Origin of the sequence: Aquabacterium sp., from assembly GCF_029946005.1 — a bacterium.
Classification (GTDB): Bacteria; Pseudomonadota; Gammaproteobacteria; order Burkholderiales; family Burkholderiaceae_C; genus Aquabacterium.
In genome coordinates, this window is the sequence record NZ_JAQSDR010000030.1 from 111103 (window position 1) to 168773 (window position 57671).

Here is a 57671-nt window from a genome sequence, read left to right on the forward strand (position 1 = left end):
GAAGGCGGCGTGCGTCGAGGTCGTTCACAGTTGGCCGGTGAAGGCTTGGTGGAGCAGGGATTTTTTGAGTTCGTCGAGGGCGGCGATTTTCTTGCGCTGGGATTCCAGCAATTTCTCGCAAGCTACTTCAACCGCAGCAAGCGCATCAATGACCTGAAGCTGCCGCTCAAGTGGTGGCACGCCATGAATCTCAAATGCACGGATGTCTTTCATGTTCACATGTTGCACCGTGGCACCGCGTGAATGCGCAAGAAGGCGCGTCTGGCTACTTCGCTGCAAGAGCAGATGGGCGAGGTATTCCGGGTGAAAGACATCTCGCTTCGGGCGAAGCAAAACCGTCCTCTGACCAAGACATGCCTGAACTCCCTCCGGGATGACAGCCACGTTGCCAGCAGGAGCCTCCCGCGCAAGGATCAGGTCACCTGGCCGTGGAACGGCTCTTCTGGTCCACGAAACATAGGTCTCGTGCGATACGCGGTTAACGTCATCAAGGATCAGTTTTCCTCTGCCAATGTTGGGCGTTCTGATGGACGGAAAACCTTCGCCTTGTGTAGGTGCCGTCTTATGTTCGCAATCAACGATGAACTCGCAAAGCTGGGCTAACTCGCGCGGAAGAAAGGATTGATCAACGTGATTTTCAAAACACTGTTCGATCAAGGACTCGCCGAGTTCGCGGGCGTTCTGCAGGTTCTTCTCGGCGTTGGCCTTGGCGGTGGCGATGCCCTCGAAGGCTTCGTCGAGGATGGCGACGATACGGTGCTGCTCTCCCAGCGGGGGCACAGGAAACTCGATCTGCCGAAGTGCATTGGCGTCGATCTTTAGCGTCCCATGCGCGGCTGAACTCAATACGCTGTTCCCGCCATCTGCCAGGCCATGACGGAGTGCCAGCAGTAAAAATCTTGAGTCAACCGTGGCTGGTGGGACAATGGCTCGAAGGTCTTGATTGAACGCGACGGGCGACGTGACCTCACCGATTTGGATGCCATTCGCGAGGCCCATCCCTCGTACAAGCACGAGCAGCGAGCCACTCGGGGCTATCTTTGCTGCCGTCTCTTCGCACGCGCGCTGTGAGATGCAAAGTTCGGCATCGAATATTCGATCGGCCTTCAAGTCTTTTGCAGAGACCCACGGGATGGATCCACGCCAGTAGGCAGCGTTCCCCTTCGACGGAGTGCCACCGCTGTAGACACGACAAACGCCGCCAATGGTCGCTATGGGCCACTCCGTCACAACAACCCCCGAATCACCGCCAACACCTCAGCACTCTCCACATCCAGCGCCGCAATCTCATCAAGGATCTCTGAAGGCGTGCGCAGCACCACCGCATCCCCACCCTTCGGGTTCTTGGCCGACAAGTCCCAGGTCGTCGCATCAATGGCGGTCACGTCCACCGACCAACTCTGCGCCGAATCCCCAAACACCTTCTGCTGCACGATGAAGTCACGCATGTCATCGTCGTTCAACGGGTTGGTCTTGCCCATGTTGCGCCCCGGGTTCAACTGGTAGAACCAGACCTTGCGTGTTGGCGCGCCCTTCTCAAAAAACAGCACCACCGTCTTCACGCCCGCGCCCTGAAAGGTACCGCCCGGGCAATCGAGCACGGTGTGCAGGTTGCAGCTTTCCAGCAGCAGCTTGCGCAGGCTCACGCTGGCGTTGTCGGTGTTGCTCAAAAAGGTGTTCTTGATCACGATGGCCGCACGCCCACCGGCCTTGAGCGATTTGATGAAGTGCTGCATGAACAAGAAGGCGGTTTCGCCCGTCTTGATCGGGAAGTTCTGCTGCACCTCTTTGCGCTCTTTGCCACCAAAGGGCGGGTTGGCCAGGATCACGTCAAAGCGGTCCTTCTCCTGGATGTCGTTGATGTTCTCGCCCAGCGTGTTGGTGTGGACCACGTTGGGGGCCTCGATGCCGTGCAGGATCATGTTCATGATCGCGATCACATAGGCCAGGCTCTTTTTCTCTTTGCCGTAAAAGGTGCGCGTTTGCAACGTGGCCAGGTCGGCGGTGGTCTTGGCTTTGGCGCTGAGGTGGTCAAAGGCTTCGCACAAGAAGCCGGCCGAGCCGCAGGCGCCGTCGTAGATGCGCTCGCCAATTTGCGGGTCGAGCACCTTGATCATGGCGCGGATCAATGGGCGCGGGGTGTAGTATTCGCCGCCGTTGCGCCCGGCGTTGCCCATGTTCTTGATCTTGGCTTCGTACAGGTGCGAGAGCTCGTGCTTTTCGGTCTGCGACCTGAAGCGCAGTTCGTCCATCCTGTCGATCACATCGCGCAGGTTGTAGCCGCTCTGAATCTTGTTCTTGATCTCGCTGAACACCTCACCAACCTTGTATTCGATGGTGTTGGGGCCGGTGGCGCGCTGCTTGAACGCGGCCAGGTAGGGGATGAGGCGGGTGTTGACAAAGTCGCGCAGGTCGTCGCCCGTCATGGCGGCGTTGTGGTCGAGCTTGCCGTCTGGCGTTCTGGGTGCGGCCCAGCTTTCCCAGCGGAACACGTCGGCCAGGATGAAGCTGTAGGTTATGCCTTCCAGCGCGGCCTCTGAGGCCTTGTCATGCTCCAACGCGTCGAGGTATTTCAGGAACAGCAACCAAGAGGATTGCTCGGTGTAGTCCAGTTCGCTGGTGCAGCCTGCGTCTTTGTGCAGGATGTCGTCGATATTCTTGAAGGTCTGTTCAAACACTGGCTTTGCCTGTTCTATTTTTTTCTGTCAATGCATCCTGAGGCATGCGTCCCAAAGCCTCCAATCTTGCCACTTCAACCTCGATCGCATCGCGAACGATCTTGAAGTAGGCCTGCATGTCCGCCACAGACGGCGGCTTGGTCAACAAAGATTCATAGCCCTCATCCAGCACGCTGATCTTGCCCGAGCACATGCGCCCCATGGCGATGTCGAATTTCGTTGGCACACCCGCCAGTTCGAAGCTGCGGTAGATGTCCAGTGGCTGAAACAGCCCGCGCTGAAGCATGACAAACATGTCCAGCCAGTCTCGTGTCTTAGATCGATTGGCACACGCGATGCACTTGAGCCGAAAGATCTCTTCCAGACTGGCCACACGCGGCCTGTCAGCGGCACCCGCACGCAGCAACACCTTCACTTCAGGATCTGGCGCCACCAAGGTGAGCTTCACGCTGCCACCGACCACGTAGTCTTGCTGGTAGTCGAGGTAGTCCATCCCAGTGTCTTCAAACTCGGCCAAGCCGTCGGGGCTGTCGCTGGGCACAAAGTTGAACCCGCTGGCATGCGCCATGCGCTTCAAACCCTCAATGGCATGTCGGGGCAACCTAGGCGCGGGGATCATGAAGTCCAGGTCTTCACTGAGGCGGTGGTCCAGGTGCATCGACAAGGCCGTGCCGCCCACCAGCACAAAGCCACCCAAGGTGGATTGCCCTTGCAGGAAACGCCACAAGCGCTCGGTGTCAGGCCGCAGCATGGCTCAAGCCCCGTTCGATGTTGGTCAGCTTTCGGCTGATGTCGACCAGGGCGCGCGATGACAAACCGACATCGGCATCTGCGCGCATCAAGGCCCACTGCCGCTGGACAAAAGGCAGGCCATGCTCCAGCACCGCTTCCAGCACGAGGTTGAACGAGCCCTTCTTCAAAGCATTGCGCACCAGAGCTTCATCAGAGATGGCCGCATTGGACCAGGCCAGACCACGCGACGGATCAGCCAGCGACGAGCGCCTGATGGGCGCCATGGGCGCCATGGGCCCCGCAGGGTCAGGCGTGACGCCAGAGGACAAGCTCAGCGTCAAGCCGGCCGCCTGGGCCAGGGCTTGCAAGGTGCTCAGGTCAATCGTGCCGCGCTTCTTGGCGCGAGAAATCGTTTCAGGCGCGACACCAGCAGCCTGCGCCAGGTGGCCCTGATCGAGTTGCGCCGCCCGGGCGGCTTCAATGACTTGGGTCAGCAGTGATTGCTCGATTGACATTCAAGTCAATTTACAATCAATTGACGCCTGAGTCAATTACTCCACAGTGACCGACTTGGCTAAGTTACGCGGCTTGTCCACATCCGTCCCCTTCGCACAAGCCGTGTGATACGCCAGCAACTGCAGCGGCACCGTGTGCAAAATCGGGCTCAGCGCGCCATAGTGTTCCGGCAGCCTGATCACATGCAAGCCCGGCTCAGCCTGAATGTGCGTGTCCGAATCCGCACACACATACAGCTCACCCCCACGCGCCCTCACCTCCTGCATATTGCTCTTCAGCTTCTCCAGCAAGGTGTCGTGCGGCGCCACCACCACCACGGGCATCTCTGAAGTCACCAGCGCCAGCGGGCCATGCTTCAACTCCCCCGCCGGGTAAGCCTCGGCGTGGATGTAGCTGATTTCTTTCAGCTTCAAAGCACCTTCCAGCGCAATCGGGTAATGCAGCCCACGGCCCAGGAACAAGGCGTTGTCCTTGCGCGCAAACGACTCGGCCCACGAGATGATCTGCGGCTCCAGCGCCAGCACCGATTGCAAAGCCACGGGCAGGTGGCGCATGTCGGTCAGGTGTTTGGCTTCTTGCTCAGGGCTCAAATGGCCGCGCAACTTGGCCAGCGTCAAGGTCAGCAAGAACAAGGCGGCCAGTTGCGTGGTGAAGGCCTTGGTCGAGGCCACGCCAATTTCCACGCCCGCCCGCGTTACATACGACAACGCGCATTCGCGCACCATGGCGCTGGTGGCCACGTTGCAAATGGTCAGCGTGTGCTTCATGCCCAGGCTTTGCGCGTGCTTCAGCGCGGCCAGGGTGTCGGCCGTTTCACCTGACTGGGTGATGGTGACGACCAAAGTGCGCGCATCGGGCACGCTGTCGCGGTAGCGGTATTCGCTGGCCACTTCCACTTGCGTGGGGATCTTGGCGATCGACTCCAGCCAGTACTTGGCGGCCGAGCCTGAGTAGTAGCTGGTGCCGCAGGCCAGGATCAACACGCGGTCGATCTTGCCAAACACCTCCAGCGCCTTGTCGCCAAACAGATCGGGCGTGATGGCGACCACGCCTTCCAGCGTGTCGGCAATGGCGCGCGGCTGCTCGAAGATTTCCTTCTGCATGTAGTGCCGGTAAGGGCCCAGCTCGACCGCACCGCTGTGCACGGTCACCGTTCGCACGGGGCGCTCGGCGGCATCCACGCGTTGGTGTTCGGTGGCGCCAGCGGCGCGGTTCTCGATCCAATGGCGGCCGGGCTGCAGGTCAACCACGTCGCCTTCTTCCAGGTACACGATCTGGTCGGTCACGCCGGCCAGGGCCATGGCGTCACTGGCCAAAAAGCGTTCAGTGGCATCCACGCCGCCCACGCCCAAGATGAGCGGCGAGCCTTGGCGGGCACCGACCACGCGCTGGGGTTCGTCGCTGCAAAACACGGCAATCGCGTAAGCACCGGTCAGGCGCAGCGTGGCGGCTTTGACGGCGGCAAACAGGTCGCCGTCGTACAGGTGGTCCACCAGGTGGCTGATGACTTCGGTGTCAGTCTGGCTGAGGAACTCGTAGCCCTTGGCTTGCAGCTCGGCGCGCAGGGCCTCGTGGTTCTCGATGATGCCGTTGTGCACCAGGGCGATGTGGCCGGGCTTGGTCTTGGCCGCATCTTTGCCGGTGCCGTGCGAGAAGTGCGGGTGGGCGTTGTGCACGGCGGGCGCGCCGTGCGTGGCCCAGCGGGTGTGGGCGATGCCCAGGGTGCTGTTGATGCCGTCGGCCTGGATCAGGGCGCCCAGCTCGGACACCCGCTCGGTGCTGCGCGAGCGGCGCAGTTGCGAGTCTTGCAGCACGGCCACGCCGCAGGAGTCATAGCCTCGGTATTCAAGCCGCTTGAGGCCCTCAACCAAAACCGGGGTGATGTTGCGCGATCCAACGGCGCCGACGATTCCGCACATGCTGATGCTCCCTGAGGCCACGTGGGCCAATCCAACAGAAGAGGTCGATGCTATGGCTTACATAATGAAATGTTGTTTTGTTTTAAATCATTTTTTGGTAATTTATTCCGCCGCAAGCGCATTAAAAAATCATCATGCAAATATCACCATGAATTTGCAATAATCTTTCATGCTCAACGCTCCCCCCTCATCGACGATCGACGCCACCGATCTGCAATTGCTGGCCCTGTTGCAGAAAGACGCCACCCTGTCCAACCAGGCCCTGGCCGACTTGGTGAAGGTGTCGCCCGCCACCTGCCACCGCCGCGTCAAGCGCCTGTGGGATGCCGGCCTGATCGAAAAGCAGGTGGCAGTGCTGTCACCAGAGCGCTTGGCCGAGGCACTGGGCTGGGGCCTGTCGGTGCTGGTGGAGGTGACGCTGGATCAGCAAACGCAAGAAGCGCTGGACGCTTTCGAGGCCAAGGCCGTGGCCGATGACCGCGTGCAGCAATGCTGGCGCGTGTCCCCGGGGCCAGACTTTGTGCTGGTGATTCAGGTGGCCGACATGCCCAGCTACCAGGATCTGGCCCGGCAGCTGTTCACCGAAGACAGCCAGGTGCGCAATGTGCGCGCGTTCTTCGCGGTCAAGCGCGCCAAGTTCGGCACCGCCCTGCCCTTGCCGCCCACCGCCTGAGGCGAGCGAATCAAGCGCGTTCAGCGCTTGGGCTGTTCCAGGGCCAGCGGGTCGATCAGTTGCCGCTCCTGCCGCAGGTTCAACGGCTTGCCATCCAGCGGGTGGTGCGTGCTGGCCACCTGGCGAGAGAACGAGCCCTTGGCCGGCTGCAACTCGCCCAGGCTGGGCAAGATGGCCATCAATTGCTCGTCAGACAATTTGGACAGCTCGGTCACCGTGGGTTGGCGCTCAAAGCTGGGGAGTGGGGGCTGCGGCCTGCTGGGTGGCATGCCTTGCTCGGCAGCCAGCACCTCTTCAGGGGTCTCGGCCACCCTGGAAGCATTGGTCACGGCAGGGTCCGCAGGCGCCAGCCCAGGAGCGGCATCGGGCACTCCGGCCAGTTGATCCTGATCCAGGGTGCGCGAAGGCGGGAAGGTGGCGTATTGGTCAGACAAGGCCTTGTCCATCTGGTGCCGGGTCACCACACCCCAAGCCACCCAGATGGCCGACAGCAACAGCACCGCCCCCAAGATCATGGCCGCGTACTTGCGATTGGGCGTCAAGGGCCAAAGCGGCGTCGGCCCGGCAGGCTTGGGCGTCATCCAGTCAATGTCAACCCGGGTTTCTGAAAAACCATGGTCACTGTCAGCCACCTCCATGGACTTGCCGCTGCCGGCAGATTTGGACGGGCGCTGCGCCTTGCCTGGCCCATTGACCTGCTCCTTGGCCGCCAGCATGGCATCGTATTCGGCACGCAGTTCGGGGTTGATCAGCACTTCGTAGGCGGCGTTGATGGCCACCATCTGGTCGTGCATCTGATCATCACGCCCCATGGTGCCACCCTGGCGATCAGGGTGGCGCTTGCCAGCGAGTGCCCGATAGGCTGCCCGGATGACCTCGGTGGGCGCATCCGAGGTGACTTTCAAGCAGTCGTAATGGTTCACGGCCAAGCAGTCCTGCAATGGAGGGGATGTAATGTCATCATGTTACCGACAGCCCCGCCCCCGCGCCCGGAGTGGAAGGGGGGGGTTTGCGATATTTTTCAGCGTTTGATCTTTTCCGGACGCTGCCAGCCCGCCAAGGACACCTGTTTTGCACGCGCCACGGTGAGCTGGCCGGCAGGCGCATCCTTGCCCAAGGTGCTGCCACCACCAATGGTGGCGCCGTCGCCCACGCTGATGGGCGCCACCAGCACGCAGTTGGAGCCCACTTGCACATCATTGCCGATCACGGTGCGGTGCTTGTTGGCGCCATCGTAGTTGGCGGTGATGCTGCCCGCCCCGTAGTTGACGCGTTCGCCCACGGTGGCATCACCCAGGTAGGCCAGGTGGTTGGCTTTGGAGCCACGGCCCAGGGTTGAATTCTTGACCTCGACAAAGTTGCCGATGTGGACCTCGGGGCCCAGTTGCGCGCCGGGGCGCAGGCGTGCAAAAGGCCCAATGACCGAGCCCTCGCCCACCGACACACCCAGGGTGTCCCCATCGATGTGCGTAAAAGGTTGGATGAGCACGCCCGCGCCCAGCATGGCGTTGCGGATCACGCAATTGGCACCAATCTGAACGCGGTCGCCCAGGCTCACCGTGCCTTCGAACAAGCAGTTGACATCGATGTCCACGTCTTGCCCGCATTGCAGCGTGCCACGCAGATCGAAGCGGGCCGGGTCGGCCAGACGCACGCCTTGCTCCATCAGGCGCTCGGCTTGCACACGCTGGTGGCGGCGCTCCAGCTCGGCCAGTTGCAAGGGGCTATTGACGCCCAACACCTCGACCTCGTCGCGCGGCTGCGCGGCCACCACGGTCACACCATCCAGTTGGGCCAGCGACACCACATCAGTCAGGTAGTACTCGCCTTGCGCGTTCTGGTTGGTCAGCTTGGACAGCCAGCGCTTGAGCTGGGCGGTGGGCGCGGCCATCACACCGGTGTAGACCTCGGTGATGGCGCGTTGCGCTTCGGTGGCATCTTTGTGCTCGACGATCGCCAACACCTTCTGGCCCGAGGCATCGCGCACGATGCGGCCATAGCCCGTGGGATCGGGAAGGTGGATGGTCAGCAAGGCCAGCTTGTCGCCACTACAGGCCTCGACCAGCGCGCGCGCGGTGGCGGCTTCGATCAGGGGGGTATCGCCATTCAGGATCAGGGTGGTGCCTTCATCGGGCAGCACGGGCACGGCTTGTTGCACGGCGTGGCCGGTGCCCAGTTGCGGCTCTTGCCGCACGAAACTGAGGGGCAGGCTGGTGAAGGCCTGGCGCATGGTGGCCTCAACCTGATCGGCGCCATGCCCGGTGATCACGATTTGCTGCGCCGCCGACAAGCTCGACGTGGTGCTGATGACGTGGGACAACATGGGGCGACCGGCGATCTTGTGCAGCACCTTGGGGTGGGCCGACTTCATGCGGGTGCCCTTGCCGGCAGCCATGATGACAATGGAAAGCGACATGGGGATCCTGTGGGACTGGTGACGACTACTTCTGGGATTCGGCGTCTTTGGGTTTCAATGGAATGGACACGATGCGCGGGCTGATGGCCGGCAACGGGAAGTCCTTGAGCGCGGCCGCGAACATGGGCGCCATCAGGCGCTCGTCCCAGCCACCATTTTGCTGGCGCACAGCGTGGGTTTCGTACAAGACCTTGGCGGTTTTCTTGTCGCGGATCAGCAGATCGACCTGCATCTCGCTCATGGGCGGCTCCAGCGACAGGCCGAGGCCAAAACCAAAGCGGCTGCCACCGCCGTACCAACTGCCAAAGCCCACGCGGCCATAGGGACCGTAAGGGCCCCAACGGTCGCGCCAAGGGCTTTGGTACAGGCGTGACTGCATGGCCACCTGCACCATCACGTCGGCCGACTCGGGCCTGGCAGCGAGCGTGAAGCCCGCCGTGGCCAGAGCGGGGGCTGCGGCCGCCTCAACATTGGCTTGCAAGGGTGCATCGACCTGCTGCGAGGGCAGGCGCTCGAATGCGTAAGTGGTGGCCGAAGGCTTGCGCTCGGTGGGCCAGTTGCCAAAGCTGGAGACCTCGCTGGTCACCGAATGCAGGGCCGCGCAACCGCTGAGCACGACGGCACCGGCCACCAACAGTGCGGCGGCCACGCTCCTCATCCAGCGACGCGGGGTGTGGTCAATCATCTTGGGCTCGAATGCTCACGATGGAGATCTTGGATTCGCCCACCGGGCCGCAACTTTCTTCTTCGTCAAAGGCGATGTCGCCGCCCACCACGGGCTGGCCAGCGGCCTGGATGGTGGTGAAGGGGTAGAGGCTGCGGTCCATCAGGTGCGAGGGCACGATGTTGGACAAGGCCGTGAACATGTTGTCCACGCGACCGGGGAATTTGCGGTCCCACTCGTTGATCATTTCGCGCATTTGCTGGCGTTGCAGGCCATCCTGGCTGCCGCACAGGTTGCAGGGAATGATGGGGAACTGACGGTGTTCTGCATAAGTGGCCAAGTCCTTCTCGGCACAGTAGGCCATGGGGCGAATGACCACATGATCGCCGTTGTCTGTGACAAGTTTGGGGGGCATGCCCTTGAGCTTGGAGCCGAAGAACATGTTCATGAACAGGGTCTGCAGCATGTCGTCGCGGTGGTGGCCCAGGGCGATCTTGGTGCAGCACAGCTCGGACGCCACGCGGTACAAGATGCCCCGGCGCAGGCGCGAGCACAGGCTGCAGGTGGTCTTGCCCTCGGGAATCACGCGTTTGACGACGCTGTAGGTGTCCTGCTCCTCAATGCGAAAAGGCACGCCCACTTTCTTCAAATATTCGGGCAGCACATGCTCCGGAAAACCGGGCTGCTTCTGGTCCAGGTTGACGGCCACCAGCTCGAACGCCACCGGGGCGCGCTTTTGCAGGTTCATCAGCACATCGAGCATGGCGTAGCTGTCTTTACCGCCCGACATGCAGACCATGACCTTGTCGCCGCCTTCGATCATGTTGAAGTCGGTGATGGCCTGGCCGACCTGGCGGTGCAGGCGCTTGGAGAGCTTTTGCGACTCGAAAGCCTGCTTCTTGGCTTTGGCGTCTTCGGCCTTGGCTTCGTCGGTACGGTGCAGGAATTCGGGCGGGTTTGGGGAGAGTACGGCGGCGTTCATCCCGCGATTTTCGCCGATCTGGCGTGATCTGGCCAATCGTGGCTGAAATCGCCGGATGAATACCCGCATTCATCATTTAACGAGGCGCAACTACAGTGACGAACATCACATGAATATGGGAGCATCCAATGGCGATTTTCCGCCCCACCGCCCGCCAGATCGCCGCCGCTGGCGCCCTCATCGGCCTGCAGGGACTGCTGCCTGGCCTGGCCCACGCGCAGTCGGCCTACACCCTGAGCGTGCTGAACAAGCCGTCGGGCAGCGACCTCGCCGTCCCGATCTCGATGGACAACCAGGGCACGGTTCGCGGCGGCATGTTCTATGTCAAGCGCTACGAGGTCAGCTATGGCGAGGGCGGGTGCCCCTCCCTTTTCCTGGTGGTGCTGTGCCCACGCCACGGCCAACGCGAAGCGAGTTGGGCGGCCACCCCCAATGCTTCGGTCACCGGCAAAGCGGGCTTAACGGGGTTCTTCAGTCACATGGGCAATGACCAGGGCTCGCAAGTGGGCGACTGGGAACCCGACCGCTCACGGCGGGCATTCACGACCTTTCTCTGGCCCAATCCTGCCCGAATCGGGCCCGGATCGTGGTTGCTGGAGGGGCTGTCGCGTTCCGCCACCTTCAACCTGTTGACCAGCCAGGGCACGCAGAGCACGGTGTCGCCGATCCAGGGCACGTTCTTCCTGCCCCGTGCCATGAACAACGGCGATGCCGTGGTCGGCAGCACCGGCAGATACGGCGCTGATGGCGCCGCAGTCTGGCGGCAAGGCGTGCTCACGTCATTGCCAGTGGCTTTTGCCGCCCCGGCCAAGGCCAATGCCATCAACGATGCGGGGGTGATCGTGGGTGCGTCGAGCGCCAGCCTGGTCGCCGATCCGAACACAGGCCGCCCACCCTTGCGGCCAACCCGGTGGCTTGGTGATCAGCCGGAGTTCCTGGGCGGCCCCGAGCTGTCGAACCTGGAAGCGATCGCCGTCAACAATGCCGGTCAGGTGCTGATCGCCCCGCCCAGCGACTCATCGTCCACCGCGAGCAGCCAGGTATGGTCCCAAGGCACGCTCACGACGCTGCAAACGCTGCCGGGGCAATCGGCCCACCCCACCGCCATCAACGACCAGGGCACCGTGGTCGGCTGCACGCGCGTCATCAAGGATTCGTCGGCGCTGACCCGCGCAGACCTCACCGCCACGCTCTGGCGCAATGGCGTGCTGCAGGACCTGACCCAATGGCTGGCCAGCAAAGGCGTGAAGTTGCCCAGCGGCACCAGGCTGGGCTGCCCCATCACCATCAACCAGCAGGGCAGCATCCTGGCGTATTACTACAAGGTGAGTTCACCCGACACCCTCACCTGGGTGCGCATCAACGCCAAGCCTTGACACACGCTGCGGATCGGTCAGCTCATCACTGGCCAGTCTCCACGCGAATGGTCAGATATTCGGGCAGCACGTCGAGCATGGCGTGGCTGTCTTTGCCGCCCACAAGCACACCACAAGGGAAGTTTTTCGCCATGTCCATTCACCGCCCCACCGCCTTGGCCGCCTTGCTGGCCGCCAGCCTGACCGCAGGCTTCAGCACCGCCGCCCTGGCCCAATCGGCCTACACCATGACGGTGCTGGGCAAGCCCACTGGCGCTTACTCCTTCGCGCCCACCACGCTGGATGACCAAGGTGTGGTGCGTGGCGCCATGTATTACAAATCGGGGGTGAAATTGACACTTCCCTATTTTGTTTTCCTGCCAGCGTATTTGTACCAGGCCGTGTCCTGGAGCGCCACCACGGCCACGGCGCCAGCCACGCTGGGCGGCAAGTACTTGTTCCCAAAGTTGACGAACAACAGCGGCTGGCAGGTGGGGCCCTTCAACAAAACTTCAGAGCTGGGCAGCTCGGTGTCGCCCGAGGTTTTCCCCAGCGGGGCCACCATCTATGGCAGCTCTTTCCGAGGCGCCAATGTTTTTGCACCCGGCTCAGTGGGTTCAACCACCATGTTGCGCAAAGGCACCGTTGACACTGACCTGTCGGCGCTGCTCGCTACAAGCCTGGGCAACTCCAGCGCCAGTGGCTTCAAAAGCAGATTTGCCGCCAAGGGCATGAACAATGCCGGTGCAATCGTGGGTGTCTTCTTGCGCCCCGTGACCTTGAGCGACGGTGCAGTCGGGTCGGTGAGTACACCGCTGGTGTTCAGCAATGGCACCTACAACACGCTGGAGGTCGGCCCCTACCAGAGCCTGTATCCAATCGACATCAACGACGCTGGCACGGTGGTGGGAACGGTTTTTCGCAAAAGCACCGTCGAGGCCAACCAGACCCTCCCTGCGCTGTGGGTCAACCAACGGTTGACCACCGTGGCTGATGTCAGCCTGTCGCGCCACGCGCCTTTGAGCATCAACAACGCTGGGCAGGTCTTGCTGGTCGGCGACAACGGCATGTCTTTGACAGTCAGCCCTCTAGATTTTGAGCGGCAACTGCGCGCCAGCAGCATGGTCTGGGCGAACAACAGCGTGACCCCCTTGGTCAGTCCCAACAATGATGGGGTTCAAGCGACTGCCATGAATGACCAAGGCACCGTGGTGGGTTGTATTTTGAGCGCCGCTGGCCCACAAACGGTGGACGCTCGGCCATTCATTTGGAAAAACGGCGTGCTGCAGGACTTGACCCAAGAGTGGGCCAGCAAAGGTGTGAGCCTGCCTGCGGGCACCCGATGGGGCTGCCCCCTGGCCATCAACAACAGTGGCTCGGTCGTCATCTACCACTACACAAGTACTTTGCCCAATACCTTCACGTGGGCGCGCATCAACGCCAAGCCTTGACGAGGCAGATCACCACTGCCCGGTCTCCATGCGGATGGCAACCTCGCAGTCGTCAAAGATCTCCAGCTTGGCGATCTTGATGCGCACGCCCAGCACGCCGGGCAGGTCCATCAGGCGCAGGCACACCTTGCCGATCATCGATTCGAGCAGGTTGACGTGCGTGGCATTGCACTCTTCGATGATGATGCTGCGCACGCGGCGGTAGTCCAGCACATGGGTGATGTCGTCGTCTCGCGGCATCAGGGGCTGGCTGCCCAGGTTCAACTCGGCATCGACCAGGATGGGCTGCGTATTGGTCAGTTCGTGGGCCAGGAAGCCCAGCTTGGCGTCAAAACGCAAGCCACTCAGGTTCAGGATCTGGTTACCTCGGGTCAGCGACATGGCGCGTCCTCACATTTTTGAAAAATCGCGGTCAAACCGCTGAAGGTGTTGGCCGCCATCGACCAGCAAGGTGGTGCCGGTGATGGAGCGGTTGGCCAGGGCAAAGGCCACGGTGGCCGCCACGTCTTGCGCGGTCGATGAACGGCCCAGGGGCGACATGCGGTGCAACTGCTCGAACTTCTCGCCCTGCAGCGATGCGCTGGTCAAGGTCAGGCCCGGGGCCACACCCACCACGCGCACGCGCGGCGCCAGGCTTAAGGCCAGCAAGGTGGTGGCCGATTCCAGCGCGGCTTTCGACAAGGTGTAGCTCAAAAAATCCGGGTTGGGGTTCCACAGTTTCTGGTCCAGCATGTTGACCACGGCGGCATTGGTGCCGGGCCGCGTGGCCACATGGTCGGCCAGGGCCTGGGCCAACACGATAGCGGGCGCGGTGTTGGCGCGCAGGTGGCGCTCCAGCATGGCGTAGGTGAAGGTGGCGCTGTCGTCAAAATCAAAGGTGGACGCGCTGTTGACCACGGCATCGAGCGAGCCCAAGGCCTGCACGGCTTGCGGCACCAGGGCCCGGCAAGCGGCTTCAATCGACAGGTCGGCCGGCAACACCACGGCGCGTCGACCCAGGGCCTCAATGTCGGAGGCGGTGGCCTGGGCCTCGGCCAATGAGCTGCGGCAATGCACGGCCACGTCCCAGCCTTGCAGGGCCAGGGTCAGGGCAATGTCACGGCCCAGGCGCTTGCCTGCCCCGGTGACCAGGGCCACGCGCGGTGTGGATGAGGAGGGTGATGCGTTGGAATCGGGCATGGACTTTTCTACAATGGCGCATGAACCGCCAAGATCCGACTGAGCACAGTGTAGTGTCCGCCCCCTTGAACGCCCACCCGGTGGCCCGATTGATCCGCGACGAAATCCGTCAGCGCCAGGGTTGGATGCGCTTCGAGCGCTTCATGGAACTGGCGCTGTACACGCCCGGCCTGGGCTACTACAGCAGCGGCAGGCGCGTGCTCGGCCACATGCCGCAGGATGGCAGCGACTTCGTGACCGCCCCCGAGTTGACCCCCCTGTTCGGCCAGACCCTGGCCACCCAGGTGATCGAGGCGCTGGAGGCCACCGGGACCGATGAAGTGTGGGAGTTTGGCGCTGGCAGCGGGGCCCTGGCCATCCAGCTGCTGGGCACCCTGGGTGACCGCATTCAGCGCTACACCATCGTCGATCTGTCCGGCACCCTGCGAGACCGGCAGCACCACACCCTGGTCAAAGAGCTGCCTGAGATGGCCCACAAGGTGGTCTGGGCCGACAGCCTGCCCGAGCAGTTGCAAGGCGTGGTTGTGGGCAACGAGGTGCTGGATGCCATGCCCGTGCACCTTTTGACCTGGACCGGCGAAAAGTGGCTGGAACGCGGCGTGGGTTTGGCAGGCGATGGCGACGAAGCGACCTTTGTGTGGGCCGACCAGGCCGCGCCCGAAGGTGCCCGCGCGCCCACCGAACGGGCCGACAGCGAGTTCATTCCAGGCACCGTGGTGGAAACCCACGGCCAGGCCGAGGCCTTCATCGCCACGCTCGCCCAGCGCATGACGCGTGGCGCGGCCTTTTTCATCGACTATGGCTTTCCGGAGGGCGAGTACTACCACCCTCAGCGCACGGGCGGCACGCTGATGTGCCACCAGGGCCACCAAAGCGACCCCAACCCGCTGGTCAACGTGGGTGAGAAGGACATCACCACCCACGTGAACTTCACCGGCATCGCCCTGTCAGGCCAGGAAAACGGCTGGGAAGTGCTGGGCTACGCCACGCAAGGCCGCTTCTTGACCAACTGCGGTCTGCTGGCGCAGATGGGCGGCAAAGAGGGGGGCGATGGCAGCGGCACCTCGGCGGCCGATTTCAAGACCCGGGCGGCCGCGCAAATGCTGATCGCCGAGCATGAGATGGGCGAGCTGTTCAAAGTCATTGGCTTTGTCAAAGGCGTGTGGTTCGACGCCATCGGCTTCAGCCAGGGCGACCGCACCCACACACTGTGAAGTGGCTGGCGGGGCCTTGAATCAAAGCACCAGTGGACGCATCACCGAAGCCGCCTCTTCGGACACGCTTTTCTTGAGCTCCCGCTTGGCCAGCGTGCGCCCTCGGTGGTTGGCCTTGATCAGGCTGATGGGTTTTTCGACCAGAGGCAGTCCCAGCAGGTAGTGCCCGCCTTCAGCGCGCATGCCCTGGAACTTCTCCCAGAAGTCCACATAACTGTTGCTGGCGTTCAGCTCGACCAGGCTTTTGTACGAGAGGCTGTTTTCCACGCCAACCCCGGCCACCATGGAAATGCCCAAAGCACTGGCCAAGCCCGCCATCCCCGCCATCAGCAGGTCGGCGGGCGCCACGTCACGGCAAAGGCGCGTGGCCTGGCGAAGCTGGGTAAATCGATCGGGGTAGCCCTGCACCTGCCCCACATAAAGAACATGGCTGGACGGTGCCGCCTTCACATTCAACAGCGACGACTTGACCACCGAAAAGGCCATGCGGTAGAGCGGACAACCGTCCATCTTGAAGACCAGGGTGAGGTCGCCTTCGCGGTGCGGGCAGGGCCCACCCACTGAGATGGAAAAGACACGGCAGTCGATCTCACGCTGCCATAGCGTCATGGCATCGCTGAGCACGCATTGGAAAAAATGGGCGTGCAGCGCGCGGTTAACAAAATCGTAGTGGCCCACCAGCATCTGCTGACGCTGCGCCCGGTCAAACCGCATGGAGAGGTACGGCAAGGTGTAGCGGTAAACAGCGCGGGAATAAGTCTTCAGCAGCCCCTTGGTGTGCAAGCCCGAGATGGCCTGGACCACCTCACGATGCTGCCCCGCATGCCAAGTCACCGACAGCAGCCGTAGACAGGTGCCAACCAGGCCCATGCCCTGCTTGGCATCAATCTCCTTTTTCACCGGGGCCAAGGCATGGTTGGGCGCGCTGATGACAGGGAACATGGTGGGCATGAGTTTCAATGGCGACAACCACGGCCTTTGGTCATGGAATTCACATATATTTACATTTCCCAACGAGAAGCGATATTCGGAAAGACACCCATTCTTTTCCGACCCCGCCGCGCAAACATCCGCGCAGAGCGTGCTTTTCGCACTGAGCCGATAATCCCCCCATGTTGCAACAACGCACCCTCAAATCCCTGACACGCGCCGTGGGCGTGGGGCTGCACAGTGGTCAACGGGTCGAACTGACGCTGCGGCCCGCCCCGATCGACACCGGCATTGTGTTTCGCCGCGTGGACCTGGCCCACCCGGTGGACATCCCCGTCAACGCCACGGCGGTGTGCGACACCCGCATGGCTTCGACCATTTCGCCCGGCGGCGATCCTGGCCTGGCCAAGGTCAACACCATCGAGCACCTCATGTCGGCCTGCGCCGGCCTGGGCCTGGACAACCTGATCGTGGACATCACCGCCGAAGAAGTCCCCATCCTGGACGGCTCATCGGCCGCTTTCGTGTACCTGCTGCAAAGCGCGGGCATCGAGTTGCAAAAGGCGCCCAAGCGCTTCATCAAGGTGATCAAGCCAGTGGAGGTGCGCGAGGGCGAAGGCCGCACCCTGAAATGGGCCCGCCTGGACCCGTACCACGGCTACAAGCTGGCCTTCGAGATCGATTTTGACCACCCCGCCGTGGACCAAACCGGCCAGCGGGTCGAGTTCGACTTTGGCAGCGGCCAGTACAAGCGCGACATTGCCCGCGCCCGCACCTTTGGCTTCGCCAAGGACTTTGAAGTGATGCGCTCGCGCGGCCTGGGCCTCGGCGGCAGCATGGACAACGCCATCGTGATCGACGACCACCGCGTGCTCAACAGCGATGGCCTGCGCTACGACGATGAATTCGTGAAGCACAAAATCCTGGACGCCATTGGCGACCTGTACGTGGTGGGCCGACCCTTGCTGGCCGCCTACAGCGCCTACAAGTCGGGCCACGCCATGAACAATGTGCTGCTGCGCGCTCTGCTGGCCGACCCATCGGCGTATGAGATCGTCACCTTTGACGACGAGACCAAGGCCCCCAAGGGCATGACCGAGTTGGCCCCCGCCTGGTGAGGCCACCGCCATGATCTTATTCCGCTGGATGGTTTTGCTGATGGCCCTGGCCATGGTGCTGTGCCTGGCCGCCTACACCGTGACGGGCCAGCTCATCTGGCGCCAGCGCGCCGTGCAGATGCTGAAATGGATGGTGGTGCTGGGCCTGGGCTTTTTCGGCCTGCTGATCCTGCGCCGCGCCGCCGTGTTCATCTGAAGTAATCCGGCCGCGTATTCCCCCCTGTCCAACACGACCAGTCCGCGATAGCATCCCCCCTGACGGGCTCCGTTTGATCCAACACGAGATCAACACCAAGAGAGACACCGCAGGGAGTTGGAAAAATGAATTATTCGACCTTGTACCAAAGGTCCATCGCCGACCGCGATGGCTTTTGGCATGAACAAGCCGCGCGCATTGACTGGCGCCGCCGCTTTGACCAGGTCTGCGATCACAGCAATCCGCCTTTTGCCCGCTGGTTCGTGGGGGGGCTGACCAACCTGTGCCACAACGCCGTAGACCGTCATGTCGCCCACCGCGCCGACCAGCCCGCGCTGATCCACGTCGCCCCGGGCCTGGGCACGGAGCGCAGCCTGAGCTATGGCCAGCTGTTCGTGGAAGTGCAACGCATGGCGGCGGTGCTGCAAGGCCTGGGCGTGGTCAAGGGCGACCGGGTGCTGATCTACATGCCCATGATGCTGGAGGCCGTGATCGCCATGCTGGCCACGGTCAGGCTGGGGGCCATCCATTCGGTGGTGTTCAGCGGCTTTGCCAGCCAGGTCCTGGCCAACCGCATCGACGACGCTGCACCCCGGGTCATCATCACGGCCGACGCCGGATCGCGTGGCGGCCAACTGATGCCCTGCAAGCCCGTACTGGACGAGGCCCTGAGCCTGGCCAACCGGCTCGTTCAGCATGTGGTGGTCGTCAACCGTGGACTGTGGCCGATCACCATGAACGCGCCGCAAGACGTGGACTACGCTGAGGCCCGCAACGAAATGATGGACGCCATCGTGCCTTGCGAATGGGTCGAGTCCAACCACCCCAGCTACACGCTGTACACCAGCGGCACCACGGGCCAACCCAAGGCCGTGCAGCGTGACACTGGCGGCTACGCGGTGGCCCTGGCCACGTCCATGGACCAGATCTACGATGGCCAGGCTGGCGAAAGCTTTTTTTGCACCATTGACATTGCTTGGGCGGGCGGGCATGGCTACGTCGTCTACGGCCCATTGATCGCGGGCATGGCCAGCATCGTGCACGAGGGCTTGCCCACGCAACCAGACGCGGCCATCTGGTGGTCGCTGGTCGAAAAACACCAGGTCAGCGTGATGCTCTCGGTGCCCTCCGCCATCCGCGAATTGAGGCAACACGATCCCGAGTGCCTGCAGCGGCACGACCTGTCCAGCCTGAAGCACCTGTTCCTGGCCGGTGAGGCGCCGGACGAGCCCACCTCGCGCTGGATCAGCGCTGCCATTGGCAAGCCCGTGGTGGACCAATACTGGCAGACCGAAACCGGCTGGCCCGTGCTGGCCGTGGCGCGCGGCGTTCAGGCAGATCAGGCTCTCAAACCCGGCTCACAGGGCGTGCCCATGGTGGGCTACCAGGTCAAGCTGATGAACGAATCAACCGGCCAGGAGCTGACCGAGCCCGGACAGCGGGGCGTGCTCGCCATCGAAGGCCCCCTGCCGCCTGGCTGCCTGCAAACGGTATGGCGCAACAACCTGCGCTTCACCCAGGCCTACTGGAGCAGCTTTCCGGGCCGCAAGACCTACAACACCTTTGACTGGGCCACCCGCGACGAGGACGGCTACTACTTCATCCTGGGACGCATGGACGATGTTATCAACGTGGCCGGCCTGCGCTTGAGCACCCGGGAGATCGAAGGTGCTCTGGCCAGCCACCCTGGCGTGGCCGAGGCTGCGGTGGTGGGCGTCAGCGATGACCTCCATGGTCAGGTGCCCCACGCCTTCGTCGTCCCAAGCGATCCCCTGCACATCACTCAACAGTCAGACCGCATCGCCCTGGCCGCCGAATTGACGCAAACGGTGGACCGCGCACTGGGCGCCCTGGCCCGCCCGGCCAGCATCCACTTCGTGCTGGCCTTGCCCAGAACGCGCTCCGGCAAGCTGTTGCGGCGGGTGATTCAGGCCGTGTGCGAAGGCCGTGATGCAGGCGACGTGTCCACAATGGACAACCCGGCGGTATTGCGGCAACTCCAGCAGGCGGTCAAGGGCGAGGCCTGAACGAGCCTCACCTCACCCTCACACCGCCGTCTGGTGGATCACATCCCGCACGCGTGGGTAGATCTCGTTCTGCCAGCGCCGCCCACTGAACACGCCGTAGTGGCCCACGCCGGTCTGCACGTGCTGCGTGCGCCAGTAAGGGCGCACCGAGGTACACAGGTCTTGCGCGGCCACGGTCTGGCCCACCGCGCAAATGTCGTCCCGTTCGCCTTCCACCGTGAAGAGCGCGGTGCGCCGGATGGCCTGGGGCTCGACCTTGATGCCCCGGTACATCAACTCGCCACGCGGCAGGTCATAGTCTTGGAAAACGGCCCGCACGGTCTCCAGGTAAAACTCGGCGGGCAGGTCGCTGACGGCGAAATACTCTTCGTAAAACGCCTTGCTGTGCGCGGCCTTTTCGTGCTCGCCCAGGGTGATGAACTGCTGCATGTCCTGGAAGGCCTTGATGTGGCGCCCCATGTTCATGCTCAAAAAGGCCGACAGTTGCACAAAGCCCGGGTAGACCTTGCGGAACGCGCCCTTTTGCCCCAGCGGCACCGTGTGGATCATCTTGGATTCGAACCAGCTCATGGGCTTGCTGATGGCGAGTTCGTTCACCGCCGTCGGGTTGACGCGGCAATCGATGGGGCCGGCCATCAGGGTCAAACTGCGCGGCTGCGCGGGATGGGCATCTTGCGCCATCAGCGAGGCGGCGGCCAGTGAGGCCACACAAGGTTGACAGATGGCCATCAGGTGCGAGCCCGGCCCCATGCGGTCCAGGAACTTGATCAGGTGCTCGGTGTACTCGTCCAGCCCGAAGCGGCCATGGCGGATGGGCACGTCGCGGGCGTTGTGCCAGTCGGTGATGTAGACGTCGTGGTCCTGCAACAGCGTTTTGACGGTGTCGCGCAGCAAGGTCGCGAAGTGGCCCGACATGGGCGCCACCAGCAGCACGCGGGGTTGGTCAAGGTCGCGGTCTTTCTTGAAGTGCAGCAGGGTGGCAAACGGGGTGACCATGGCCGCTTCTTCGATGATGCCGCACTCCATGCCCTGGGACATGACGGTGGGCAAATCGAACGATGGCCGGGCGTGGGTCACCCGCTTGCGGGCGAAGACTTCGCTGGCGGCGGCCAGGCTGCGAACCATCAGGCCACCGGCGGCCATTTCAGACACCGAGTTTTGCGTGGGCCCTTCAGGCAGCACATGGTGTAGCCAGTCGGACATGCCTTGGGCCATCACGCGCCATGGCTCGAGCATGTTCTGCTGGGCCTGATAAGTGGAATACAGCATGAGCGAATCCTGGGTTGGCAACGTTGCCAGATGACCTGCAAGTTGCGCGCCACATTCAACATGGCACGTCCCTTGCTCTGATCTGCCCCATCGGCTTCGCCACTCGCTCCACCCCCACACACCATGGCCACCACCGCCTCCGCCCCTGCGCGCACCCGCACCGCCCCCAAGGCTGTACCCAAGTCGGCAGCCAAGGCACCGACCACCACTACAACTACCACGCTGACCATCACAAGCAAGACCTACTCATCATGGTCCTTGCGGGGCTGGTTGCTCACGCGATTTTCCGGCCTGGCATTTGTGGAGAACGTGCTGCCACCCGATGATCCGTCCACGCGGGCCGAGATCCTGCTGCTGTCGTCCTCCATCCGGGTGCCCTGCCTCACCCACGATGGCATCAAGGTGTGGGACACGCTGGCCATCGCCGAATACCTCAACGAAGTCTGCCCCAAAGCCGGCCTGATGCCAGCCGACGCCAAGGCCCGCGCGCATTGCCGCGCCATCTGCGGTGAGATGCATTCGGGCTTCAGCGCGCTGCGCTCGTCACTGCCCATGAACCTGAGCGGGCATTTCCCCAAGTTCAAGATCTGGTCGCGCGCCCAGGCAGACATTGACCACGTTTGCAGCATCTGGCGCGATTGCCTGGACACCTATGGCGGCCCTTACCTGTTCGGCCAGCAGCGCACGGTGGCCGACGCGATGTACGCGCCCGTCTGCACCCGCTTTGCCACCTACGACGTCACCCTGGACGCCGCCTGCGCCGCCTACTGTAATCTGATGCTGCAAGAGCCGGAGATGAAGGAGTGGTTCAACGCCGCCAAGGTCGAGAAGATCGACAACATCGACGAACTCGACGTGGAGTTCTGAAGCCAGAACCCCACGCCCCCAGCTGCGCGCCTGACTACTTCCAGGGCGTGCAAGCCGGGATGTCGCACACTGGATCAACGTCGATCGATTTGAAATCGGCCGGGCTGACAATCTCCAGGTATTCCATGTCGGGCGAGTAGTCGAACAGGTAATGGCGAACTCCCGGGCGCTGGTGCACGCAATCCCCCGCCTTGACCAGGGTCTCCTGGTCTTCGTACATGAAGCGCGCCCAGCCCTTGGTCATGATCACGATCTGGAAATCGGCCTCATGCCGGTGCCAACCCGTGCCTGTTTCTGGCGCAGAGTTCGCCTTCACAAGGTGCGCAATCACCTTGCCGTTGGTGGCGCCCGCAATCCCCAAGTCCTTGTAGAGGAAAAAATCCCTCAATCCGTCGGACCGCCAATTCGTGTCTTCCGGGTGGACGTGGGAAAATTGGGTCGACGTGGTGTCAAGCATGGTGCATCCTTTCTGAGCCGTGACAGGCGACCCACTGACAACGCATAAAGCATTCCCGGCACAATCCCCCCTTTGGACACCCGTCCGCCCCCCGACTTCCGCCCCCATCATGACCACGCCTTCCACCCAACCCACCAACAAGCCCAACACGGCCCCTCCCCTGAGCGATGCCGACATCAACGAGCTGGACGACCTGCTCGCCGCCGTGCCCGCGCCCCTGGAGGCGGTCGACGCCGTGATGCTGGACGGCTACCTGTGCGGCATCTTGGTGCAGCCGGTGCTTTTGACGCCCGAACAGTGGCTGCCGCCCATCTTTGGTGAGACCGGCCAGGTGCCTGCCCCCACCGAAGGCTGGACCGCCGCGCAGAACACGCGCCTGCTGGCCCTGATCGAGCGCCGCCGCGAAGAGATCCTGCGCGGCATCCTCGAAAACAGCTGGTTCGACCCCATCGTGCCGCAGCTGGAAGACGACGACGGCAAGCTGCTGACCGGCAAGGACGCCATGGAAGGCCTGGGCTACTGGGTGGCCGGCTTCGAATGGGCCCTGGCCAACTTCCCGCAACTGGAAGACCTGGGCTCTGCGGCCGTGCCCGACGTGCTTGAATCGCTGTGGCGCCACCTGCCCGAGCAGGACGAAACCCAGGCCGAGATGACCAAGGCCCTGGACCAAGAGCACCCCTTGCGCAATTTGGACGAAGGCATCCAGCAACTGGTGTTCGACGTGGTGGACCTGGCCGAAGTGGGCGTGGCCGAGCGCATCAAGGTCACCACCGTGAAGCACGAGACCCCCAAGCTGGGCCGCAACGACCCCTGCCATTGCGGCAGCGGCAAGAAATTCAAGCAGTGCCACGGCGCCACCTGAGTTGACCTGAGGCAGGCGACGCGCGCACCGATCTTGCTTGTCCGGTAGACCGGAACATTCAGGAGCGTGTCGTGGCCGATTTCAAGGTTTTTCTGCGCTCCGGACACTGGCCCACGCTGCTGGCCGCCTTCCTGTACTTCGATTTCACCTTCGCCATCTGGGTCTTGAACGGGGCCATGGCGCCCTTCATCAGCGAGACCTTCAACCTGGACGCCGCCCAGAAGGGTTTCATGATCTCGGTGCCCATCGTGGCCGGGGCGTTGATGCGCTTTCCGCTGGGCGTGCTGTCGCAGTACATCGGCCGCAAGAACGCGGCCATGGTCGAGATGGCCCTGATCGTCGTGGCCCTGCTGTACGGCTACCTGTTCGTCAACAGCCACAACGAGGTGCTGGCCATGGGCGTGCTGCTGGGCATCGCCGGTGGCAGCTTCGGCGTGGCACTGTCCTTGGGATCAGGCTGGTTTCCACCCAAGTACAAGGGCCTGGCCATGGGCATCGCCGGGGCGGGCAACTCGGGCACCGTGCTGGCGGTGTTGTTCGCGCCACCACTGGCCGTGCAGTACGGCTGGACGGCGGTTTACGGCCTAGCGGCGGGCACCATGCTGCTGCCCATGATCGTCATGTGGTTCTGCGCCAAAGAGCCGCCCGACATCGCAGAACACCAAACCCTGCGCGAGCACACCGCCTGCCTGTTCGAAAAAGACGGCTGGTCCTTCAGCCTGATCTACGTCATCACCTTCGGCGGCTTCATCGGTCTGGCCAGCTTCCTGCCCACTTACTTCTACGACCAGTTCAAGGTCACCAAGGTCGAGGCCGGGCAACTCACCATGCTCGCCACGCTGATGGGCTCGGCCGTGCGCGTGGTGGGCGGCTATGTGTCCGACCGCATTGGCGGCATCAACACCTTGAGCGGCGTGCTGGTGTTGGTGTGCATCACCCTGGTGTTGTGCGGCCTGGCGGGCACTTCGGTCACGGTGACCACCCTGCTCTTCATGCTGTGCTTCGCGGCACTGGGCGCGGGCAATGGGGCCTTGTTCCAACTGGTGCCCTTGCGCTGGCCCGTCACCACGGCGGTGGCCGGCTCCATGATTGGCGAGATCGGCGCCCTGGGGGGCGGCTTCATCCCCAACGCCATGGGGCAATCCAAGCAACTCACGGGCAGCTACCTGTGGGGTTTTGTGGCCTTTGCGGTGCTGGCCGCCTTGATGCTGGTGATGCTGCGCACGGTGCAGGTCCGGTGGACGCGGACCTGGGCCGAGAAGGGTGGCCGCGCGCGTCCGACACCGGCGCCAGCCCCTGCCAGCAGCCGGAGAGACCACCTCGTATAGACTGCGGCGCGATGCGCCTACAGTTGATGTCCGACCTCCACCTGGAGCGATACCCCGATTTCCAGCCCAAAGCCGCGCCCGGCGTGGACGTGCTGGTTTTGGCGGGCGACATCGGCTCCTACCAAAGCGGCTCACGGCTGCCAGACGAGGACTTCGGGCTGGCGCGGTTTTCAACACTGGTGCCCAACGCCCCCTGGCCGTGCGTGCTCTTTGTGCCCGGCAACCACGAGTTCGACGGCCTGGAGTTTGACGACACGCGCTCGCGCCTGCAGGCCGCCTGCAAGCGTCATGGCATCACTTGGCTGGACCGCGAAGTGATCACGATGGGCTCGGTGCGCTTCATGGGCACCACGCTGTGGAGCGACTTCGACGCCTTGGTGGACCCAAAATCGCCCGTGACCAAACAGCTGCAGGTGCGCGACAAGGCCTTCAGGGCCGCCAACTTCTACTTGCGCAAGAACACCACGCTCAGGCAAGGCGAACCGGTGCTGGCCGAAGGCATCCGTGAACTCTCGCTGAGCGCCCAGGCTTGGTTGCGCCAGGAACTGTCCGAGCCTTTCGAGGGCAGCACCGTGGTGGTGACCCACTTCGCGCCCACCTTGCAAAGCGCCGACCCGCGCTACGGCCTCATGCCCGGCACGGCCGGTTTTTGCAATTCGCACGACGACCTGCTGCCCCTGGCCCAGGTCTGGATGCACGGCCACCTGCACTGCCCCCACGACTACCACCACCGGGGATGCCGCGTGGTGGCCAACCCCCGGGGCTATGCCAGCAAGGGCGAGCAAGTGGCTTTCCAAGAGGACTTTGTGGTCGAGGTCGCCTGAACTTATCATCCCAGGGATGAGCACCCACCCCAAACCCCTGATGCGCGGCAAGCTCCTTGCCAGCTTGCTGATCGCCACCCTGCTGAGCGGTTGCGCCACCGTCACCAACCCCGTGACCGGCCTGGCCGAGCGCACGGTGATGGACGAGAAAAGCGAGATCGCCGAAGGTGAAAAAGGCCACCAGCAGGTCTTGAAGGAATACGGCGTCTACGACAACGCCAAGGTCCAGGCCTACGTCAATGCACTGGGCCAGCGCCTGGCGCAACAATCACACCGCAACAACATCACCTGGCACTTCACCGTGCTGGACAGCCCCGAGATCAACGCTTTCGCCTTGCCCGGTGGCTACGTGTACGTCACGCGGGGCATCATGGCCTACATGGACAGCGAGGCCGACCTGGCCGGGGTGATCGGCCACGAGATCGGCCACGTCACCGCCCGCCACGGCGCACAACGCGCCACCCGCCAGCAAACCGCTGGCCTTGGGGTGCTGGCCGCCAGCCTGCTGGGCGCGGTGCTCGAAAGCCAGGGCATGGGCGGCGCCGGGCAACTGGCCAGCCAGGTGTCGCAGAACGTGGCCGCGGGCTACATCGCCTCGTACAGCCGCGACCAGGAGTCGCAGGCCGACCAGTTGGGCGCCGAGTACCTCGCCCGCAGCCACTACAACCCACAGAACATGGTCGATGTCATCCAGGTGCTGAAAGACCAGGAGCGCTTTGCCGACGACGCCGCCCGGGCCGAAGGCCGCACGCCGGGCACACGTGGCAACTGGCTGTCATCCCACCCCACCAACGACAAGCGCCTGCAGGACATCACGGCGAGTGCCGGCCACTTCCAGGGCCAATATGGCGACGACGGCCGCGGCCGCTACCTGGACGCCGTCAAGGGCATGGACTTTGGCGAAAGCCGCGCGCAAGGCCTGACGCGTGGCCAAAATTTCTACCATGAGCCCCTGGGCATTGCCTTGACCGCCCCGGAGGGCTGGAAGGTGCAGAACTCCACCCAGGCCATCACGCTGGTCAACCGTGCAGGCGACGCGGCGCTCATCATCCGCACCGTGCCAGCCAAGGCCGGGGCCACCCATGATGAGGTCATCCGCAACGTCATCAAACCCGAACAGGGCCGCACCGAACGCCTGACCCTGAACACCCTGCCCGCCACCCACTTGGTGGGCACGCGGCGCAACGCCCAAGGCCAGTTGCAAAGCATTGAGGCCACGGTGGTGACCGGCCCCTCAGCGCAGCATTACCTGCTGATCCATGCCAGCAAGGATGGCCCCGCGCGGCAGCGCGCCAGCACCGGCCTGCGTGAAGCCGAAGCCTCGTTCAGGGCCATGACCCCGGCCGACCGCGCCGCCGCGCGGCCCTGGGCGCTCAAGGTGCTGCCTTACCCCAAAGGCGGGTTTGCACAACTGGCCAAACCATCGCCCTTGCGCCCCCTGCCCGAGCAGCAACTGCGCTTGATCAATGGCCACTACACGGGGGGCGAACCGCCGGTGGGCCAATCGGTCAAAGTGGTCGAGTGAGCGCGACGCTCAAATCAAGGGCGGCAAGGCCGTGATGATGCTGCGGCGCTGGCGGTCGAACACCAATCGCAACGACTGTCCCTGGTAAACCAGTTGCCAATGATCAACATGGCGGCTTTGATGTTCGATCAGCCTGCCCTGCCCATGCGCGATGGCTTTGGCCATCCGGAAGATCTCTTCGCTGCTGACGTCCAGGCCATAGCGCTCGGCCAGGCGCCGCTTGGTGTGTGAGCGTTCGGCATGCGTCATGCTGAAGGGCCCCCGGCCACCAGTGCGGCCGAATAGGTCTGCGTGAACTCAAGCGGCATGCGCTTGACACGCCCTTGCGCGATGTCCACGCACACGTAGTGCGTGCGGGCTCGGAACACGGTCTGGCCATCACCCGCGCGGATGAACTGAAACTGTCGGTAGAGCGACAGTTTGTCGATCTGCGTGATCCACGTGCCGAGCAACAGTTCATCACCCAGGCGCGTGGCTGCCAGGTAGTTCAGCTCGTGCTGGCGCACCACCAGGCCATGTCCGCAGGCCTGGTAATGCAAGGGGGTCAAGCCCAGTTTTTCGGAATGGTCCCAGGCCACGTTCTCCAGCCACTGCAGGTAGTTGACGTTGTTGGTGTGCTGCATCAGGTCGATGTGCTGTGCCTGCACGTTCATCCGAAGAATGTGAGGACGCTCGTGGTCCCAGGACGCTGTCGTGTTCATGCCCCTATTTTGCAGGGGGCAGCGTTACTTTTTGACTCAAGTGCGCGATGCTACAGCCGAAATGCAAAGGATCGGACTTTGTCGACAAGCCCGCCAGGGACCCTATGAACATCAGAGACATTCGAATTGGACAAAGACTCACGCTGGGCTTCGGCTTGGTGATTGCCTTGTTGATCATGCTGGCCGCGCTGGCCTTGGTCCGAATATCCGGTCTGAGCCACGACATTGGCAACCTCGTGGGCGAAAACTACCCCCGCACCGTGATCGCCAACAAGATGAAGAGCGATCTGAACGAGATCTCGCGCAGCATGCTGAGCACACTGGTCATGAGCGACGACGGCCAGATCAAGGCCGAAGTGGCCAACATCGACAAGGTGATGAAGCTCACCGACGAGAACCTGGCCCGGCTCACCAAGAGCATCAAGGATGAGGAGGGCGTCAAGTTGCTCGCCACCATCGTGACCATCCGCGAAAAATCCATCAAGGCCCAAACGGCCTTTGTGGGCATGGTGAACGAGAACCTGAAAGACGACGCGATGGTGAAGTACCTGTTCTCGGTGCGCCCGGTACAGACCAAGTACTTCGCTGCGCTGGACAAGCTGATCCAGCAGCAGAACCAGGAAATGGAAGCGGCTGGTGCCGGCTCCACCCAACTCGCCCAGCAGACCGGCCTGTTCATCCTGGTGTTGGCCTCGGCCGCCAGCGTGATCAGCATCCTGGTGGGTTGGCTGGCCACCCGCAGCATCACCATCCCGCTGAACCGCGCGGTGGCCATCGCCCAGCGCGTGGCGCAGGGTGACCTGACCAGCACCATCGTCACCAAGAGCCAGGACGAGACCGGCCAGCTGATGCAGGCGCTGCAGCACATGAACACCAGCCTGCAACGCATCGTGGGCGATGTGCGCCAGGGCACGGAAGCGATTGCCTCGGCCTCCACGCAGATCGCCAGCGGCAACCTGGACCTGTCCAACCGCACCGAGCAACAGGCCGCGTCTTTGCAGCAAACCTCGGGCTCCATGGCCGAGCTGACCCAGATCGTTCGGCAGAACGCCGACAACGCCCGCCAGGCCAACCAGTTGGCGGCATCGGCCTCTGACGTGGCGGTGGAAGGCGGCGTGGTGGTCTCGAAAGTGGTCGCCACCATGGGCTCGATCGACGCCTCCTCGCGCAAGATTGTGGACATCATCGGCGTGATCGACGGCATCGCCTTCCAGACCAACATCCTGGCCCTGAACGCAGCCGTGGAAGCGGCGCGGGCGGGCGAACAAGGCCGCGGCTTTGCCGTGGTGGCCGGTGAAGTGCGCAGCCTGGCGCAGCGCTCGGCCATGGCCGCCAAAGAGATCAAGAGCCTGATCGGCGAGTCTGTCGAGCAGGTGGCGCTGGGCAGCAAGCTGGTGAGCCAGGCGGGCACCACCATGGATGGCGTGGTTGCCAGCGTCAAGCGCGTGACCGACATCATGGGCGAGATCACCGCCGCCAGCCAGTCGCAAAGCCATGGCATCGAATCGGTCAACCAGTCCATCCACCAGATGGACGGCGTGACTCAGCAAAACGCCGCCTTGGTCGAACAAGCGGCGGCCGCTGCGGAATCCATGCAAAACCAGGCCAGCCATCTGGCCAAGGTGGTCAGCGTTTTCAAGCTTGAAGACGTGGCCGCTTAATCCCAACCGGAACCTGACACCATGAAACGATTCACTTCATCCCTCATCGCGGCCGCCATCCTGGGCCTGGCCGCTCATGCACCCGTGCACGCCCTGGACCTGGTCGGTGTGCAACTGGAAGAATCCACCAAGGTGGGCGGCAAAGAGCTGGTGCTCAGCAATGCAGGCGTGCGCATCAAAGTGCTGTTCAAGGTCTACGTGCTGGGCATCTACCTGAACGAAAAGAAAAGCACCGTGGCCGATATCCTGGAGGCCCCCGGCCCCAGGCGCTTCAAGCTGGTGATGATGCGCGACGTGAGCGGCGAAGAGTTTGGCTCCAGCTTCATGGGTTCGATCAACAAGAACCTGGAAAAGGACGAGAAGACCAAGTTCGTCAACCAGCTCTTGAAGTTCGGCGAGATGTTCGAAACCGTCGGCAACCTGAAAAAGGGCGACGTGATCACGGGTGACTGGGTGCCCGGCACCGGCACCGTGCTGCACCTGAATGGCAAGGCCCTGGTCGAGCCCTTGGCCGATAACCAGTTCTACAACGCGCTGCTGAAGATCTGGCTAGGCGACAAGCCTGTGGACTCATCGTTGAAGCCCGAGCTGCTGACGGGCAAGCACAGCTGATCATCAGCGCGCCTTAAAAGAGACCCCAAAGAAATCGGGCGCCTTGAAGGCGCCCGTTTTTCCATGCGTGACCAAGGGAATCAACCGCCCTTTTTTGCACGCTTGCCGGGGTTTTTCTTGCTGCGGGTTGCGGTGCCACGTTCCAGGCTGCGCTTTTGGCCCTTGCCCGTGGTGGGGGTCACGCCAGGGATGGCGGCGGGACGGGGGGTGGCCTTGCGGTCGGCTTCGGTGACGATTTTGTTGCCCATGGATGGCTCCGGTGATGACTGATTAACCCTCTATTAGGCCACAAAGCGCGGCACCCATAATGACACCATGTGGAACATGCGCACGTTTTGGGTCACCCTGTTGGCCACTTTCCTGAGTTTGCCCTGTGTGGCGGCCCCTTCGTCCCTGGACGACTGGAAGCTGCACAAGGAGACGCAAGGCATCAAGCTTTACACCCGAGAGGTGCCCGGACAGATGCTGAAAAGCTTCCGGGGCGTGATGCAGATCAAAGCCCCCTTGCGGCAGGTGGCAGCCATGCTGGCCGATGTGCCCGCCATGCCCGAGTGGTTCTTTTTGCTGGAAGAGGCGCGCTTCATCAAGGGAGAGCATGTGGAAGACTCCCATGTCTACCTGGCCATGAAGGGCATCTGGCCCGTCAGTCCCCGTGACGCCGTGGCCCACATCCTGGTCAGGCAAGACCCGATCACCCTGAGCATCCATGTGAACGTGAGCAGCGAAGAAGGCATCATGCCCAGGAAGGACGGCTTCGTGCGCATCCCGACCCTGAAGGCATCCTGGCGCCTGACCCCGGTCACATCCACCCACACGGAGGTCGAGATCATGGGCAGCGCCGACCCGGGCGGCATGATCCCCACCGCGTTGGCGAATTTTCTGGTGACCACCCTGCCTGAGCGAACGCTCAAGAAAATGCGCGAACACATCGCCAAACCTGAGTACCAGGACCTGAACGTCATTTACAACAAGAACCCAAAGCTGCGAGAATTGGCAGAGAAAATGCAATTTCCCCAGTAGCCCAAATGGGCGGCCTGCCCATGCACCTCAAACTTGCTCATTCTTCTCCTAGGAAGCGCCCGTGAAACTCCTGACGGCGCTGATGACCGTGATCGCCACACCACTCTCTGCATTTAACAGAGAGGGGTTATTTTTGGGTCATTTAAGGCAGGTGTCCGAAACCATCAGCCAGATATTCAAGCAACCTTCGATATCCATCGATCTGAGGTTGTCCGATACTCTGAATAATCACCCTTTTTATCGCGAAATGACGCGGCAATTTCATCGAAATGCCACACGCCGCCATGCCAAGTTGCCGCTGATTCGCCAGTTTGAATTTGGTGTCGCGGTTTCCTTGCTGAAAAGCGCCCCGCCCCCTTATTCAACGCGGCTGGGCTCACCCGCCAAAAGAAATCTGAAAAAGGCGCTGCGCCTGGGTTACCGGTTCGAACGGATTGACTACAACCAGCACCGGGACGAGATCACGGCCATTCACCGCTCAAGCAAAATCAGGCAGGGCCGGGCCATGCCCGAGCATTTCTTCACCGCACGAGCCCCGGCCATCATCGACCCCCCGTCGACCAAGACCACGCACGACTACCCCTATTTCGGCATCTTCAAAGAGGGCACCCTGGTGGCATATGCCTCGTGCCTGATTGCCGGCGAGCTGTGCAGCATCGAGACCATCTACGGACACGATGCACACCAAGCCGATGGCGTGATCCCCCTCTTGCTGGTGTCCATGGCCGATCACCTGGTCGAGCACCACCCGCAGGTGGCTTACTACGTCTACGACACCTACTTTGGCGCGTCCGAGACCATGCGGCGCTTCAAACGCAAGTTCCTGTTCCACCCCCACAGGGTGACCTGGCAATGCGCCGACTGACTACATTTCGTAACGATTAAGGGCTCAACCTCGCGGCGGCACTGCCGAACTAATGACGAAGACCATCGTCAGGAGATCCGCCATGAACACCCCCGCCCGCGTTGCCAGCTTTTCGACCGCCAATCCCCACGCCCTGGCCACCATCCTGGAAGCCAGCGAGACCAAAAACATCATCGCCTCGCACGACATCTTCGACATGACGGGGATCAAGCTGTGGGCGCGCAACCAGCCGGTGTCGCAAGAGCTGCAGCGCAAATTGCTGGACCGCCAGTTGCGCCAGCCGCTTGAAAGCTGCCTGATGGTGGAAGACGGCGTGACGCCGCACTCGCTGGTGCAGTCGATCAAGAGCCTGATGCTGCACGACACGCCGCTGACCACCCTGCTGCTGCGGCACTCTGAAAAGCTGGTGCGTGAAGCCGCCCACATTCCACTGCACTCGGTGGCGCAATTGCTGTTGACGGCGGCGCAGGAATCGCGCCCGGCGACTTACGAGCATGCCGTGCAGGCGATGGCGCTGAATGGCGCCCTGATGATCGAGCACGGCGGCAGCGTCCACGACCTGCGCCTGGCCATGCTGTGCGGCCTGCTGCACGACCTGGGCGAGATGTACATCGCCCCGCAGTTCAACGAGGCCGACGCCGACCGCACGCTGGACTTCCAGAGCTACCTGCAACTGGTGGTGCACCCGCACATCGGCTACCTGCTGATCACGCAGTTGACCAACTATCCGCCCATCGTGGCCCGCGCCGTGGCCGAGCACCACGAACACTTGGATGGCTCGGGCTATCCGCACGCCTTGCAACGCGGCCAGATCTCGCCGCAAGGCATGCTGCTGGCCGTGACCGAGCACGCGCTGAACGTGTTGCGCGGCCAACAGCCGCACCTGGCCCGCGCCAGCGTGGCGTTGCGCGTGGTGCCCGGCGAGTTCGATTTGCAGTGGGTGGGCCTGATCTCCAAGGCGGCGCAAACCCAGCAGGCCCTGCCCAGCCAACTCAGCGACGAGCAGATCCGCCTGAATCTGGCCAAGCTGGACCAGGCCATGCTGACCGCGCAAGACCATGCCAGCGCCTTGCTGACCATCGCCGAATCACCCGCCTTGAAGGATGCCCTGGGTTTGGCCCAGCACCTGATGAGCCGCCTGCGCCTGGGCTGGAACGCCAGCGGTTTGTGGAGCAAGGAAGCCGTGGACCACCAGGACGCGGGCGAACTGGAAGCGATCGAAAACGAGTTGCAGTTCCGCCTGCGCTCGATTCAGCGCGCCATCATGCTGCGCGCTGGCAATCTGCCCGACAGCGACATGCACCGCCTGCGGCTGCTGTGCGAGAACCTGATCGACTGAGCGAGTAGCGCTGCCGGGTTGATCCTACAGCGCAGAACCAATCAATCCGATGCACGCTGGCCCGACAGCGGCAGACGCTTGACCACATAAGCCAGCAATTGCTCGGCACTCACTTGCACACCATGCGCGCCCGTGTCGAGCACCAGCTCGGCATTCAGCGGCGCTTCATAGGGCGCATCAATCCCGGTGAATTCGGGCAGATCGCCCCGGCGTGCCTTGCGGTACAGCCCCTTGGGGTCGCGACCCTCGCAAACTGCCAGGCTGGCGGCCACATGCACTTCATGAAAATGGCGGCTGCCAACCGCCAGGCGCGCCCGGTCCCGGTCTGCACGGTAAGGTGAAATGAACGCCGTGATGCAAATGAGCCCAGCGTCGGCGAACAAGGCGGCCACCTCGCCCACCCTGCGGATATTTTCTGCGCGGTCCTGCGGAGAAAAACCCAGGTTGGCATTCAGGCCCTCGCGCACATTGTCACCGTCCAGGGCGTAGCACGCGTAGCCAAGCCTGGCCAGATCGGCCTCCAGCCCCATGGCCAAAGTGGATTTGCCAGCCGCCGACAGCCCGGTGAGCCAGATCACGGCACCGTCATGCCCGTGGCGTTGGCGCCGCGCGTTTCGATCCAATTGATGGGCAACCGTGGTGATGTCTGGGTTCTTTTGCATGGATAAGCCGTGTTGCATTGATCAGTGACAGGGGTGGGCATCACCATGCCCGCATCCACAAGGCGGGCCACTGCGCCACCCAGCAGCACTGGTGATCGAATGGCTCAATGACCTGAACGCCTGGGCTCAAGGGCCGACTGAAGCGCCTTGCAAAACCCTCGGCCAGCCATGGCGGCACATTGGTGTCTTGCCCCCCCACCAGGTGCAACTGGGGCAGATCCTGAAGCCGCGAGACGTCATCCACCGGGCTGAGCGACCCCGTCAGGGGCTGGAGGCGATGGTAGGCCGTCCAGGCCGAAGGATCAAGGTTGCCGGCCACGGTGACCAGGCGCACGACGTCCGAACGGCGGGCCGCCACCAAGGCCGCCATCGTCCCGCCGCCCGAGTAACCCACCAAGGTCAGGTCGCGGGCGGCAAAACGCTGCTTGAGTTGATCCACCGCCTGGTTGGTGGCGGCCACCACCGCTGGGGCAAATCGCTGCTCGGTCCAGTAAGCCTGCGGACAAGCGCTTTGCTCGGCATCGACATACTGGCAGGGACGGGCCAGGTAGGCCGCATTGCCCGAAGGGTGCGCCAGCGCCAGTTGAAGACCAATCGGCTCGCGCGGGGTTGGGTCGGCGGACGGTTGGCTCGGAGACATCCACGCCAAGCCATCGCCTTCAATGTAGATGGCCAGGGGGACGCCCGCCTGGATGCGCCGAGGGAGGTAGGCCACCAGCACCATCTGCTCGGTGTCGAGGCGGACAGCCTGCCAGGCCCGGGCCTGGGCAAGCTGGTCGGCCTGTGCCTGCCGCTGGGCGGGGCTGACCACCATCGAGCAAGCCACCAGACCGCTACAGGCCAAGGCCACCAGAAGGCGGATCATCTCAGCGCGGCGCCACGTCGCCCAGCGCTGTCAACAAGGGGCCCAGGAACTCCTCGTAGTGGCGCCAGCGCTGCACCGAGCTGGTGTAGATCGGCTGGCGGACCTGGGTCACACTGGCCGTTCGCACCGACCGCTTGGTCTCGTGGAATGACAGGCAGGCGTCATCCCAAGGCAAGCCGACGAAATCGATGAGGCGCCGGGCCTGTCGCGCCATGTCGGCCACGATGTCTTCGTACTGCACCTCCATGAAGCTGCCAGCAGGCATCACCGCGCGCCAGTGGTCCATCAAGCGCGCGTAGTTCACATAGTGGCGGCCCAGTTCAGTCAGGTCATAGGTGAACTCCTGGTGCCGGTTGAACAAGCGGGTGAAACACGACACGCAGGTGTCCACCGGGTTTCGCTTGACATGGATGATCCGCGCATGAGGCATCAGCAGGGGGATCAAGCCCAGCGCGATGTAGTTGCCGGGCATTTTGTCGGTGATGCGGCGGGCCTCGGGGGCCCGGCGGCGCAGGCCCGCCACGTAGTCCTCGCCCCAGGCCGTCAACAGGGCCGGGGTGGCATCGCGCAGGCCCTCCGGAAAGGCGGCGGCCCCTTCGCGGACGGGCCGTTGCAACACGGCCATGAGGTCATGCAACTCACCGGCGCCATGGGCCTGCGGATGGCTGGCGATGATCTGTTCGGTCAAGGTGGTGCCAGACCGCGGCATGCCCAACACGAACACCGGCAGGTCTGAGCTTGAGCCATGGCCGCTCATGCGCCGAATGTAGTCGGCATCGACGGTTTGCATGACGCGCTCGATGAGGCGCTCCGCCTGGTCAGGATCGTGGTTGAACTTGCTCCGCTTGAGGCGTGCCCCTTCGAGGAAGTGCGGGAACGCCCGCGCCCACTCACATTGATCGTCGTAAGCCTTGCCCAGCGCATAGTGAAGCGAGGTGAGCTGGGTCGAGCTGAGCGCCGCGCCTGCTTCGAGCCTGGCCTCCAGGTGGGCCACGTTGTCGTCACCGGGCTTGACCTTGTTGAGCTGGATGAGGTGAAAGCGTGCCCCCAGGTCCTGGTCATCGATGGCAATGGCCTGCTTCAAAAGGCGTTCGGCCTCGTCCATGCGCCCTCGTTCCAACTGGAGGTTGCCCAGGCCCGTGATGGCGCTGACATGCTCGGGATCCACCGACAAGGCCTGCAGGAAGGCCTTCTCTGAAGCCTGCGTCTCGCCCATTTCCTGACAGACCGTGCCCAAGTGAACCCAGGCATCCGCTTTGTCTGGCCTGAGCTTGACCGCTTTTTCCAGCACGCGGCGGGCCTCGGCCAGTTGGTCCTTTTCGTGCCAGACCAGGGCCAAGCCGATCATGGCTTCAACATAGTCCGGCTTCAAGCGCAAAGACCGCACGAGCAGGTGCAGGGCTTCATCAAACCGCTCCTGCTTGATCCGCAGAAGGCCTGAATTGCACAGCGCCTCCGGGTAGTCGGGGCGCTGCTTCAGGGCACGTTCCAGCGGCTCGGCGGCCGATTCAAAATCGTCCCCCTCCAGCAAGACCGCGCCCAGGTTGGAAAGCGACTCCAGGTAAGCGGGTTGAACCGCCAGCGCTTTGCGGTACCAGTCCACCGCCTGCCGGTGGTCTTTCAAGGCCCGCGCGATGCTGCCCAGGTTGTTCAGCGCGGGCAGCAAGTGCGGGTCGAGTTGCAAGGCCCGCTCCTGGCATTGACGGGCCCGAACCTGCTGGTCGGCATCGTGGTAGGCGATGCCGAGGTTGGCCCACGCCGATGCCATGGTCGGTGCCAGCGCAATGGCCTGCTCGCCATGGCGAATGGCTTCGTCCAGGCGCCCCTGCTGTCGGCACATCTCAGCCAGGTTGCTGCGAAACAAGGCATCCTCGGGCTTGGCGTTCACCGCCTTGGCGATCAGCTCGATGCCCGGACCAGGCTGCCCCGCCTGGTACAGCACGACGCCCAGCAGGTGCAGGGCCATCACATGGCCGGGCTGTTGCTGCAGCACTTGCCGCAGCAAAGACTCGGCTTGCGGCAGCCGCCCCGCACTTTGGTGCAAACAGGCGGCCTGAAGGGCCTGTTCGACCGTCAGACCGACAGGTTCTTTGGGCGGGGGGGAGGACTTGGGCATGGTCGTGGGCAATGGGGCCTGACGCGCTTGCATCGGCCGAGGAGTTGGCAAAGCCTGCAACGCCGCCTTGACCTGTTCAAGCACACCGCCCCAAGCACCAAACGATGCCTGGCGGAAGATGCGCAGCTTGGGATACCAGGGACTGTCCGTGCGGCCCGTCAGCCAGCGCCACTCGTTGTCAAACCGATCCAGCATCCAGACCGGCACCCCCAGCCCACCGGCCAGGTGCACCATGGCCGAATCGATCGAAATGACCAGGTCGAGCTGGCTGACCAACGCCGCCGTGTCGGCAAAATCGGCCTCGTCCGTCCAATCGAACCAATCAACCGAGGATGAAACGGCGGGCAGGCCCTCACCGGGCAACCACTTCTGCAAGCTGAACCATGCCACTCGCTCATCGGCCAGCAGTGGCGCCAACTGCTCGAAGCGCAGGCTGCGTCGGGCATCGCTTTGGTGCTCCTTGCGGCCGGCCCATGCCACACCGATGCGCAAACGGCCGGGAGCGGCCTGTTCGACCCGTTCCCGCCAATGCGAGGCGACCACGGGCGGGACACGCAGGTAAGGCGCATTGGCCGGGATCGTCGCCAAGCTGGTGCCAAACGCTCGGGGCAAGGACATCATGTTGCAACAGACATCCCAGGCGCGCCAGGCCTCGGCACGAACGGGCATGCGTGTGAACGTGACCACGTCATCGCCAAAGCTCCACTCCATCAGGCGCTGGGTGGCCTCGGCGCAGGCGAACCCGACCTTGGCAAAACGTTTGGCCAGCAGTGGCAAATACCGGGTGAACTGAAACGTGTCACCAAAGCCTTGCTCGGTGATGACCAGCAGGCGCTGGCCTTGGGTGTCCGCCTCGCCGCTCCAAACGGGCAGCGGGTGCACTGGGCGGCTGATCACCCCGGCATGGGCCTCGGCGGCCCCCATCCATCGGGCCTCGTAGTTCTCCCACCCTGCTTCGAACTGGCCCAGCTTGAGCTGGGCCATGCCCAGATTGAGGCGGGCCATGGCCATGTCCGGGGCCACCGCCACCGCTTGGCTGAAGTCCTTCAAAGCTTCTTCCATCAAGCCCATGTCCTGATGCAGAAAGCCCCGGCTGTTGAGCGCCCCAGCGAAATCAGGGCGCAAAGCCAATGCCGCGTTGTACAAGGCCAATGCCTCGTCAAACCGGTTGCTTCGGTACAAGGCAATGCCTTCGTTGTGAAGCTCGTCAGGCGTCTTGCGAGAAAAATTGGGTTTCATCATCGACGGAGTGGCCTGAGGCGATTGATGCAAAAGCGATGGTCTATTCTGAAACAAAAAAAGCCACAGGTTGCCCTGTGGCTTTTCGTCGTCAGAACCGGCTCAGGTCAGAATGCCCAGCGTACCTTGGCCGACACCGTCTGGTTCAGGTAGCCCGATGAGCGCCCTTCCATGTCGTAACGCGCCGAGTACTCCACGCCCTGTTGGGTTTCCTTGACCAAGCCAATGCCTGCGCGGTAGAACACCGGCGACACCTTCAGGCCATCGGTCACAAAAGCTGGCCCGCCGCCCGTGAAGGTGGTGGTGGTTTTGGCCTGCTTGTTGATGGTGTCGTAACCCAGGCCGCCATTGGCGATGAGCTTCACACCTTGCTCGAACTGGTGTGAGAGCTTGAGGTCGGCCGTCACCAGGAACTCCCGGTAGGTCTGGTCTTCCACCTGCAGGTTCAAGGGACCGGCGCCGGTTTCCGTGTAGCCATCCGTGCGCATGATGGTGTAGTCCAGGCGCACCGATGGCGTGACACTGGTTTTGGGGGCCAGGCTCATGACCCGGCCAATGCCCACGCTGCCATGCAGCGCCAAGCTGTCAAAGTCGGCCTGCGCTTGCGTTCCCATGAACGAGATCTGGCGAATGCTGCGGGCTTTGTTCTGACCAATGTCCACCTGGTAGTTGATGTCGGTCTGGGGGTCGATGTTGTAGCTGGCGTAACCCACCAGCTCGTAGGTGTCGACATCCACGGCGCTGGGCGCGGTGCTGCTCTTGCTGTCGATGCTGCTCTTGGCATAGGTGAACGCCGCGCCTGCCCGGATTCGGTCGTTGACCGGTGCGTCCACCCCAAAAACCAACCCACCGGTGCTGGAGTCAAAGCCGCTCACATTGTTGTGGTCGTCTTGCTCGGACCAGTTGCCCAAGGCCCGCACCCACACATAGCGGTCAGGGCCAGCATTACCGGCCGACAAACCCTGGTTGGATTCAATGCGGGACTGGATCACCTTGTTCATGCTGTGCAGTGCGGTGATGCCAGCTTGGGCAGCCGCGCCCACGATGGTTGGCAGCGTTTGCGAGACCGCCGCAGCGGCTTCGGCATTGCTCATGTTGTTGAGGCGATCGAACACCGTCTGCATGGCATCGGACGGGCCCTCGTTCAGCAAATTCTGCAAGACTTGGGCCGCGCCGCTCGCCGCGGGCAGCTGGGCCTGCGCCACTGCCGTGGTCAAGCCGCCCGTGTCGGCCGAGATGATCAGGTCCAGGGCATGGCCCACATTGCTGACCGTTGCCGCCGTGAAGTTGTACAAAGCACTGTTGTCCGTCACCGTCATGGTGCTGGCATCGCCAGTGAACGCGCCTGTGGTGGTGATGATGCCCGCCACGGTGGAACCCGCCACGAGCACGGGGGCACCAATCACATTGACATTGACCTTGGTGTTGTCTGCCAGCGAGGCATTGCCCGAGACCTGCAAGGAGCCGTAGCTGGAAGCGTCGCTGAGGGACAAGCGGAACGTGCCCCCCGCCGCTTGCTCATAGTCTCCGGTCAATGTGCGTGTGCCGCTGCCGACATTGAGGATGCCTGCGTTGGAGGCGCCACCACTGACAGTCACGTTGTGCTCCATGTTGAACACGCCCCCGCTGTGGATCGTGAACGTGCCGACGTCAAACGTGCCTTCGCTGGTGAAGGTGCCATTGACGTTCACGGCACCGGTGCCTGTGGTGTCGCCATCGACCCTGGAGGATGGCCCATTGAGGTCCAGGGTGTTGATGCCCATGTCGGCATCCCCCTGCAGTGTGCCGGTGTTGGTCAGAGTGAACGCATCACTGCTGTTGGCCAGCCAGACGGACTTGTTTTCGCCGTAGATCAAGCCTGCGTTGTTGACGCCGCCGGTGATCGTGCTGCTGGTGACATACAGGCCTGCCTCGGCACCGGAAATGGTGCCCCCGCTCAGGTTGCTCAATGGCGCGCCCACGGTGCTGTCGCTGATGTAAATGCCAGCGGATCTGCCCTCGATCAGGCCACTGTTGGTGATACCGCCAGAGACCGTGCTGCTGTCAAGGTGAATGCCATCTCCCTGCCCATTGCCCAAACCCTGGATGGTGCCCGTGTTGACGATGGCCCCGGACATGTTCGATGACTCGAGGGCGATCCCGAAACCGGTATCGTCACCAAAGCCCATGATCAAGCCGCTGTTGGTGATCCCGCCGACCAAGGTTGAATCCGACAGGCGCAAGCCATAGCCTGAACTGCTGTCCATCGCCGTGGCACTGATCGTGCCCGAATTGTTGATGGACCCCGTGACCGTCGAGCCTTCCAGGTTGATGCCGTAGCCCCATTCGGACGTGGTCACCAGCTCAATGAGCCCGCTGTTGGTGATGCCCCCCGAAATCTCGGAGCTCTGCACATCAATGCCTGCGTAATCGTAGGTGTCAACGATCGTGGAGATGGTCCCCGTGTTGATGATGCCCCCCGTGACCGTGGAGGAGTCGATCAAGATGGCGCTGCCATCGGTCGTCGAGTTGATGTGCCCACTGTTGGAAATGCCTCCAGCCAGGCTGGATGAATCCAAGTAGATGCCGTAGTCATCCGCCGTGATGGTGCCGCTGTTGACGATGCCGCCAGACACGGTCGAATCTTCAATGTACAGCGCCTCGTCAGGGGCTTCGATCAAGCCACTGTTGGTGATCCCCCCCGTGATGGTCGATTGACTTTGAATCAGGATGCCAATCGACAGCCCCTGAATCGTGCCCGTGTTGGTGATGCTGGCCAGCACGCTGCCGCCGTAGACATTGATGGCGGTGTCTGCTGTGCCATTTAAAAAGCCCGCATTCTGAATGCTGCCCGCTTGCGCCCCGTTTGAGACTGCAATGGCATAGGAGTCTTCAATGGTGCCCGTGCCCGTGATCACGATGCTGTCACTCAAGGACAGACTGCATTCCGAGGTCGTGGCGGTGCTGATGGTGATCACACCACTGACGGCCGCAGGGCAAGCAGCCAGCGCCTGGCCTGAGCCCAAGGCCACCAACATCGCAGCCACCGCATTGGCCACGCCGCGCGTGGTGCTGGAAGGTTTGCCACGGCTGCTGACGGCCTCATGGGTCACCACAAAGGCCTGCCTGCGCTCTGACCACACGACACGGTGGAAGTTGTTCATTTGGTTTTCCCCAGAAATAGGTTTAGGAGTGAGTCATCGACACCAGCGGCACAAACTGAAACCCAATTTGCTCAAATCATCGCCGTCCTGATTCGGCCAGCGCGCGAGCACCACTTGGCAGGCCGCTTGACCACGCGGGCCGTCTCATGCACGCACCGGGCACCTCGGCATCATTTCTCAGGTGGAGAAACGAGAACGCTCAATGAAGTGCGGATTCAATGAGCTTTTCAGACAAAGCGGGTGAGATGGTGGCAGTTTTCGGACCGCGTGACCACCTACCCTGCGCCGGGCAGGGTCAACGGTGATCGCCGCCCCGCCAAGTAACCCGTTCGGCCCCAGGTCATCCACCAGTCCCTAGAATGCTTGCGCCACTGCCTCGGCAGCCCTCCCTAGCGCAAGGTTCTATCCATGTCGTCTTTGATCCGCATCCGCGGTGCCCGCCAGCACAACCTCAAGAACCTTGACCTGGACATCCGAACGGGTGAGCTGACGGTTGTCACGGGCCCCAGCGGGTCGGGCAAATCGTCACTCGTGTTCGACACCCTCTACGCCGAAGGCCAGCGCCGGTATGTGGAAACCTTCAGCGCCTACGCCCGCCAGTTCCTGGACCGCATGGACCGCCCTGCCGTGGACCGCGTGGACGGCGTGCCGCCGGCGATTGCCATCGACCAGAGCAACCCGGTGCGCACCTCGCGCTCCACCGTGGGCACGATGACGGAGCTGAACGACCACCTGAAGCTGTTATTCGCCCGCGCCGCCCAATTGTTCGACCAGGACACGGGCCAACTCGTGTCCGAGGATTCACCGCAGTCGGTGTTTACAACCTTGCTGGCACGTTGCGCTTTGACGCCCGGGGGCCGACGCGTCGTCATCACCTTCGCGGCCGAATTGCCCGCCAACACCAGCACCGAGCAGATGCAGGAGTGGCTGTCATCCAGCGGCTTCACGCGCATCCAGGCGCAGCGGGTGGTGAAGACCGACGCCCAAGCAACGGCGCCCACCGACGCCAAGCCCAACAAAAAAAACAAGCCCGCGAAGGCCGCCGCTTTGGAGGCCCAATCTGGCGAGCGCCTGGTGCTGGACGTGGTCGCCGACCGCTTCCGCTTGGGCGCCGATGCCACGGGGGCCGACCTGGACCTGCCCCGCGTCATGGAGGCGCTGGAAGTGGCCTTCAAGCGCGGTGGCGGGCATGTCACTGTCTACGCCCTGCCTGACGATGAAAGCGCCCAGCCCGAACTTTGGCGCTTTTCCAGCGGCCTGCATTGCCCCGACAGCAACCGCCGCTACAGCACGCCCACGCCAGGCACCTTCTCGTTCAACTCGGCCGCAGGCGCCTGCGCCACTTGCCGTGGCTTTGGCCGCGTCATTGGCGTGGACTGGGGCTTGGTCATCCCCGACAAGCACAAGACCCTGCGCTCGGGCGCCATCAAGGTCATCCAAACCCCGGCCTGGCAAGAGAACCAGGACGACCTGCTGAAGTACGCTGGCGAGCTGGGCATCCCGCGCGACACGCCCTGGTCCCAACTCAGCCACGAGCACCAGCAATGGGTGATCAATGGCGACCCGGCCTGGTCCGGCAAGTGGACCAAGCAGTGGTACGGCATGAAGCGCTTCTTCGAGTACCTGGAGAGCAAGGCCTACAAGATGCACATCCGCGTGCTCTTGTCCAAGTACCGCAGCTACACCACCTGCCCGGCTTGCAATGGCGCACGTCTGCAGCTGGAATCGATGTTGTGGCGCCTGGGCAGTGTGGAAGACGCCAATGCCGTGATGCCCCCTGCCAAGCGCTTTTCACCCTTTGGGGCCGCCTTGCCACGCTCCACGCTGGAAGCCCTGCCCGGCTTGAATCTGCAAGACGTGATGCTGCTGCCCATCCAGCAATTGCAACGCTTCTTCTCGTTCGTGACCCTGCCCACGCGCGGCCATGGCGAGGCCTTGCAACTGCTGCTCGATGAAGTGCGCAACCGCTTGAAGTACCTGGTCGACGTCGGCCTGGGTTACCTCACGCTGGACCGGCAAAGCCGCACCCTGTCGGGTGGCGAAGTGCAGCGCATCAACCTCACCACCGCGCTGGGCACCTCGCTGGTCAACACCCTGTTCGTGCTGGACGAACCCAGCATCGGCCTGCACCCGCGCGACATGAACCGCATCAACGAGGCCATGCAGCGCCTGGTCGATGCGGGCAACACGCTGGTGGTCGTCGAACACGACCCGGCCGTCATGCTGGCCGCCGACCGCGTCATTGACATGGGCCCGGGCCCCGGCCACCAAGGCGGCCAGATCGTCTTCGATGGCACGCCCGATGAGTTGAAGGATGCCGACACCCTGACCGGTGCCTACCTGGGCAACCGCAAGGGCATCCAGCTTGGCCTGCGCCGCACCGTGCAAGCCAGCACGCCCAAGCTGATCCTGCAAGGCGCGCGCGAACACAACCTGAAGAACCTGACGGTCGAGTTTCCCTTGCGTTGCATGGTCGGCGTGACCGGTGTGTCGGGCTCGGGCAAATCGACGTTGATCCAGGACATCCTGCACCCCGCCTTGCTGCGCCATTTTGGCCAGGCCACCGAAAGCCCCGGCGAGCACGACGAGCTGCTGGGCGCCGACTGGCTCAGCGCCGTCAGCTTTGTTGACCAATCGCCCATCGGCAAAACGGCGCGCTCCAACCCCGCCAGCTACGTGGGCGCCTTCGACGCTGTGCGCACCATCTTCGCCGTGACCGAACTGGCGCGCGAACGCAAGTACACCGCGGGCACCTTCAGCTTCAACGCGGGCACGGGCCGTTGCGCCACCTGTGGCGGCTCGGGCTTCGAGCACGTCGAGATGCAGTTCCTCAGCGACGTCTACCTGCGCTGCCCGGATTGCGATGGCACGCGCTTTCGCGCCGAGGTGCGCGAGGTCACCATCGAACGCCTGAACAAGAAGCTCAGCATCTCCGACGTGCTGGAGCTGACGGTGGCCGAGGCCGCGCGCCTGTTCGCGCAAGACGTGGACGTGGTGCGCACCCTGCAACCCTTGGTGGATGTGGGCCTGGACTACGTCAAGCTGGGCCAGCCCGTGCCGACCTTGTCGGGCGGTGAAGCGCAACGTTTGAAGCTGGCTGGCCATTTGGTGGATGCCGCCAAGCACGCCTCCAGCAGTGGCCAGCGCATGGCGCGTAAAGGCACGCTGTTCATGTTCGACGAGCCCACCACCGGCCTGCACTTCGACGACATCGCCAAGCTGATGCGCGCCTTCAACAAGCTGCTGGACGCAGGCAACTCCATCATCCTGATCGAGCACAACCTGGACGTGATCCGGGCTTGCGACTGGTTGATCGAGCTGGGGCAAGAAGGCGGCGAGGCGGGTGGGCAACTCGTGGTCACCGGCACGCCGGATGAGGTGAAGCAACACGCCTCATCTCACACGGCGCTGGCCTTGCGCGAGTACGAAGACGCGATGGGCATGAGCGGCGCAGCCTTGATCGCGGCCGAGCGCCTGGCGGGTTACCACGTCGATCTGCCCGCCGATGCAATGCAGGATGGCGCCTCGCTGCAATCAATCATCAAGGCACGCCGCGACCAGCGCCGTGAGGCCCGCCGCGAGCGCGCGCTTCATGCCCCTGGCGCCACCAGCATCGAGGTCGTCAATGCGCACGAGAACAACCTCAAGGGCTTGAGCGTGCACATCCCGCGCGGCCAGTTCAACGTGGTCACTGGCGTGTCGGGGTCGGGCAAGTCCACACTGGCGTTTGACATCCTGTTCAACGAAGGCCAGCGCCGCTACCTCGAATCGCTGAACGCTTATGCGCGATCGCTGGTGCAGCCTGCCGGTCGGCCCGAAGTCGATGCCGTGTATGGCATTCCGCCCACCGTGGCCATCGAGCAGCGCCTGTCGCGCGGCGGCCGCAAGAGCACCGTCGGCACCACCACTGAGGTGCACCACTTCCTGCGCCTGCTGTACGTGAAGCTGGGCGTTCAGCACTGCACCAATCCAAATTGCGTGGACCACGCTGGCCACGCCATCCCGGTGCTGCCGCAAACGCCCGAGGCCATCGCCGCGCAATGGCTGCGCGACTACAAAGGCCAGCACATCGGCCTGCTGGCACCGCTGGTCGTCAACCGCAAAGGCATCTACACCGAGCTGGCCAAGTGGGCCGCCGCGCGTGGTTTCACCCACCTGCGCGTCGATGGCGAGTTCGTCGCCACCGCAGGCTGGGGCCGCACCGAAGCCTCCAAGCTCGACCGCTACCGAGAGCACACCATCGAGTTGCCCGTGGGCGACATCGTCGTGTCCTCAAGCAACGAAGCGCAGCTGCGCGAGCTGCTGGCCAAGGCGCTGGAACACGGCAAGGGCGTGGTCAATGTGCTGACCCCGCTTGATGGCCTGTCCGAAGCCCTGACCGGCGGCCACGCCACCTTGCACATTGGTCGCGTCAAAACCTTCTCAACGGAACGCGCCTGCCCATCGTGCGGTACCAGCTACCCCGAACTCGACCCGCGCCTGTTCTCGTACAACAGCAAGCACGGGTGGTGCCCTGATTGCGTGGGCACCGGCCTGGAACTGACCCGCGAACAACGCACGGTGCTCGACGACTCGCCGCAGGACGAGAACAAAGGCCGCGAACAGACCTTCGCCGAGCCCGACATCGAAGACGTGGAAGACGCCGCCTGCAGCACCTGCCATGGCGCCCGCCTGAACCCCACCGCACGGGCTGTGCAACTTCGTGGCCAATCCATCGCCGAGCTGTCGGCCCTGTCCGTCAAAGATGCGCGTGGCTGGGGCGAACAACTCAAGCTCAACGGCCGCGAAGCCACCATTGCCCGCGACATCGTCAGCGAGATCAAATCGCGCCTGAGCTTCATGGAGCAAGTGGGCCTGGGCTACCTGAGCCTGGACCGCGCCGCGCCCACCTTGTCCGGTGGCGAAGCCCAGCGCATCCGCCTGGCCGCGCAACTGGGCTCCAACCTACAAGGCGTTTGCTACGTGCTGGACGAGCCCACCATCGGCCTGCACCCTCGCGACAACCAGTTGCTGCTCGACGCCCTGCACACCCTCGGCCAGGAAGGCAACACCCTCGTCGTGGTCGAGCATGACGAGGACACCATCCGCCGCGCCGACCACATCATCGACATCGGCCCCGGCGCGGGCCAGCGTGGCGGCACCGTCGTGGCCCAAGGCACGGTCCAGCAACTCATGGACACGCCCGACTCGGTCACCGGCCGCTGCCTGCGCGAACCCATGCAGCACCCGCTGGGCACACGCCGCGATGTCGACAAGGACACGCCGCAGCTCACCGTCAAGCGCGCGCGCCTGCACAACCTGCAAGACCTGACCGCCTCGGTACCACTCACGCGCCTGGTCGCGATCACTGGCGTCAGCGGCTCGGGCAAATCCACCTTCGCGCGCGACGTGCTGCTGGCCAATGTGCAGGCGGCCGTGGCCATCAACCCGCGTGACCGCGCGACCACGGCGCCGCTGTGGCACGGCTGCGCGGGCGTGGACGGCTGGGGCGCGGTCGACCGCGTTCTCGAGGTGGACCAGACCCCCATCGGCAAGACCCCACGCTCCTGCCCCGCCACCTACATCGGCTTCTGGGACACCATCCGCAAGCTCTTCGCCGACACGCTGGAAGCCCGCGCCCGCGGCTGGCCCGCCGCCCGCTTCAGCTTCAACACGGGCGACGGCCGCTGCCCCGAGTGCGAAGGCCAGGGTGTGCGCACCATCGAGATGGCCTTCCTGCCCGATGTGAAGGTTCACTGCGACGCCTGCAACGGCATGCGCTTCAACGCCGAAACGCTCACCGCCACCTGGCGCGGCAAGCACATCGGCGACATCCTGAAAATGGAAGTCGACGAGGCGGTGGAGTTCTTTGGCACCATGCCGTCCATCTCGCACCCCCTCAAGCTCTTGCAGGACGTCGGCCTGGGTTACCTCACCTTGGGGCAACCATCACCAACGCTGTCAGGCGGCGAAGCGCAACGCCTCAAGCTGGTCACCGAATTGACCAAAGTGCGCGACGACATCACGCGCCGCGGCCAGAAAGCACCACACACCTTGTACGTGCTGGACGAACCCACCGTGGGCCTGCACCTGGCCGACGTGGCCAAGCTGATCCACGTGCTGCACCGCCTGGTGGAGGGCGGCCACAGCGTCATCGTGATCGAACACGACCTGGACGTGATCGCCGAAGCCGACTGGGTGCTGGACCTGGGGCCGGAAGGCGGCACGGGCGGTGGGCGCGTGGTGGCCGAAGGCCCGCCAGAAGCCCTGGTGAAGGCGCGCACCCACACCGGTGTGGCCCTGAAAGGCGTGTTGACGCGGCGCAGCAGCAAAGCGGCCTGATTAAAGTTTGGGCCGGAAGGGGTCGATATCCGAGGACGATGTCGATCCCTTCTGTCAGCCCCCCAGTCAAGAACGGCCCGCGAGAAACATCGCGCTCGTTCTGGAAATTGATGTACCAGGTGAGCGTGGTCGCCGCGGCCACCCACCTGCTATTCGCCGGCCTGTTCTACTGGCTGGGAGCGACCACCATGGCGTGGGTCAACCTGGGCAGCGTGACCTTGTTCACGTTCAGCTATGGGTGCCTGAAAACCCGTCGCAACCTGCTGGCCTCGATCCTGATCGTGTCCGAGATCCTGGTCCATGCCGCCTTGGCCGTGCGCTCCATTGGCTGGGACAGCGGCTTCCACTACTACCTGCTGGTGATGGTGCCGGTTGTGGTGATCAGCACCATGAAGCACCGCTCCTACAAATACCTGCTGTCGTGCCTGGTGTTTGTGCTGTACATGGTCCTGGACCACACCATGCGCAACACCGCGCCTTTCCATGTGCTGAGTTCGGAAACCCTGTCATGGCTGCGGGGCTTCAACACCGCGGTGACGTTTTCTCTGCTTTTCTACCTGTCCAGCCTGTACCTACAACTGGTCAACAAGGCAGAAAAGCAACTGCGCATCCTGGCCACCACCGACCCGCTCACGCAATTGCTCAACCGCCGCAGCTTCCTGGAATTGGCCGATTACGAGTTGACCCAACGCAAGCGCCACCTGGCCCCGCTGGCCTTCGTGCTGGCCGACATCGACCACTTCAAGTCCATCAACGACCAGCATGGCCACGCCGTGGGCGACGCCGTGCTCAAAGCCGTCAGCCAGGTGCTGAGCCAGGCCGTGCGCGAGCAAGACAGCGTGGCCCGCTGGGGCGGCGAAGAATTCCTGATCCTGATGCCCAACGCCACGCTGGAGGCGGCCAGCATGGTGGCCGAGCGGCTGCGCGAGAAGGTGTCCGCCGTTGAAGTCAGCATGGGCGCGCAGACCATCAAGGTCAGCATGACCTTTGGGGTGAGCAGCCATCGGTTGGAAGAGCCGGTGGACGGGCCGGTGAACCGGGCGGACAGTGCGCTGTACCAGGGCAAGGCTCGGGGGCGCAATCAGGTGGTGGCCGAGGTGGTTTGAACCCAGGTGCCTCGCATCAAAACTGGGCACGGCGGTGTTCGTCGGCCTGGGCGGAGATGGCCTCACGCGCCGGTCCGTCCAGGCGTGCCAGGTTTTTGAGCTGCATGGCCATGCGTTGATTGCCCTTCAGCAACGCTTCATGACGGATCAAAAAATCCCAATAGAGGGTGGTGTAAGGGCAGGCTTGCGCGCCGGTGGACTGCGCCGGGTCGTACTGGCAGCCCTTGCAATGGTTGCTCATGCGCTGGATGTACTTGCCGCTGGCCACATAGGGCTTGCTGGCCATCAGCCCGCCATCGCCAAACTGGCTCATGCCGAGTGTGTTGGGCAGCTCCACCCACTCCACCGCATCCACGTACACGCTGAGGTACCAGGCGTGGACGGCCTGCGGCTTCACGCCCAACAACAAGGCATACAAGCCCGTCACCATCAGACGCTGGATGTGGTGGGCATAGCCGCGCTCCAGGGTCTGGTCAATCGCGTCTTTGAGGCAGGCCATGTCGGTGTCACCCGTCCAGTACCAGGCTGGTAGCTCGGCTGGTGCATCCAGCGCATTGCGCTCCAGGTAGCCGGGCATCTGCGTCCAGTAAATGCCGCGCACATACTCGCGCCAGCCCAGAATCTGCCGGATGAAACCTTCCACCGCGGCCAAGGGTGCATGGCCTGCGCGGTAGGCGTCCTCGGCAGCTTGCACCACCTCGCGCGGGTTCAACAGTTTGAGGTTGAGGGCACAGCTCAGGTGCGAGTGGTAAAGCCAGGCCTCGCCCGACCACATGGCATCCTCGTACTGGCCAAACAGCGGCAGGCGCTGCGCCACGAACATCTGCAGGGCCTGCAGCGCTTGAGGCCGCGTGACCGGCCAGCCAAAACTGGCCAAGCTGCCGGGATGGCTGGCAAAGCGTGCATTGACCAGCGCGATGACCTCTTGGGTGATGGCATCGGGGGCAAAGCGGGTGGGTGGCGGCACATTTTGCGGCCCCGCTTTGCCAAAGGATTCGCGGTTGTCCGCGTCAAAATTCCACTGCCCACCGACCGGGTCTTTGCCCTCCATCAGGATGCCGTGCTTGTGCCGCAACTCTCGGTACCAGTACTCCAGCCGCAGTTGCTTGCGGCCTTTGGCGTGCGCCGCGAATTCGCGCACCGTGCTGAAGAAATGCGTGTCATCCCGCAGGTCCAGGGGCAGGTGATGCTGCTCTGCCACGGCACGCAGGTTTTGCAACACGCGCCAGTCGCCAGGCGCAGTCAGGATCAGTGCGGCCGGCTGCAGTTGGGTGATGGCCTTGCTGAGTTCCTGCTGCAGCGTGCCCGTGTTGTCAGCATCGTCCAGCCGCGTGTAGCGCAGTGGCAGGCACTGCGCGTGCAACTCTTGCGCAAAGTGGCGCATGGCACTGAGGAACACCGCGATGCGCTGCTTGGCCGACCACACGTGGGTGGATTCTTCCGCCACCTCGGCCATCCACACCACGTCTTGCGCGGGATCGAACCCCTGAAGGGCAGAAGATTGCGCATCGAGCTGATCGCCCAGCACGATGACGAGGTGGCGCACTTTGCTAGCCATGGGATTTGGCGCCTGATTTTTTGGCGCGGCAGGCATCAGAGCAATACAGCACCGACGCCCAGTTCTTGGCCCAGGCCTTGCGCCAGGTCATGGTGCGTCCGCACACGGCGCACAGCTTGCTGGGCAGGGATTGCTTGTTGCCTTTGAAGTCATTCTTCATCGGTGGGGAGTGTGAAGAAAAAGGCGCAATCAGGGGATACTCAACTGTGCCAGCTCTCGGGCCAGATTGGCCCTGGCCGCAGATTCCCACTTCTCTCGCAGGGCGGGTGTGAAGTACAGCACCGACCGTTCAAGGAATGACCTCAACACCTTGGCGCGGCCCAGGCGATAGGCTTCTGTTGGTACCCAAGCGTACTCCTGGGCAACCTGCTCGGCGTAGCGTTGGTAGGCGGCTTCGGGTGCGGCCAGGATGCCCAGGTCAAAATCCAGGAACACAGCGGTGTCTGGATCGCCATCGGTCCAGGTGTGCCCTTGCGTTGCCCGCACCTTGCCAGCCACGGAGGCGGTCAATGCAGCGGAACATCCCCAACCTGGCAAGGTCTGCTCGGCCAGCACCGCGCTTTGCTCTTCGTTGTCATGGCGGGAGCTGTCGTAGATGGCATCGTGGAACCAGATCGCCAACGTCACGGCCACAGGGTCTTTGATCAAGTGCTTGTGCGCATCCAAGAGATTCAGCAGGGCCTGGACATGGTTCATGCCGTGGTAGGCGCGACTGGCCTCCGTGTACAGGGGCGCCAACAGCGAACGGGCTTGATGTGACCAGACCACTTCTGGTGTGCTGGAATGAGGTAGCTGCTTCATCTGGAGAACCTTCATACACGCTGCCATTGACTGCAATGGGGACGCGCTTCTCGGCATGTACTTTCAAATCATCGTTATCCCCGGCGTACGCCGCATGGCAAACAATAAGCAGCAGTGCAAAACCACACAGACTGCCCAGGCTTCGCCGATGGCGAGTGAAGCAAGCTGTCTGAGATAGTTTCTTGCCCCAGAAATTTGCAAACGGGTTTACTCAATAAATTTCACGACTACCTGCTGTATTCGTCAAGCAACGATCTAATTTCTTCTTTGGTCATCACGCTCGATTTGAGAATGGCCTGAAGATCATCTTTGGAAAGAGGGTACTCGCTCAGAAGCTTACGCAATTCAGCCTTACCTGCGGGATAAGCCGTCACGGGCGAAATCGCCGTGGGATCTGCTATGTCTCGAGGCTCAAGCTTGACCCCTTCAACATTGACATACATGCGATAGCGCACGAACCCCTCTGGAAAGGCTTGCTCGTAATAAAGTGTTGTGCCTTTGGGCAGTAGATACGTTTGGCCCGGAGCCGATGAGCCTTCAAGCAACAAAGGAAATTCAAGAACAAGTGCTTTGACCATGCGACGACCTTCCAAGAAATATGCAGTTGAGCTAGCAGTGATGCCGGCCACAAGGACTACCAAACCAGTGATGCGAATAGCTTTCTTCATCGTCCTCATCCACCATGTTGGTCCACGCGAATTGCCTTTACAGGAGAGCCCGATGCGAGTAGAGACTGCAAGTTGACTGGCAGGAACAATCGGTTTGCACCGCCCTTGGCTGCCAAAGCAAATCGTTCAGAGTTGGAAAGCACAGCTTCAGGCTTGATGAATTTCTCAGCATTTCTATCAATCGCAGGTAGAGCCGCCCGTGCACCATCAACGCTGAGGGTCGTGCAATTTGGTCCCAGTGCATGGTAGTCATTGACAAGTTTGCAAACTTTCAAATTTGCTCTATTTTTATGCGGCAATGGCTTGCCTGCAAGGATCAGCTGGTCAAAGAAAGCAATTGATGCTTTAGCCTGATGCTCGAACAAAGAGTAGACAAAACCAATTGTTTTTCTGCCCAACCTGTTCTCGGCACCGATGTAAGCATTGAAATCGCTCCAAACTCGAAGGATGCCATCACCAGCCTCGCCAAAAAGGCCTCTGGTTTCTCCGTATCGGCCAAAGTCGTATGTCACATCGACTCCACCTACTTTGATGCGCAACGCGGTGTGTCCATAACGATGCTCTTCCCCTGCCAATGTGTAAGGTCCACCGATCAAAATGTGCATTTCTGCAGTTGGTTTAAGTCGACTGTCCACAACCTGCTGGTTTGATGGCACCGTTCTGGTTTGGAATAATTTTTCACCCATTGTCATGCTTTATTGATATTCGGAGGAGTAGCGCCCCACCGGACAACGACTGACTCCTGGGACATCGCTCCGACTCTCAACGTGCGTCCCAACTCATCGGTCACGCCATAAAAGACATCGCCTGATTGCGTAGTGAGCTGATAAGGTAGTCCTTCAATGGCCTCACCTGTTATTTCGTTTATCGCGCGAATTTGTTGATCAAACAATTTCACTCGGGAGTCGGGCATCACTGGCAGATTCGCTGCCTTGCTCCCCCCACCACTCCACTCATGCCCCGCCCCCTTCACCGTGAACTTCCCCGGCATGGTGAACGTGATGTCCCCGCCCTTGATCACGATCTGGCTTTGCCCCGCCATCAAGGTGATGCTGTCCTTGGCCTGGATGCGGATCTCGTCCGTGGTGCTCTGCACCGTGATGTCCTGATCAGCCCAGACCTGCTGGCTGTCCGTGTGCGCCCTCAAGCTCAAGGGCCCATTGGCCGCGATGCCTTTGATGCCGCCGCTGTGCGTGTACAGGCTGCTGGTCTGCCCGCTCACGCTGCTCACGGTATGGGCGCTGGTGAGGTGCAGATCGCCTTGCAATGACAAGCTGGTGTCTTGCCCGCTGAACACGCTGATGCTGGCGGGCGTCACCAGGCTGGCCGTCACTGGCGTGTCCAGGTGAATGATGGGCGTGTTGAAGCGCTCCACCGCGTCACCCAAGGCGCGGCCATTGGCCTTTTGTGCCGCATGGCCGCCCACCGCCTGGGTGTACTTGCCTTTGGCCTGCGGGTCCATGGTGTCGGCATGGCTTTGCACGGCTTGGCCGGCATCGTGGCTGCTCAAGCCCTGGGCGCCTTGCTGGCGGGCGCTCTGGCTCAGGGTGTCGCCCAATTGCCGCGCGGCCTTCAACTGGCCCACGGCCTCGGCGGCGTCCATCTGTGTGCTGTTCACGCTGGCGCCGCGTTGCGCCCGGGCGGTGGTGCTCAACAAGAGGCCACCGCCCGCCCGCACCACGGCCCAGCCGTCGGTGTGGCCGTAGAAGCCTTCGCCCAGCCATGGGCCTCGCCGGGCATGGCCTGCGCCGCCCTGGCCACTTTGCTGGATGATGCGCCCCAGGGTCAGTTCACTCCAGCCCGTGGCCGCTCCATGCGAAGCCAGGCGCATGCGCAACTGGCCCGTGGCGTCGTCCACCAGCCATTGGTTGGCGCCTTGCTGATCCAGGTGTTGGTGGTGCCAGCCTGAGACCGTGCCCGGGTGGTTGCTGCCCGCGTCAACCCCTGCAGGCCAGGGCAGGTCTTGCTGGCCGTTGTGCAATTGGCCCACCACGATGGGGCGGTCGATGTCGCCATCGATGAAATCAACCAGCACCTCGGTGCCCGCACGCGGTGTGAACACCGAACCCCAGTTGGCCCCGGCCATGTGCTTGGCCACGCGCACCCAGGTGCCGCTGCCATCGTGGCCAGGGGCATGGCCGGTTTCGGCGCCGGATACGGTGGCCGGTCCGGCCAGGCCACCGGTCAGTGGGGCTGGGCCGCGTTGCCAGCCAAATTGAACGCGGATGCGCCCGTCGCGGTCGGTGGTCAAGGGCTCGTTCGGCGCGGCCACGACCCGGGCGGTTTGCCCGCCAGGCGCGGTGGGCAGGTGGTGGGGCTGGGGCACCAGGCGTGCCGCCGCAGGCGCCGCCTTGAAGTGGTTGCGGTAGCTGCCTTGCTCCAGCTCGTTGGACTTCAGGATCTGTGCGGCCTCGGCGCCCAGGTTGTTGGCCGCTTCGTGCACGATGCTCAAAGCGCTGAAGTGGTTGTTGGCAGCACCCACGCCACCGTACAAGCTGTGTTCGGTGATCTGGAAGGTGGCGGCCACTTGCAACGCCCGCACCGCGCTTTGTCCCTGGGTGGCGTGGTGGCTCAACTCGTGGGCGGCCAGCAGGGCCGTGGCGCGGGCATCGGCCACCGTGCTGCTGGCAGGCTGCGGGGTGGCCACCGCGCCATCGGCGTAGCGGCGTTCGCCGTGGCCCCGGTAGGCCTCCAGGGCGGGCACAGCCGCAGGCCTGCCCGAGGCCGCCGCCTGCGCCGACACACCGGCCAGTTGGCGCTCGTCCCAAGCGGCCAAGGTCACCTCGTTGGTGCCCACGCGCTCGCCCGCGCTCCAGGCGGTGATGGTGTCCTGCACCAGGCCCTTGCCCAAGATGCCCAGCAAGCCATCCGAGCGGATGTCGGGGCGGCTGAAGCGCAAGGCGCCCAAGTCGGGCCGCTGGGCCTGCTGGTCAAAAACCACCAGGGTGTGCTGATCGGCAGCGTGCTCAATGCGCCAGCTCCAGCCTTCGTCGGCCATGAGCCGTTGGGCAAAGGCCCAGTCCGTCTCGCGGTACTGGGTGGTGAGGGCGCGCACGGGGCCGGGCGCGGCTACTTCAAAACGCACTTTGGCAAAGGAGTAGGCCTTGAACACCGCGTCGGTGATGTCCTGCGCCGTCTTGTCCTGAAAGATTCGGGTGTCGCGCCGCAGGCTCAGCCAATGCGTCCAGGCGGCGAGGGTGAGCCGGTAGCGGGCCAGGCCGCCATCGGCCCCCAACTGCGCCGCCCGCACCGCGTGCGTGTGCCAGGTGCGCCAGGTGCCATCGGCCTGCTGCAGGCGCACAGTCACGGCCTCACCCGTCAGGGCTTTGAGCTCCAGGTAGGCCGAGGTGCTCAGGCAATCGACTTCAGCCCACAGGGGCTCTTCGGCATGCACCGCCTCGGCGATCCGCAGGCGCTCGACCACCAAGGTGTTGGCGGGCAACGCGGTGTCGATTTGGACCAGTCGCGTTTGCTGGCCAATGGACAAGGCCGCCCGCAGCCGAGAGACGAGCTCGCCGCCCAATGCTGACAGCGACGTCAAAGCTCCGCCGCTGATCGGAGGCAGGATCATGGTTTCCCCTGGATTTTTTAATGGAATGACAACAGCCCGCCATCATCCAATGAAACGCACGCCCGAGCTGACCCGCTCTTGGGGGGAATTAGAAATGAATTGTTTCAAACTGCCAGTGCAAGACACTGGCCCAAAGCGTCAGGCTCAGCAGCGCGCAGGCGGTGGTCCACAAGATGATCCGGGCGACCAGGCTGGTTTTCGCGCCCTCGCGCTCGGCCAGCATCGACACATTGCTGGCCGAAGGCAGGGCCGCTGCCAGGATGAGGGTCAGCCAGCCCGAGGGTGACAAGGCCACACCCGCCTGCACCAGCGCCCAACCCGCCAAGCACACCAACAGGGGGTGGACCACCAACTTGAGCAGCAAAGGCACCCCGATCGACACCGAAGCGCCCTGGGCGCGGGCGGGCTGCATCTGCGCGCGCGCCAGGATCGCGCCCAGGGTGAACAGGGCCGTGGGCGTGCCCGCCAGCCCCAGCAAGCGAACGGTCTCATCCACGGCATGTGGCAAGGTCCACCCCAGCCAGGACACCAACATGCCCAGGGCCATGGACCACAAGAGCGGGTTGCGCAACGCCCCCTTCAGCGAGGCCTGCGCCGCGTGCCAGGCCTCGGCCGGGTCGTCGCCGAGCGCATCCCGCGTGGCATGCGAATGGGCCCAGGCCAGGCACAGTGAACTCAGCAGCAACACATCGATCAGCAGGGTGGCCGCGATGGGCCCGGCCGCTTGCGGGCCCAACAGGCCGGTCAGCAAAGGCAGCCCCAGAAAGCCCGTGTTGGGAAAGGCCGTGGCCAAGGCCACCAAGCCGCCGTCGCGCCGGATCAAACCCTGGCGAGTGCCCCACACCAAGGCGAGCACCGTGACCACGGCCCCGGCCAAGCCGTAAGCCAGCAGCAAGCCCAACAGACCGCTCTGGTGCAAAGCGCCACTGGCGCCCAAACGGAACAGCATGGCCGACAGGCCAAAAAACAGCACAAAGCTGTTCATGGCGGGGATGCCTTCCAGCGGCAACCAGCACCCCCGCGCCGCGCCCCAGCCCATCAGGACCAGGGCAAAAAAGGGGACGAACAGCAGCAACAGATCGATCATCGAACCCGCAGCATCCCCATCACGCCGCCTTGGCGCACCACGCGCCAGCCCAGCAGCACCGCCAGGATGGCGGCATACACCCACACCTCATTGAGATCGTTCTTGGCCGACTTCTTCCAGTAAAAGTGCAGCAGCCCCAGCAGGGCCACCGCGTAGATCAGCTTGTGCAGCGCCTGCCAGCGTTTGGCGCCCAGGGCCTTGATCGCGCGGTTGAACGAGGTCAGCGCCAGGGGTGTCATCAGGATCAGGGCCACCATGCCCACCAGGATGAAGTTGCGCTTGAGCACATCGCGCCAGATCTCATCCACCACGAAGCCCTTGTCCAGCCAGGCGTAGCTCAGGAAGTGCAGCAGGGCGTAGATGAAAGTGGTGACCCCCAGCGCACGTCGGTAGCGCAGCAAGCCCGCCAGCGAGGTCAGCTCGCGTAAAGGCGTGATGGCCAAGGTGATCCACAACCAGCGCAGCGTCCATTCACCGGTTTCGCGGATGAGCTTTTCAGCGGGGTTGGCGCCCAGGTTGTCGGTCACTGCAGCCACCAGCAAAGCCGTGGCAGGCACGGCACAAACCAGCCACACCAGCGGCTTGACCCAAGGCTTCAGCAGCCATTGGTTGATCTGCAAACGGTTCATCAGTAGTTCTTCTTCAAATCCATGCCCGCGTACAACTGGCCCACCTGCGCTTCATAGCCGTTGAACATCAAGGTGGGTTTGCGCGGGGTGAACAAGCCGCCATCGCCAATGCGGCGCTCGCTGGACTGGCTCCAGCGCGGGTGGTCGACCTTGGGGTTCACGTTGGAATAAAAGCCGTACTCCGACGCGGCAGATTTTTCCCAGGATGACTTGGGTTGCTTTTCCACCAGGCGGATCTTGACGATGGACTTGGCGCTCTTGAAGCCGTATTTCCAAGGCACCACCAGGCGCAAAGGCGCGCCGTTCTGGTTGGGCAAGACTTCGCCATACAGGCCAAAGGCCATCAAGGTCAGGGGGTGCATGGCTTCGTCGATGCGCAAGCCTTCGACATAAGGCCAATCCAGCACGCTAGAGCGCACGCCGGGCATCTGCTTGGGGTCGGCCAGCGAGACAAACTCGACGTACTTCGCGCGGCTGTTGGGCTCAGCGCGTTTGATGATGCTGGAGAGCGAATAACCCACCCAG

Annotated in this window: 49 protein-coding genes (1 of these 49 running past the window's edge); 19 read left to right on the forward strand and 30 right to left on the reverse strand. The window is 63.0% G+C overall.

What is annotated here, in order from left to right; genetic code table 11:
- Positions 1-24 precede the first annotated feature (24 nt).
- From PSV38_RS14700 to glmS, 5 genes are read right to left on the reverse strand one after another with little or no spacing between them, the layout of a single operon-like run.
- Positions 25-1230, reverse strand: a complete 1206-nt coding sequence (locus PSV38_RS14700) for a restriction endonuclease subunit S (RefSeq protein ID WP_300548656.1) — start codon at positions 1228-1230, stop codon at positions 25-27.
- Complete coding sequence (locus tag PSV38_RS14705) at positions 1227-2678, reverse strand: N-6 DNA methylase (protein ID WP_300548658.1); 1452 nt, start codon at positions 2676-2678, stop codon at positions 1227-1229. Before PSV38_RS14705 ends, PSV38_RS14700 begins: the two co-directional genes overlap by 4 nt.
- Positions 2671-3429, reverse strand: coding sequence for a nucleotidyl transferase AbiEii/AbiGii toxin family protein (locus PSV38_RS14710; RefSeq protein ID WP_300548660.1), 759 nt, complete (start codon positions 3427-3429; stop codon positions 2671-2673). The genes PSV38_RS14705 and PSV38_RS14710 overlap by 8 nt, the downstream gene beginning before the upstream one ends.
- Positions 3416-3925, reverse strand: a complete 510-nt coding sequence (locus tag PSV38_RS14715; RefSeq protein ID WP_300548662.1) for a hypothetical protein — start codon at positions 3923-3925, stop codon at positions 3416-3418. The genes PSV38_RS14710 and PSV38_RS14715 overlap by 14 nt, the downstream gene beginning before the upstream one ends.
- Positions 3926-3961: 36 nt before the next feature.
- Positions 3962-5845 carry a glutamine--fructose-6-phosphate transaminase (isomerizing) gene (gene glmS / locus PSV38_RS14720; RefSeq protein WP_300548664.1) on the reverse strand — a complete coding sequence of 628 codons (1884 nt, stop codon included), beginning with the start codon at positions 5843-5845 and terminating at the stop codon, positions 3962-3964.
- Between the two features lie 169 nt (positions 5846-6014).
- Between glmS and PSV38_RS14725 the strand changes: the two genes are divergently transcribed.
- Positions 6015-6518, forward strand: coding sequence for an Lrp/AsnC family transcriptional regulator (locus PSV38_RS14725; protein WP_300548666.1), 504 nt, complete (start codon positions 6015-6017; stop codon positions 6516-6518).
- A gap of 20 nt (positions 6519-6538) precedes the next feature.
- Here PSV38_RS14725 and PSV38_RS14730 read toward each other — a convergent pair whose 3' ends face one another.
- The 4 genes from PSV38_RS14730 to ttcA form a co-directional block, all read right to left on the reverse strand.
- The gene (locus PSV38_RS14730) at positions 6539-7441 is read right to left on the reverse strand and encodes a J domain-containing protein (RefSeq protein ID WP_300548668.1); all 903 of its coding nucleotides are present in this window, start codon (positions 7439-7441) and stop codon (positions 6539-6541) included.
- Positions 7442-7539: 98 nt separating this feature from the next.
- Positions 7540-8934: a bifunctional UDP-N-acetylglucosamine diphosphorylase/glucosamine-1-phosphate N-acetyltransferase GlmU gene (gene glmU, locus PSV38_RS14735; protein WP_300548670.1), complete on the reverse strand. Its 1395-nt coding sequence runs from the start codon at positions 8932-8934 to the stop codon at positions 7540-7542.
- Between the two features lie 25 nt (positions 8935-8959).
- On the reverse strand, positions 8960-9619 hold the full coding sequence (locus PSV38_RS14740; RefSeq protein ID WP_300548671.1) for a DUF4136 domain-containing protein: 660 nt from the start codon (positions 9617-9619) through the stop codon (positions 8960-8962).
- A complete protein-coding gene (gene ttcA, locus PSV38_RS14745) occupies positions 9612-10541 on the reverse strand; it encodes a tRNA 2-thiocytidine(32) synthetase TtcA (protein WP_366526662.1) in 930 nt (309 codons plus the stop codon). The genes PSV38_RS14740 and ttcA overlap by 8 nt, the downstream gene beginning before the upstream one ends.
- 167 nt (positions 10542-10708) lie before the next feature.
- On the opposite strand from ttcA, the gene PSV38_RS14750 reads away from it, so the two are divergent.
- Together PSV38_RS14750 and PSV38_RS14755 are read left to right on the forward strand one after the other, a co-directional pair.
- Positions 10709-11956: a hypothetical protein gene (locus PSV38_RS14750; protein WP_300548675.1), complete on the forward strand. Its 1248-nt coding sequence runs from the start codon at positions 10709-10711 to the stop codon at positions 11954-11956.
- 131 nt (positions 11957-12087) lie between these two features.
- Entirely contained in the window at positions 12088-13386 is a 1299-nt protein-coding gene (locus PSV38_RS14755) for a hypothetical protein (protein ID WP_300548677.1), read from the forward strand.
- A gap of 9 nt (positions 13387-13395) precedes the next feature.
- Here PSV38_RS14755 and PSV38_RS14760 read toward each other — a convergent pair whose 3' ends face one another.
- Positions 13396-13767 carry a dihydroneopterin aldolase gene (locus tag PSV38_RS14760; protein WP_300548679.1) on the reverse strand — a complete coding sequence of 124 codons (372 nt, stop codon included), beginning with the start codon at positions 13765-13767 and terminating at the stop codon, positions 13396-13398.
- A gap of 9 nt (positions 13768-13776) precedes the next feature.
- A complete protein-coding gene (locus PSV38_RS14765) occupies positions 13777-14565 on the reverse strand; it encodes an SDR family oxidoreductase (RefSeq protein WP_300548681.1) in 789 nt (262 codons plus the stop codon).
- Between the two features lie 125 nt (positions 14566-14690).
- On the opposite strand from PSV38_RS14765, the gene PSV38_RS14770 reads away from it, so the two are divergent.
- A complete protein-coding gene (locus PSV38_RS14770) occupies positions 14691-15779 on the forward strand; it encodes an SAM-dependent methyltransferase (protein ID WP_300548777.1) in 1089 nt (362 codons plus the stop codon).
- Between the two features lie 21 nt (positions 15780-15800).
- Here the strand turns inward: PSV38_RS14770 and PSV38_RS14775 are convergent, their stop codons facing one another.
- The gene (locus PSV38_RS14775) at positions 15801-16721 is read right to left on the reverse strand and encodes a DUF535 family protein (RefSeq protein ID WP_300548682.1); all 921 of its coding nucleotides are present in this window, start codon (positions 16719-16721) and stop codon (positions 15801-15803) included.
- 170 nt (positions 16722-16891) lie between these two features.
- On the opposite strand from PSV38_RS14775, the gene lpxC reads away from it, so the two are divergent.
- From lpxC to PSV38_RS14790, 3 genes are all read left to right on the forward strand, one after another.
- Positions 16892-17827 (forward strand): UDP-3-O-acyl-N-acetylglucosamine deacetylase, encoded by a 936-nt coding sequence (gene lpxC, locus PSV38_RS14780; protein WP_300548684.1) that lies wholly within the window; start codon positions 16892-16894, stop codon positions 17825-17827.
- 10 nt (positions 17828-17837) lie between these two features.
- A complete protein-coding gene (locus PSV38_RS14785) occupies positions 17838-18023 on the forward strand; it encodes a hypothetical protein (RefSeq protein ID WP_300548685.1) in 186 nt (61 codons plus the stop codon).
- A gap of 125 nt (positions 18024-18148) precedes the next feature.
- Complete coding sequence (locus tag PSV38_RS14790) at positions 18149-20050, forward strand: propionate--CoA ligase (RefSeq protein WP_300548687.1); 1902 nt, start codon at positions 18149-18151, stop codon at positions 20048-20050.
- A gap of 18 nt (positions 20051-20068) precedes the next feature.
- Here the strand turns inward: PSV38_RS14790 and phaZ are convergent, their stop codons facing one another.
- Positions 20069-21319, reverse strand: a complete 1251-nt coding sequence (phaZ, locus tag PSV38_RS14795; RefSeq protein ID WP_300548689.1) for a polyhydroxyalkanoate depolymerase — start codon at positions 21317-21319, stop codon at positions 20069-20071.
- Positions 21320-21442: 123 nt separating this feature from the next.
- Here phaZ and PSV38_RS14800 point away from each other — a divergent pair, with 123 nt between their 5' ends.
- Positions 21443-22186 carry a glutathione S-transferase family protein gene (locus PSV38_RS14800; RefSeq protein ID WP_300548690.1) on the forward strand — a complete coding sequence of 248 codons (744 nt, stop codon included), beginning with the start codon at positions 21443-21445 and terminating at the stop codon, positions 22184-22186.
- Positions 22187-22220: 34 nt separating this feature from the next.
- Here the strand turns inward: PSV38_RS14800 and PSV38_RS14805 are convergent, their stop codons facing one another.
- Positions 22221-22643 carry a cupin domain-containing protein gene (locus PSV38_RS14805; RefSeq protein WP_300548691.1) on the reverse strand — a complete coding sequence of 141 codons (423 nt, stop codon included), beginning with the start codon at positions 22641-22643 and terminating at the stop codon, positions 22221-22223.
- Between the two features lie 109 nt (positions 22644-22752).
- Between PSV38_RS14805 and PSV38_RS14810 the strand changes: the two genes are divergently transcribed.
- From PSV38_RS14810 to PSV38_RS14825, 4 genes are all read left to right on the forward strand, one after another.
- Positions 22753-23505, forward strand: coding sequence for a UPF0149 family protein (locus tag PSV38_RS14810; protein ID WP_300548693.1), 753 nt, complete (start codon positions 22753-22755; stop codon positions 23503-23505).
- A 71-nt stretch (positions 23506-23576) separates the two neighbouring features.
- Positions 23577-24833, forward strand: coding sequence for an MFS transporter (locus PSV38_RS14815; protein WP_300548694.1), 1257 nt, complete (start codon positions 23577-23579; stop codon positions 24831-24833).
- 11 nt (positions 24834-24844) lie between these two features.
- Positions 24845-25657, forward strand: coding sequence for a metallophosphoesterase (locus tag PSV38_RS14820; RefSeq protein WP_300548696.1), 813 nt, complete (start codon positions 24845-24847; stop codon positions 25655-25657).
- A 16-nt stretch (positions 25658-25673) separates the two neighbouring features.
- On the forward strand, positions 25674-27182 hold the full coding sequence (locus tag PSV38_RS14825) for a M48 family metalloprotease (RefSeq protein ID WP_300548698.1): 1509 nt from the start codon (positions 25674-25676) through the stop codon (positions 27180-27182).
- A gap of 9 nt (positions 27183-27191) precedes the next feature.
- Here the strand turns inward: PSV38_RS14825 and PSV38_RS14830 are convergent, their stop codons facing one another.
- Both PSV38_RS14830 and PSV38_RS14835 read right to left on the reverse strand, forming a co-directional pair.
- Complete coding sequence (locus PSV38_RS14830; RefSeq protein ID WP_300548700.1) at positions 27192-27431, reverse strand: hypothetical protein; 240 nt, start codon at positions 27429-27431, stop codon at positions 27192-27194.
- Complete coding sequence (locus PSV38_RS14835; RefSeq protein WP_300548701.1) at positions 27428-27883, reverse strand: thioesterase family protein; 456 nt, start codon at positions 27881-27883, stop codon at positions 27428-27430. The genes PSV38_RS14830 and PSV38_RS14835 overlap by 4 nt, the downstream gene beginning before the upstream one ends.
- A 104-nt stretch (positions 27884-27987) precedes the next feature.
- On the opposite strand from PSV38_RS14835, the gene PSV38_RS14840 reads away from it, so the two are divergent.
- Both PSV38_RS14840 and PSV38_RS14845 read left to right on the forward strand, forming a co-directional pair.
- Positions 27988-29544 carry a methyl-accepting chemotaxis protein gene (locus tag PSV38_RS14840; protein WP_300548703.1) on the forward strand — a complete coding sequence of 519 codons (1557 nt, stop codon included), beginning with the start codon at positions 27988-27990 and terminating at the stop codon, positions 29542-29544.
- 21 nt (positions 29545-29565) lie between these two features.
- Positions 29566-30156, forward strand: a complete 591-nt coding sequence (locus tag PSV38_RS14845; RefSeq protein ID WP_300548705.1) for a chalcone isomerase family protein — start codon at positions 29566-29568, stop codon at positions 30154-30156.
- An 80-nt stretch (positions 30157-30236) separates the two neighbouring features.
- Here PSV38_RS14845 and PSV38_RS14850 read toward each other — a convergent pair whose 3' ends face one another.
- Positions 30237-30404 carry a hypothetical protein gene (locus PSV38_RS14850; protein ID WP_230178244.1) on the reverse strand — a complete coding sequence of 56 codons (168 nt, stop codon included), beginning with the start codon at positions 30402-30404 and terminating at the stop codon, positions 30237-30239.
- Between the two features lie 67 nt (positions 30405-30471).
- Here PSV38_RS14850 and PSV38_RS14855 point away from each other — a divergent pair, with 67 nt between their 5' ends.
- The 3 genes from PSV38_RS14855 (at position 30472) to PSV38_RS14865 (ending at position 33380) form a co-directional block, all read left to right on the forward strand.
- Entirely contained in the window at positions 30472-31176 is a 705-nt protein-coding gene (locus PSV38_RS14855; RefSeq protein ID WP_300548708.1) for an START domain-containing protein, read from the forward strand.
- An 82-nt stretch (positions 31177-31258) separates the two neighbouring features.
- Positions 31259-32041: a hypothetical protein gene (locus PSV38_RS14860; protein WP_300548710.1), complete on the forward strand. Its 783-nt coding sequence runs from the start codon at positions 31259-31261 to the stop codon at positions 32039-32041.
- Positions 32042-32123: 82 nt separating this feature from the next.
- On the forward strand, positions 32124-33380 hold the full coding sequence (locus PSV38_RS14865) for an HD domain-containing phosphohydrolase (RefSeq protein ID WP_300548711.1): 1257 nt from the start codon (positions 32124-32126) through the stop codon (positions 33378-33380).
- Between the two features lie 41 nt (positions 33381-33421).
- Here PSV38_RS14865 and cysC read toward each other — a convergent pair whose 3' ends face one another.
- From cysC to PSV38_RS14885, 4 genes are all read right to left on the reverse strand, one after another.
- Positions 33422-34042 carry an adenylyl-sulfate kinase gene (cysC, locus tag PSV38_RS14870; RefSeq protein ID WP_300548713.1) on the reverse strand — a complete coding sequence of 207 codons (621 nt, stop codon included), beginning with the start codon at positions 34040-34042 and terminating at the stop codon, positions 33422-33424.
- Between the two features lie 40 nt (positions 34043-34082).
- A complete protein-coding gene (locus PSV38_RS14875; RefSeq protein ID WP_300548715.1) occupies positions 34083-34907 on the reverse strand; it encodes an alpha/beta hydrolase in 825 nt (274 codons plus the stop codon).
- Between the two features lies 1 nt (position 34908).
- The gene (locus PSV38_RS14880; RefSeq protein WP_300548716.1) at positions 34909-38265 is read right to left on the reverse strand and encodes a tetratricopeptide repeat protein; all 3357 of its coding nucleotides are present in this window, start codon (positions 38263-38265) and stop codon (positions 34909-34911) included.
- 104 nt (positions 38266-38369) lie between these two features.
- Entirely contained in the window at positions 38370-41405 is a 3036-nt protein-coding gene (locus PSV38_RS14885; RefSeq protein WP_300548719.1) for an autotransporter domain-containing protein, read from the reverse strand.
- Positions 41406-41813: 408 nt separating this feature from the next.
- Between PSV38_RS14885 and uvrA the strand changes: the two genes are divergently transcribed.
- Positions 41814-47726 (forward strand): excinuclease ABC subunit UvrA, encoded by a 5913-nt coding sequence (gene uvrA / locus PSV38_RS14890; RefSeq protein WP_300548722.1) that lies wholly within the window; start codon positions 41814-41816, stop codon positions 47724-47726.
- Between the two features lie 38 nt (positions 47727-47764).
- Complete coding sequence (locus PSV38_RS14895) at positions 47765-48832, forward strand: GGDEF domain-containing protein (RefSeq protein ID WP_300548725.1); 1068 nt, start codon at positions 47765-47767, stop codon at positions 48830-48832.
- Positions 48833-48848: 16 nt separating this feature from the next.
- Here the strand turns inward: PSV38_RS14895 and PSV38_RS14900 are convergent, their stop codons facing one another.
- From PSV38_RS14900 to msrP, 9 genes are all read right to left on the reverse strand, one after another.
- Positions 48849-50390 carry a cryptochrome/photolyase family protein gene (locus PSV38_RS14900; protein WP_300548727.1) on the reverse strand — a complete coding sequence of 514 codons (1542 nt, stop codon included), beginning with the start codon at positions 50388-50390 and terminating at the stop codon, positions 48849-48851.
- Positions 50383-50550, reverse strand: a complete 168-nt coding sequence (locus PSV38_RS14905; RefSeq protein WP_300548729.1) for a DUF2256 domain-containing protein — start codon at positions 50548-50550, stop codon at positions 50383-50385. Before PSV38_RS14905 ends, PSV38_RS14900 begins: the two co-directional genes overlap by 8 nt.
- A gap of 29 nt (positions 50551-50579) precedes the next feature.
- On the reverse strand, positions 50580-51191 hold the full coding sequence (locus tag PSV38_RS14910) for an N-methyl-D-aspartate receptor NMDAR2C subunit (RefSeq protein WP_300548731.1): 612 nt from the start codon (positions 51189-51191) through the stop codon (positions 50580-50582).
- Between the two features lie 227 nt (positions 51192-51418).
- Positions 51419-51859 carry a hypothetical protein gene (locus PSV38_RS14915; protein WP_300548733.1) on the reverse strand — a complete coding sequence of 147 codons (441 nt, stop codon included), beginning with the start codon at positions 51857-51859 and terminating at the stop codon, positions 51419-51421.
- 5 nt (positions 51860-51864) lie between these two features.
- Positions 51865-52545 (reverse strand): hypothetical protein, encoded by a 681-nt coding sequence (locus PSV38_RS14920; protein ID WP_300548734.1) that lies wholly within the window; start codon positions 52543-52545, stop codon positions 51865-51867.
- Between the two features lie 2 nt (positions 52546-52547).
- The gene (tssI, locus tag PSV38_RS14925) at positions 52548-55430 is read right to left on the reverse strand and encodes a type VI secretion system tip protein TssI/VgrG (protein ID WP_300548736.1); all 2883 of its coding nucleotides are present in this window, start codon (positions 55428-55430) and stop codon (positions 52548-52550) included.
- An 88-nt stretch (positions 55431-55518) separates the two neighbouring features.
- Complete coding sequence (locus PSV38_RS14930; protein WP_300548738.1) at positions 55519-56517, reverse strand: AEC family transporter; 999 nt, start codon at positions 56515-56517, stop codon at positions 55519-55521.
- Entirely contained in the window at positions 56514-57146 is a 633-nt protein-coding gene (locus PSV38_RS14935) for a protein-methionine-sulfoxide reductase heme-binding subunit MsrQ (protein ID WP_300548740.1), read from the reverse strand. The genes PSV38_RS14930 and PSV38_RS14935 overlap by 4 nt, the downstream gene beginning before the upstream one ends.
- Positions 57146-57671, reverse strand: the 3' portion of a protein-coding gene (gene msrP / locus PSV38_RS14940; RefSeq protein ID WP_300548779.1) for a protein-methionine-sulfoxide reductase catalytic subunit MsrP. It continues 455 nt past the right edge of the window; the window shows 526 of its 981 coding nt (coding positions 456-981); its start codon lies beyond the right edge, outside the window — the gene reads right to left on this strand; the stop codon is at positions 57146-57148. Before msrP ends, PSV38_RS14935 begins: the two co-directional genes overlap by 1 nt.

Coding starts and splice junctions, on each gene's coding strand:
- PSV38_RS14920 (WP_300548734.1), bottom strand. CDS start 52,545: ATGGGTGAAAAATTATTCCAAACCAGAACGGTGCCATCAAACCAGCAG.
- PSV38_RS14915 (WP_300548733.1), bottom strand. CDS start 51,859: ATGAAGAAAGCTATTCGCATCACTGGTTTGGTAGTCCTTGTGGCCGGC.
- PSV38_RS14760 (WP_300548679.1), bottom strand. CDS start 13,767: ATGTCGCTGACCCGAGGTAACCAGATCCTGAACCTGAGTGGCTTGCGT.
- phaZ (WP_300548689.1), bottom strand. CDS start 21,319: ATGCTGTATTCCACTTATCAGGCCCAGCAGAACATGCTCGAGCCATGG.
- PSV38_RS14775 (WP_300548682.1), bottom strand. CDS start 16,721: ATGTTCCCTGTCATCAGCGCGCCCAACCATGCCTTGGCCCCGGTGAAA.
- PSV38_RS14840 (WP_300548703.1), top strand. CDS start 27,988: ATGAACATCAGAGACATTCGAATTGGACAAAGACTCACGCTGGGCTTC.
- tssI (WP_300548736.1), bottom strand. CDS start 55,430: ATGATCCTGCCTCCGATCAGCGGCGGAGCTTTGACGTCGCTGTCAGCA.
- PSV38_RS14830 (WP_300548700.1), bottom strand. CDS start 27,431: ATGACGCATGCCGAACGCTCACACACCAAGCGGCGCCTGGCCGAGCGC.
- PSV38_RS14805 (WP_300548691.1), bottom strand. CDS start 22,643: ATGCTTGACACCACGTCGACCCAATTTTCCCACGTCCACCCGGAAGAC.
- PSV38_RS14820 (WP_300548696.1), top strand. CDS start 24,845: ATGCGCCTACAGTTGATGTCCGACCTCCACCTGGAGCGATACCCCGAT.
- PSV38_RS14875 (WP_300548715.1), bottom strand. CDS start 34,907: ATGATCCGCCTTCTGGTGGCCTTGGCCTGTAGCGGTCTGGTGGCTTGC.
- PSV38_RS14740 (WP_300548671.1), bottom strand. CDS start 9,619: ATGATTGACCACACCCCGCGTCGCTGGATGAGGAGCGTGGCCGCCGCA.
- PSV38_RS14935 (WP_300548740.1), bottom strand. CDS start 57,146: ATGAACCGTTTGCAGATCAACCAATGGCTGCTGAAGCCTTGGGTCAAG.
- PSV38_RS14880 (WP_300548716.1), bottom strand. CDS start 38,265: ATGATGAAACCCAATTTTTCTCGCAAGACGCCTGACGAGCTTCACAAC.
- PSV38_RS14900 (WP_300548727.1), bottom strand. CDS start 50,390: ATGGCTAGCAAAGTGCGCCACCTCGTCATCGTGCTGGGCGATCAGCTC.
- PSV38_RS14750 (WP_300548675.1), top strand. CDS start 10,709: ATGGCGATTTTCCGCCCCACCGCCCGCCAGATCGCCGCCGCTGGCGCC.
- PSV38_RS14845 (WP_300548705.1), top strand. CDS start 29,566: ATGAAACGATTCACTTCATCCCTCATCGCGGCCGCCATCCTGGGCCTG.
- PSV38_RS14825 (WP_300548698.1), top strand. CDS start 25,674: ATGAGCACCCACCCCAAACCCCTGATGCGCGGCAAGCTCCTTGCCAGC.
- PSV38_RS14710 (WP_300548660.1), bottom strand. CDS start 3,429: ATGCTGCGGCCTGACACCGAGCGCTTGTGGCGTTTCCTGCAAGGGCAA.
- PSV38_RS14855 (WP_300548708.1), top strand. CDS start 30,472: ATGTGGAACATGCGCACGTTTTGGGTCACCCTGTTGGCCACTTTCCTG.
- PSV38_RS14770 (WP_300548777.1), top strand. CDS start 14,691: ATGCGCTTCGAGCGCTTCATGGAACTGGCGCTGTACACGCCCGGCCTG.
- PSV38_RS14725 (WP_300548666.1), top strand. CDS start 6,015: ATGCTCAACGCTCCCCCCTCATCGACGATCGACGCCACCGATCTGCAA.
- PSV38_RS14885 (WP_300548719.1), bottom strand. CDS start 41,405: ATGAACAACTTCCACCGTGTCGTGTGGTCAGAGCGCAGGCAGGCCTTT.
- PSV38_RS14790 (WP_300548687.1), top strand. CDS start 18,149: ATGAATTATTCGACCTTGTACCAAAGGTCCATCGCCGACCGCGATGGC.
- cysC (WP_300548713.1), bottom strand. CDS start 34,042: ATGCAAAAGAACCCAGACATCACCACGGTTGCCCATCAATTGGATCGA.
- PSV38_RS14715 (WP_300548662.1), bottom strand. CDS start 3,925: ATGTCAATCGAGCAATCACTGCTGACCCAAGTCATTGAAGCCGCCCGG.
- PSV38_RS14865 (WP_300548711.1), top strand. CDS start 32,124: ATGAACACCCCCGCCCGCGTTGCCAGCTTTTCGACCGCCAATCCCCAC.
- lpxC (WP_300548684.1), top strand. CDS start 16,892: ATGTTGCAACAACGCACCCTCAAATCCCTGACACGCGCCGTGGGCGTG.
- PSV38_RS14905 (WP_300548729.1), bottom strand. CDS start 50,550: ATGAAGAATGACTTCAAAGGCAACAAGCAATCCCTGCCCAGCAAGCTG.
- PSV38_RS14895 (WP_300548725.1), top strand. CDS start 47,765: ATGTCGATCCCTTCTGTCAGCCCCCCAGTCAAGAACGGCCCGCGAGAA.
- PSV38_RS14755 (WP_300548677.1), top strand. CDS start 12,088: ATGTCCATTCACCGCCCCACCGCCTTGGCCGCCTTGCTGGCCGCCAGC.
- PSV38_RS14800 (WP_300548690.1), top strand. CDS start 21,443: ATGGCCACCACCGCCTCCGCCCCTGCGCGCACCCGCACCGCCCCCAAG.
- PSV38_RS14835 (WP_300548701.1), bottom strand. CDS start 27,883: ATGAACACGACAGCGTCCTGGGACCACGAGCGTCCTCACATTCTTCGG.
- PSV38_RS14810 (WP_300548693.1), top strand. CDS start 22,753: ATGACCACGCCTTCCACCCAACCCACCAACAAGCCCAACACGGCCCCT.
- PSV38_RS14910 (WP_300548731.1), bottom strand. CDS start 51,191: ATGAAGCAGCTACCTCATTCCAGCACACCAGAAGTGGTCTGGTCACAT.
- PSV38_RS14765 (WP_300548681.1), bottom strand. CDS start 14,565: ATGCCCGATTCCAACGCATCACCCTCCTCATCCACACCGCGCGTGGCC.
- glmS (WP_300548664.1), bottom strand. CDS start 5,845: ATGTGCGGAATCGTCGGCGCCGTTGGATCGCGCAACATCACCCCGGTT.
- glmU (WP_300548670.1), bottom strand. CDS start 8,934: ATGTCGCTTTCCATTGTCATCATGGCTGCCGGCAAGGGCACCCGCATG.
- PSV38_RS14785 (WP_300548685.1), top strand. CDS start 17,838: ATGATCTTATTCCGCTGGATGGTTTTGCTGATGGCCCTGGCCATGGTG.
- PSV38_RS14860 (WP_300548710.1), top strand. CDS start 31,259: ATGACCGTGATCGCCACACCACTCTCTGCATTTAACAGAGAGGGGTTA.
- uvrA (WP_300548722.1), top strand. CDS start 41,814: ATGTCGTCTTTGATCCGCATCCGCGGTGCCCGCCAGCACAACCTCAAG.
- PSV38_RS14930 (WP_300548738.1), bottom strand. CDS start 56,517: ATGATCGATCTGTTGCTGCTGTTCGTCCCCTTTTTTGCCCTGGTCCTG.
- PSV38_RS14850 (WP_230178244.1), bottom strand. CDS start 30,404: ATGGGCAACAAAATCGTCACCGAAGCCGACCGCAAGGCCACCCCCCGT.